This is a genomic window from Pseudomonas migulae (assembly GCF_043225285.1).
Classification (GTDB): Bacteria; Pseudomonadota; Gammaproteobacteria; order Pseudomonadales; family Pseudomonadaceae; genus Aquipseudomonas; species Aquipseudomonas migulae_C.
Map to the genome: position 1 here is coordinate 2,109,032 of NZ_CP171224.1, position 57,421 is coordinate 2,166,452.

Consider the following 57,421-nt stretch of genomic DNA (forward strand, 5'->3'; position numbering starts at 1 on the left):
CCAGCCTTATTAAGGACGGCAGCGATCGGCATATCTTCGGTAGCGGTCAGTTCGATTTCCGGCAGGTCGTCTGGCAACTCGCCATCCTTCATGCGATTACCCGCCGCACGATGGGCATTGGCCGCAGCCTCTTCACCATGGAAGCGCGCAACGATCTCTTCCGCCAGCTTGATCTTGATGTCACGCGGATTGGCACCCGCCTCGACATCAGCACGGAACGCATTGATCTCTTCCATGGAACGGAAGCTGAGCAGCTCGAAGTAACGCCACATCAGCGCATCCGGAATCGAAACCAGTTTGCTGTACATGACACCCGGCGCTTCCTGAATGCCGACGTAGTTGCCCAAAGACTTGGACATCTTCTTCACGCCATCCAGACCTTCGAGCAACGGCATGGTCAGAATGCACTGCGGCTCCTGCCCATAACCACGCTGCAGTTCACGCCCCATCAACAGGTTGAACTTCTGGTCGGTACCGCCCAACTCGACATCAGCACGCAAGGCGACCGAGTCGTAGCCCTGAACCAGCGGATAGAGAAACTCATGGATGGCGATTGGCTGATTGGTGGTGTAGCGCTTGTCGAAATCGTCGCGCTCGAGCATGCGAGCGACGGTGTATTGCGAAGTCAGGCGAATGAAGTCAGCCGGCCCCATCTGGTCCATCCAGGTGGAGTTGAACGCCACCTCGGTTTTCGCCGGATCAAGAATCTTGAACACTTGAGTCTTGTAGGTCTCGGCATTCTCGAGAACCTGCTCACGGGTAAGCGGTGGACGCGTGGCGCTCTTGCCGCTCGGATCACCGATCATCCCGGTGAAGTCACCTATAAGGAAGATCACCTGATGCCCCAGTTCCTGGAACTGGCGCAGCTTATTAATAAGCACGGTGTGACCCAGGTGCAAATCCGGCGCGGTCGGATCGAAGCCTGCCTTAATACGTAGCGGCTGGCCACGCTTGAGCTTTTCGACCAGCTCGGACTCGACCAACAGTTCTTCCGCACCACGTTTGATCAGCGCTAGCTGCTCTTCAACCGACTTCATAACAGACCCGCAAGGCTCGAATTCAAAGGGAACCAACCATACAAGATCACGCGTCAAATACAAAGTTTGGCCGGCGCAATGACGCCAATCCGCTGGCAGAGTGACCACGGACTTGCTTCAGAGATGATTTGGTTATATTTTATACAGTTATTTCATCTTCATCATGTCATTCATCTTTTCCAATTCATCTTTTTCAAAGTCAAAATTACCTATGACCCAAGAATCGTCTAAAGCGCCACCGCTTTACCCGAAGACCCACCTGCTCGCAGCAAGTGGCATCGCCGCCCTTCTGAGCCTGGCGCTTCTGGTATTCCCTTCCAGCGATGTAGAAGCCAAAAAGACAACCCTCAGTCTTGAACTGGAAAGCCCTGCTGAACAACTGACACAAGATCAAGACGCTGCCGACGCCACACAAGCCACAAATGAGCCGGTAACTTCCCCATTCGCGCAGATCGAAAACGGCGCGGAAGAACCCCAGGAAACCGCAGAGGCCGCGCCAGCGCCGGTTGTCGAAGAAAAGAAGGGACCTAATCACAGGGAAGTGACAGTCGCCAAAGGCGATACGCTCTCCACACTGTTCGAGAAGGTCGGCCTTCCAGCCGCGTCGGTGCATGAAGTAATGGCCAGCGACAAACAGGCCAAGCAGTTCAGCCAACTCAAGCACGGCCAGAAGCTCGAATTCGAACTGAACCCCGAAGGCCAGCTGACCAACCTGCACAGCAAGGTCAGCGACCTCGAAACCATTACCCTGACCAAGAACGACAAGGGTTATGTATTCAACCGCATCACCGCCAAGCCTACCGTGCGCTCCGCCTACGTTCACGGCGTGATCAACAGCTCGCTGTCGCAGTCCGCCGCCCGCGCCGGCCTGTCCCACAGCCTGACCATGGACATGGCCAGCGTGTTTGGCTATGACGTCGACTTCGCCCAGGATATTCGCCAGGGCGACGAGTTCGACGTGATCTACGAACAGAAAGTCGTCAACGGCAAAGCCGTCGGTAACGGCCCCATCCTTTCCGCGCGCTTCACCAACCGCGGCAAGACCTACACCGCCGTGCGCTACACCAACAAACAAGGCAACAGCAGTTACTACACCGCCGACGGCAACAGCATGCGCAAGGCGTTTATCCGTACGCCGGTAGACTTCGCCCGCATCAGCTCCAAGTTCTCCATGGGCCGCAAGCACCCGATCCTGAACAAGATCCGCGCCCACAAAGGTGTCGACTACGCAGCGCCGCGCGGTACGCCAATCAAGGCGGCCGGTGACGGCAAGGTGTTGTTGGCCGGCCGTCGCGGTGGTTATGGCAATACCGTGATCATCCAGCACGGCAACACGTATCGCACGCTGTATGGCCATATGCAGGGCTTTGCAAAAGGCGTCCAGACCGGCAGCTCCGTCAAGCAGGGTCAAGTGATCGGCTACATCGGCACTACCGGCCTGTCCACCGGGCCGCATTTGCACTACGAGTTCCAGGTCAATGGCGTGCACGTCGATCCGCTGGGCCAGAAAGTGGCGATGGCCGACCCAATCTCCAAAGCAGAACGGGCTCGTTTCCTCGCGCAGAGCCAGCCTCTGATGGCGCGCATGGATCAAGAAAAATCCACCCAACTGGCTTCGAGCAAACGCTAAATCATGACGCTCTATATAGGTGTGATGTCCGGAACCAGTCTCGATGGCCTGGACATCGCACTGGTTGAGCTGAGTCCGGCGATCAAACTGGTCGCCACGCACTACATTCCCATGCCTGACGCCCTGCGCACCGAGCTGCTCGGCTTGTGCGCAAGCGGCCCGGACGAAATCGCCCGCTCCGCCATTGCCCAGCAGAACTGGGTGAAGCTGGCGGCGCAGGGCATTCATACCCTGCTTGATCAGCAAAACCTGAAACCCGAAGACATTCGCGCGATTGGCAGCCATGGCCAGACCATTCGCCACGAACCGGCGCGCGGCTTCACGGTACAAATCGGCAACCCTGCCCTACTGACGGAATTGACCGGTATCACCGTAGTCAGCGACTTCCGCAGCCGCGACGTTGCCGCAGGCGGTCAAGGCGCCCCGCTCGTTCCGGCCTTCCACGAAGCTTTGTTTGAAGAGCAGGCGGGCAACCGTGCGGTATTGAACGTAGGCGGCTTCAGCAATCTCAGCCTGATTGAACCCGGCAAACCTGTAGCGGGTTTCGACTGTGGCCCCGGGAATGTGTTACTGGATGCGTGGATTCATCAGCAACGCGGCGACAACTACGATCGCGACGGCCACTGGGCTGCCAGCGGTAAAGTCGAACCTGTTCTGTTGACTGCACTGCTCAGCGATCCGTTTTTCGTGACCAAAGGCCCGAAAAGCACCGGCCGTGAAGTGTTCAACCTGCCCTGGCTGACACGGCATCTTTCGCAATTGCCAGCATTCGCCAGCGCAGACGTGCAGGCAACATTGCTCGAGCTGACCGCGCTGACCATCATCGAATCACTGCAAAACGCTCAAGCGGATACACAGGAGTTGCTGATCTGCGGTGGCGGCGCGCACAACGCGACGCTGATGAAACGCCTGGCCAGCCTGCTGCCAAACGCCAAGGTCAGCAGCACCGCCACTCACGGTGTCGACCCGGACTGGGTCGAAGCCATGGCTTTCGCCTGGCTGGCCCATTGCTGCCTGGAAGGGATCGCAGCCAATCGCCCGAGCGTCACCGGCGCCCGCGGCTTGCGCGTACTCGGCGCCATCTACCCCGCCTGAACGCCAGACAGCAAAACGCCGCAGAGCCCTGAGGCCATGCGGCGTTTGTAATGCAGTGACGCGCGATCAGATCGAGAACGAAGAGCCGCAGCCACACGTGGTGCTGGCGTTCGGGTTCTTGATGACGAAACGCGAACCTTCCAGACCTTCCTGGTAATCCACCTCGGCGCCTGCCAGGTACTGGAAGCTCATCGGATCGACCACCAGGCTCACGCCTTCGCGCTCGACGATGGTGTCGTCATCGGCCACTTCTTCATCGAAGGTGAAGCCGTACTGAAAACCTGAACAACCGCCGCCCGTAACGAATACGCGCAGCTTCAAGCGATCATTCCCCTCTTCATCGACCAGGCTCTTCACCTTGTGCGCGGCACCGTGGGTGAATTGCAAAGCCGTGGGGGTGAAGGATTCGACGCTCATGCTGACTATCTCCCGGCGTTACGCCGCCATAATGCGTGATGACGCGCATTATCCGCTTCTCCTAGAAAAGCGGTCAACTATTGTTACGGTATATCAATAAACCCGATTATCGGCCGTAAATGCAAAAAGGCCCGTTCGACGGGCCTTTTTGCTGGGCGGGATCAAGCCTTACGGCAGCATGCCCGCGTGGGACAGGCCCAGACGCTCATCCAGCCCGAACAGGATGTTCAGGTTCTGCACCGCCTGGCCCGACGCGCCTTTGACCAGGTTATCGATCACCGACAACACCACCACCAAATCACCGTCCTGCGGACGATGTACGGCAATTCGGCAAACGTTGGCACCGCGCACGCTACGGGTTTCCGGGTGACTGCCCGCCGGCATCACATCGACGAACGGTTCGTTGGCATAACGCTTTTCAAACAGCGCCTGCAGATCCACCGAGCGATCCACGACCGTTGCGTAAAGTGTCGAGTGGATGCCGCGGATCATTGGCGTCAGGTGCGGAACGAATGTCAGACCGACATCCTTGCCCGCTGCGCGACGCAGTCCCTGGCGAATTTCCGGCAAGTGACGGTGACCTTTGACGGCGTAAGCCTTCATGCTTTCCGACGTCTCGGAGTACAGCGAACCTACGGCAGCACCGCGACCGGCGCCACTGACACCAGACTTGCAGTCAGCGATCAGGCGCGACGTATCGGCAAGGCCCGCTTCGAGCAATGGAAGGAAACCCAACTGCGTGGCCGTCGGGTAGCAACCCGGCACGGCGATCAGGCGAGCCTGTTTGATCTGTTCGCGATTGACTTCCGGCAAGCCATAGACCGCTTCTTCGAGCAATTGCGGCGCACCGTGCGGCTGGCCGTACCACTTGGCCCACTCATCCGCGTCTTGCAGACGGAAATCCGCCGACAGGTCGATCACCTTGGTCCCGGCCGCCAGCAGCTCACCCGCCAAGGCATGGGCAACACCATGAGGCGTGGCAAAGAACACCACGTCGCAGGCGCCCAGGGTCTTGATGTCCGGAACGCTGAACGCCAGGCCATCGTAATGACCGCGCAGGTTCGGGTACATGTCAGCCACGGCCAGACCGGCCTCGGATCGGGAAGTGATCACGACCACTTCTGCCTGCGGATGCTGTGCCAACAGACGCAGCAGTTCGACACCGGTGTAACCCGTGCCGCCGACGATACCGACCTTGACCATAAACCTGCCCTCAACGAACCCACTGGAAAGCCGTCGATAATAGGGGCCGCGCGCCCCTGCGACAACCGTCAAGGTGACGTGCGGAGCCTCAAGCCTCTACTATTCGGGCTACCGTGAACCTGGGAATAACTAAAAATGCTTTATCTGTGGCTCAAAGCGCTTCACATCATCAGCATGGTCTGCTGGTTTGCCGGCCTGTTCTACCTGCCGCGCCTGTTCGTCTATCACGCTCAAAGCGAAGACACCGTCAGCAAGGAACGCTTCAGTCTCATGGAGCGCAAGTTGTACCGCGGCATCATGGGCCCGGCGATGATCGCCACACTGATCTTCGGTATTGCGCTGATCTACCTCAACCCGAGCATCTTCAGCCAGGGCGCGTGGATCCACGCCAAGCTGACCCTGGTGGTCATCCTGATCGGCTATCACCACATGTGCGGCGCGCAGGTAAAACGTTTTGCCCGTGGCGAGAACACCCGCAGCCATGTCTTTTATCGCTGGTTCAATGAAGTGCCGGTTCTGATATTGCTGGCTATCGTAATTCTGGTTGTCGTTCGGCCGTTCTAACTTCAATCGGCACCAATCACCGGGGTACTTCCAATGTCGCTGCCCGCTTTGCTCGAACAACGTTTGCGTTTGCCCGTCGTGGCGGCGCCGATGTTTCTGATTTCCAACCCGCAACTGGTGCTCGCCTGCTGCCGCAATGGCGTGGTGGGCAGCTTTCCCGCACTGAACCAGCGCGAAAGCAGCGGCTTCAAGGCCTGGCTGGAAGAGATCGAGGCAGGGTTGGCGACACTGGAGAACCCGGCGCCGTACGCGGTGAACCTGATCGTCCACAACAGCAACCCGCGACTACAAGCGGATCTGGACATCTGCATCGAGCATAAAGTACCGATCGTGATCACCAGCCTTGGCGCCGTGAAAGAACTGGTCGATGCCGTTCACAGTTATGGCGGTCTGGTGTTCCATGACGTGACCACTCGCCGCCATGCCGAGAAAGCGGCTGAAGCGGGTGTCGATGGCCTGATCGCCGTGGCCGCCGGGGCCGGTGGACACGCCGGCACCTGGAGCCCGTTCTCGCTGATCGCCGAAATCCGCCAGTTCTTCGACAAGACCCTGCTGCTGGCCGGCTGCCTGAACCACGGTCACGAGATTCTCGCTGCGCAATTGCTCGGTGCAGACCTCGCCTACTTCGGTACGCGATTCATCGGCACCACCGAAAGTCATGCGCCCGCGGCCTACAAAGAGATGCTGCTGACTTCCAGAGCGGCAGACATCATTCATACCCCAGCGGTGTCGGGCGTACCGGCGAGCTTCATGCGCCAGAGCCTGGAAGCGGCCGGTTTCGACATGGCGGCGCTGCAAAACAAGGGTGAGGTCAATTTCGGCTCCAAGCTCAAACCGTTGAGCGATGAAGCCAAGGCCTGGAAAACCGTTTGGTCCGCCGGTCAGGGCGTCGGCGAGATCGATGATCTGCCGAGCGTGGATCAACTGGTCGCCCGACTGGACGCTGAATACCGCAAGGCCCTGGAACTGGCAGCGCAACTGCCGAAACGCTGGCCGCGCTGACAGGAAAGCTTGGCCTGTCATCCCCGACAGGCCTTACACTTCCGCTCGCAACACCCCCACCACTCAAACACTCGCGACAAGGATGCCTCGCAATGAGCGACAACCGTTTCAACATCGTATTCGACGGCACACTGCTGCCGGGTGTCGATATCACCACTGCCAAGCTCAATCTGGCGGCGCTGTACAAAAGCGAAGTAGCGGCTGTGGAGCGGCTGTTCAGCGGGCAGACGGTCACGCTCAAGCAAGGCCTGTCGCAGCCGGAGGCGCAAACCTATCTTCAGGCGCTGACAAAAACCGGCATCAATGCCCGTATCGAAGCCGAACCTTTGATTGAGCTGAGCCTGGCCGACGCTCATCACCACGCTCCCGCCAGCAGCCAACCGGTATTTGCAGACCCCGAGTCCCCGTATGCGCCACCCCGGGCCACCGTTGGCGAAAACCTGCCGCAGTTCGCTACGCTCAAACCGTTCGGCGTAACCGGGCGTATTGGCCGATTGCGCTATCTGGCGTGGACCATGGTCCTGACGCTGGTCATGCTGGGCATCGGCTCGGTTGCCGCGATTTTTGCTATCGGCCTGATCAACAGCGACTCCACCGCAGGCCTGATTGTCGGAGGCTTGTTGGCAATCATTCTGGGTGTCGCCATTGCGGTGGTCAGCATTCAGATCAGCGTTCAACGCCTGCACGACATTGGCTGGTCCGGCTGGCTGTGGCTGCTGAACCTCGTGCCGTTCGTAGGCAGTTTCTTCCCGTTCGTGATCATGTGCGTCCCGGGCAGCAACGTCGCCAATCGCTATGGCCCGCCACCGCCGCCGAACAGCACCGCAGTCAAAGTGCTCTCTTCGTTGTGGGTCGTGTTCATTGCCGTCGTGTTCATTGGTGCAATCGCCGGTGGCTTCAGCGCGATCCAGCAAGAGTACGAAACCGCTGCCGAAACCAGCTACGACAGCGGTTCGGTGACCACCGACGAAGTGGAAGTCGAGCCGTCAGAAGAAGCTGAACAAGTGCCGGATTCCGCAGACGATGAAGCCGAAGAAGCCTCGGCCCCTGTAGACTCTGCGAAAGAATGAACAGCGCTCCCCGCCCGTGACACCTGCGTCGCCGGCGCGGAGCTGTTGCGATGGAGAACTGCATGACCCGTTACGCTCTGATCACTGGCGCTTCCAGTGGCATCGGCCTGGCGATGGCCGAAGCGCTGGCTCGCCGCGGCCGCAGCCTGATTCTGGTGGCCCGACAGCGTGATCAGCTGGAAAGCATTGCGATTGAACTGACCCAACGGTTTGGCGTGGAAGTGCTGTTCCGCGCCTGCGACCTCGGCGAACCGCTGCGGTTGTCTGGCTTTTTGCTGGAACTGGAGGAAGGTGACCGGCACATCGACTTGCTGGTGAACTGCGCCGGCATCGGCACCTGCGGCCCGTTCCTGGCGCAGGACTGGATGACCGAACAAGACCTGATCGAAGTGAACATCCTTGCCCTCACCCGCTTGTGCCACGCCATCGGCAACAGCATGGCCTTGCAGGGTGGCGGGCAGATTTTGAATGTCGCGTCGGTCGCAGCTTTCAATCCCGGCCCCTGGATGAGCACTTACTACGCCAGCAAGGCGTATGTGCTGCACTTCTCCGAAGGGCTGCGGGTTGAATTGAAGAAATGCGCAGTCAAGGTGTCGGTGCTTTGCCCCGGCCCGACGCGCACGGCGTTCTTCCGCACCGCACAACTGGACACGGTCAAACTGGCCGACAGCAAACTGCTGATGAGCCCCGAGGAAGTGGCGCTCTACACCGTGCGGGCGCTGGAGAAAAACCGCGCAATCATTATTCCCGGTCGGCGCAATCGCTGGTTCGCCTTCATGCCACGGCTCGGTTCACGCTGGCTGAACCGGACAATCGCAGGCATGGTCAACAAGGCTTACTGCCCGCGCTGAAAGCGCCCTACGGCAAAACACTGGGCGGGTGCACTCCCCCTGAGTACACTCAAGCCAGCCCAAACAACGGAGAAAACAGCTGTGGATACTCTGTTCACCAAGATCATCAACCGGGAAATCCCGGCGAAGATCATCTACGAGGACGACCAGGTTCTGGCCTTCCACGACATCGCCCCACAGGCCCCGGTGCATTTTCTGGTGATCCCGAAAAAACCGGTGCGCACCCTGAACGACCTCACCGAGGACGACAAGGCATTGGCCGGGCATATTCTGTTCACGGCTCAGCGCCTGGCACTGGAACTGGGCTGCGAAAAAGGCTTTCGTGTTGTCATGAACTGCAATGAAGAAGGTGGGCAGACGGTCTACCACATTCATATGCACGTGCTGGGTCAGCGCCAGATGCACTGGCCGCCGGGCTGATTCATACCCTACCCGTGTAGGAGCCGGCTTGCCGGCACGGCGTCCTTTCAAGCGATGGATGTGTCGACTGATCCGCCGCTATCGCCGGCAAGCCGGTTCCTACAGATGCTTCCTGCGTCGCAATGACCCAGCGCAAACCTTCCCCGGCCGATTGGGTTAAACTGGCCGCCGAGATTCTTCCCGGAGGTCAGCATGACTACCCAACGTCACTACTCGCCGATTGACCGTCTTCTGCTGCAAGCCGATGCCGCGATGCGTACCCTGCTGCCTTTCAGCGGCCAGCCGTACCGTCCATCCCCTGCGATCGTGCAGCCGGAAGCGCAAATGAGCGATGAAGACACCCGGCACGTTGCCGGTCTGATGCGCATCAACCATACCGGCGAAGTCTGCGCCCAGGCGCTGTATCAGGGCCAGGCCCTGACCGCGAAGCTGCCGCAGGTGCGTGCGGCCATGGAACATGCCGCGGAAGAAGAAATCGACCACCTGGTCTGGTGCGAACAACGCATCAAGCAATTGGGCAGTCACACCAGCATTCTCAATCCGTTGTTCTACGGTATGTCCTTCGGGATTGGTGCGGTGGCCGGGTTGATCAGCGATAAAGTCAGCCTGGGTTTTGTTGCTGCGACCGAGGATCAGGTGTGCAAGCACCTGAATGAACACCTCGAGCAACTGCCGGCCGAGGACGAAAAATCCCGGGCGATTCTTGAGCAGATGCGGATTGATGAAGAGCACCATGCTGAAAGTGCTCTGGAGGCCGGGGGTTTTCGTTTTCCGGCACCGGTGAAGTTCGGGATGAGCTTGATGGCCAAGGTGATGACCAAGAGTACATACCGGATCTGATTCCAGCTTCCTGTGGGAGCGAGCCTGCTCGCGATGGACTCATACGCGACGCGTTGATTCAGGAATTACGCGTAATCGTTAACGTTCATCGCGAGCAGGCTCGCTCCTACAGTGGATTGTGAAACCACAATAAAAAAGGCGACTGCCGTGAGGGAGTCGCCTTTTTTGTGCCTTCGAGAATCTTAGGTCGGCATATTGCGCGCGTAGAAGATTTCGAGCATTTCGTGTTTCACACGATCGGTCACCTGAGCACGCTGCTCCGGGGACAGGTTGTTGGTAGCGTCGCCGAACAGGTAGTTATCCAGTTCGAAGTTCTTCAACAGCATTTTGGTGTGGAACAGGTTTTCCTGGTACACGTTCACGTCGGTCATCTGGTACGCGTCGCGGGTGTCTTCGGACAGGTAGTTCTGGATCGAATTGATCTCGTGATCGATGAAATGCTTGTTGCCTTCAACGTCACGGGTGAAGCCGCGCACACGGTAATCCACGGTCACGATGTCCGAATCGAACTGGTGAATCAGGAAGTTGAGCGCTTTAAGCGGTGAAATGACACCACAGGTCGACACGTCAATGTCCACACGGAAGGTCGCAATGCCGTCGTCCGGATGGATTTCCGGGTAGGTGTGCACCGTGATGTGGCTCTTGTCGAGGTGGGCCAGAATAATTTCAGGCAACGGGCCCGGGGATTCTTCGATCTGGCTTTCGGTCGGGGTCACTGGCTCTTCCGAAATCAGAATCGTGACGCTGGCGCCTTGTGGGTCGTAGTCCTGACTGGCGATGTTCAGGATATTGGCACCAATGATATCGACAACTTCCGTGAGGATCTGCGTCAGGCGTTTCGCGTTGTACTCTTCATTGATGTACTCGACGTAAGCCTGCTGGTCTTGCGGGGTTTCCGCGTAGCAGATGTCATAGATGTTGAAGCTCAAGGTCTTTGTCAGGTTATTGAACCCGTGGAGCTTGAGTTTGCTTTTCACCGTTAAAAACTCTCTATGTATTGCGGCCCGGGCCGCGTGATCAAGCATGCCCGTCAGATGCGAACGACGCACCTGCGTAGGACGGTTAACACCTCTTCGCGATGGCGATTTTGGTTGTCTGTTCGGGCGAGCGGCCTGTCGGCTGACGGACCACTACCCTGAAAAAAGTGGCGCATTATGCAGACGTCAGCTTGGGATCGCCAGAGTCTGCACTGCTTTTATGATAGTTGAATGTCGACTCAACCGAGTTCGATGATCTCGTAGTCGTGGGTAATCTCTACACCTGCCGCGCCGAGCATGATCGACGCCGAGCAATACTTCTCGGCAGACAGCTCGATGGCACGTTTGACCTGGGCTTCTTTCAGCCCGCGGCCCTTGACCACGAAGTGCATGTGGATCTTGGTGAAGACTTTCGGGTCTTCGGTCGCGCGTTCGGCTTCGAGGAAGGCTTCGCAGCTTTCAACTGCCTGACGCGACTTCTTGAGAATGCTGACCACATCGAAATTGCTGCAACCGCCAACGCCCAGCAGGAGCATTTCCATCGGCCGGACACCCAGGTTACGACCACCGGCATCGGGCGGCCCGTCCATGACCACGACATGACCGCTGCCGGATTCGCCGAGGAACATGGCTTCGCCAGCCCATTGGATGCGTGCCTTCATCGCCAAGACTCCACTGTCTAAAAAAAGGGTCGCCAGCTTAGCACAGGGCCCTTGATTGACAGCGCTCCCTTCCTAGGACATAACCGTCCACCTTGTAGGTAAATGCTCGAATATTGCAGGAAGTGTCTGTTAAGCTGGCGCCAATTCGCTGGCGCATAGCCAGCTTCGCAACAGCCCCAGCGCCGCATAAAAAAACCAAATACACCGTGCAGTCTTTTCGGGATACAACCATGGTTGCTATTACCCCCCCTACACCCAGAATCAAGAACCTCGACAAGCTGCTGATGCATTGCCAGCGCCGTCGCTACACGGCCAAGAGCAACATCATTTGCGCCGGCGACCGCTCGGAGACACTGTTCTTCATCATCAAAGGCTCGGTCACCATCCTGATCGAGGATGACGACGGCCGTGAAATGATCATTGCCTATCTGAATGCCGGAGATTTTTTCGGGGAGCTGGGCCTGTTTGAACAGGCCGGACTGGAACAGCAACGCAGCGCCTGGGTGCGCGCCAAGATCGAGTGTGAAGTCGCGGAAATCAGCTACGCGAAATTCCGCGAGTTGTCCCAGCAAGATCCAGACATTCTTTACGTGCTCAGCGGACAAATCGCACAGCGCCTGCGCAACACGACACGCAAAGTTGGTGACCTGGCGTTTTTCGATGTCACCGGCCGCGTTGCCCGCTGCCTGCTGGAACTGTGCAAGCAGCCAGACGCCATGACCCACCCCGACGGCATGCAGATCAAGGTGACCCGTCAGGAAATCGGGCGCATCGTCGGGTGTTCCCGGGAGATGGTCGGCCGCGTCCTCAAGGATCTGGAAGAACGCAACCTGGTGGATGTGAAAGGCAAGACCATGGTGGTCTTCGGTACGCGCTAAGCGCTGAACATGTCTGCCAGCAACTGGCGATAGAGCGCGTCGAGCCGCGCCAGTGCATCGGGTGCCGCAAACTTTTCGTGCAAGGCGATGTGGCTCTCGGCACGAACCCGTTGTTCCAGACCGCACGCCTCATTGAAACGATTGACCGCCGCGACCATCGATTCGCGCTCGTTATCCAGCAGCAACGCACCATGCACTAACCCGACCGGACGCGAACCGCCCTTGCTCTGGCGCCAGCGTTGAGCGGTGCCGACCATCTTGCGGCCATCGAGGTTGACGTTGAAACGGCCATCGCAGAATGCGCCGTCAACTTCGCCCAGGGACGAAACACCGCCCAATTCATCCAGCAACTGACAGATCGGATCGCACAGTCGGCGATAGGCGGTTTCGATGCGGTTTTGATCGCCTTCGCTACGGGGTGGCGCGTAGACCAGTGCGATGTTGATGGTTGAAGCGGATTGCGGCACGGGTTCACCGCCGGTTTCACGCAAGAGAACTGGCCAGCCTGCTGCGGCCGAGACTTCGCTGGCGGCTTCGAAACCGGGCAGGCGGTTCAGGCGGCGTGGCATGACCAGTGCTTTGTCGTTTGGCTGCCAGAACAGCAGAGCAAACTCCGAATCGCCGGTGCAGACTGAGGCCAGCAAATCCTGTTCGGCTTGCAGGCCCGCTTCGATGGTCAAGGAAACAGGAGAGGTCATAAGGTCTTCCATAGGACGGTCAGTCTGTGGTGCTTCTTATGCCGCCATCGCGAGCAGGCTCGCTCCTACATGGATCACACCAAACCTGTAGGAGCGAGCCTGCTCGCGATAGTGTCGACTCAATCTTTGAATGTTCAGTCCAGAGTCGAACCGCTGACAGCAACACCACGCTCAGGAAAGAACAGACGCTGCAGCTCAGTGCCCGGACTTTCAGCGCGCATGAACGCTTCGCCAACCAGGAACGCATACACGTCGCTGATTTCCATCAGCTCGACATCGGCCCGATTGAGGATGCCGCTTTCGGTGATCACCAGGCGATCCCGCGGAATCCGAGGCAACAGATCCAGCGTGGTTTCGAGGCTGACGTCGAAGGTGTGCAGATTGCGGTTGTTCACGCCGACCAGCGGTGTGTCGAGGGTTTTCAAGGCCCGCTCCAGCTCATCGCCATCGTGGACTTCCACCAGCACATCGAGACCGACGCTTTTGGCGACCGCCGCCAGCTCGGCCATTTTCACGTCATCCAGCGCAGAGACGATCAACAGCACGCAATCCGCACCCAACGCACGGGCTTCGACGATCTGGTACGGATCGATCATGAAATCCTTGCGGATCACCGGCAGTTTGCACGCCGCCCGGGCCTGCTGCAGATACTCATCAGCGCCCTGGAAATAATCGATATCGGTCAGCACCGACAGGCAGGTCGCGCCGCCTTTCTCGTAGCTTCTCGCGATGTCGGCAGGCACGAAATTTTCGCGGATCACGCCTTTGCTCGGCGAAGCTTTCTTGATTTCAGCAATCACCGCTGGCTGCTTCAGCTTGGCCTGCGCCAGCAGTGCCTTGGCAAAACCACGGGGTGCATCGGCCGCCTTGGCCAGACTTTCCAGCTCGGCCAGGCTCACACGAGCGCTACGCTCGGCGACTTCCTGGACCTTGCGCGCCAGAATGTTTTCCAGAACCGTCGGTACACTCATCCCTCATTCTCCACTTTGAATACCGCGGTAAATGCACCCAACTCCTCAAGTTTTTCCCGAGCGAGGCCTGTGTGCAGCGCATCGTGCGCCAGGGCAACGCCTTCTTTCAAACTGGTTGCCAGATCGGCGGCGTAAAGTGCCGCACCGGCATTGAGCACGATCATCTCGGCGGCTTTCTGACCGTTCTCGGTCTTGCGCTTGCCGAGGGCATCGCGAATCAATTCCAGGGACGCGGCCGGGCTTTCCACCGAGAGGCCGTGCAGGCTCTGGCTCTTCATGCCCAGGTCTTCCGGCTCGACCCAATATTCGGTGACCTGGTCATTCTTCAATTCCGCCACGAAGGTCGGTGCGGCCAGGCTGAACTCGTCGAGGCCATCCTTCGAATGCACCACCAGCACGTGCTTGCTGCCCAGTCGCTGCAAGACTTCGGCCAATGGCCGGCACAACGCCTGGCTGAACACGCCCACCACCTGATGCTTCACACCGGCCGGATTCGTAAGCGGGCCGAGCATGTTGAACAGCGTGCGCAGGCCGAGATCCTTGCGCGGACCAGCGGCGTATTTCATGGCTTTGTGATGGGTCTGGGCAAACATGAAACCGATGCCGACGTTGTCGATGCAGCGCGCCACTTGAACCGGAGTCAGGTTCAGGTAGATGCCCGCCGCCTCCAGCAGATCGGCACTGCCGCTTTTACCCGACACGGCACGGTTGCCGTGCTTGGCCACGGTGCAACCGGCGGCGGCGACTACAAAGGAAGACGCCGTCGAAACGTTGAAGATGTTCGCTCCATCACCGCCGGTGCCGACCACATCGACCACGCCGTCAAGGGTCTTCAGCTCGACCTTGTCCGCCAGCTCGCGCATGACCGACACCGCGCCGACGATCTCGTCGATGCTCTCGCTCTTCATGCGCATGGCCATCATGAACGCGCCGATCTGCGCATCCGTGCATTGCCCGGTCATGATTTCGCGCATCACATCGCGCATTTCTTCGGTGCTGAGGTCGAGTTGATCGACGATACGGCCCAGGGCTGTCTTGATATTCATGGAAAGTCCTTAGCGCGTGCCGCCGGTTTGTTTGAGGAAGTTGGCGAACAACTCGTGGCCCTGTTCGGTCAGGATAGACTCAGGGTGGAATTGCACACCTTCGATGTTCAGCGTCTTGTGGCGCAGGCCCATGATCTCGTCGACCGAACCGTCTTCAAGCTGGGTCCAGGCAGTCAGTTCCAGGCAATCCGGCAGCGTTTCGCGCTTCACGATCAACGAGTGATAGCGCGTCACTGTCAGCGGATGGTTCAGGCCTTCGAACACACCCTTGTCTTCATGGAACACCGGGCTGGTCTTGCCGTGCATCACCTGGCGGGCGCGAACCACATCGCCGCCGAAGGCCTGGCCGATGGACTGATGGCCCAGGCACACGCCGAGAATCGGCAATTTGCCGCCAAAATGCTTGATCACATCGATCGACACGCCCGCTTCAGTCGGCGTGCAAGGGCCCGGGGACACGACGATCCGCTCCGGGTTGAGGGCTTCGATTTCGGCGATGGTGAGCTCATCGTTGCGCACGACCTTGACCTCGGCGCCGAGCTCACCCAGGTATTGCACAACGTTGTAGGTAAAAGAGTCGTAGTTATCGATCATCAGCAACATGGCTAAAGAACCTCTTGAATTCACGGACTATAAGGGCTGCCTTCGAATGAGCGACCCGCAGCGCTTTGTCAGCCGAAGCGACATGGCATACGGGTCACGTGGTTCGGTCAGCTTTCCGGGGTTTGTTCAGCCAGGGCGACTGCACGGAACATGGCGCGACGCTTGTTCAGGGTTTCTTCCCATTCCAGCGCCGGCACCGAGTCGGCAACGATGCCGCCACCGGCCTGCACGTGCAGTTCACCGTTCTTGATCACCGCGGTGCGAATGGCGATCGCGGTATCCATGTTGCCGTTCCAGGCGAAGTAACCGACCGCGCCGCCGTAGACGCCACGCTTGACCGGTTCCAGTTCGTCGATGATTTCCATCGCGCGAATCTTCGGTGCGCCGGACAAGGTGCCCGCCGGCAGGATGGCCCGCAGTGCGTCCATCGCCGTCAGCCCGGCCTTCAGTTGCCCGGTGACGTTGGAAACAATGTGCATCACGTTGGAATAACGCTCGATGACCATTTTCTCGGTGAGTTTCACCGAACCGATCTCCGATACGCGACCGGTGTCGTTACGACCCAGGTCGATCAGCATCAAGTGCTCGGCGATTTCCTTGTCGTCGGACAGCAGGTCTTTTTCCAGCGCCACGTCCGCTTCCTCGTTCGCGCCGCGCGGGCGCGTGCCGGCAATCGGGCGGACGGTGATCAGGTTGTCTTCGACCCGCACCAGCACTTCCGGCGAACTGCCGACGACGTGGAAATCGCCGAAGTTGAAGAAGTACATGTAAGGCGTCGGGTTGAAGCAACGCAGCGCGCGGTACAGATCGATCGGTGCCGCCTTGAAGTCGATCGACATGCGCTGGGACGGCACGACCTGCATGCAGTCACCGGCCAGGATGTATTCCTTGATGGTGTCGACGGCTTTTTCGTAATCGTTTTGGGTGAAACTGGAGCGGAACACCGGATCAGCTGACTGTTGCTTGCTGAAATCCAGGCCACGCCGCGGGGTGATCGGCTGGCGAAGTTTTTCCAGCAGTTCTTCCAGGCGGGCGCGGCCTTGCTCGAAGGCGTCTTCCTGCGCCGGGTCGGCCAAGACGATCGCGTGCATCTTGCCGGCGAGGTTGTCGAACACCACCACGGCGTCGGACACCATCAGCAGAATGTCCGGCACGCCCAGTGGATCCGGATTCGGGCACTTGCCCAGGCGCTTCTCCACATAACGCACGCAGTCGTAACCGAAGTAACCCACCAGGCCACCGTTGAAGCGCGGCAGGCCGGGAATGGTCGGAACGTTGTAACGGGCTTTGAACGCTTCGACGAACGCCAGCGGATCTTCCACGTCATGGCTTTCGATTTCGATGCCGTCATGGGTCACGCTGACGTGATGGTCATGAACCCGCAGCACGGTGCGGCACGGCAGGCCGATGATCGAGTAACGGCCCCACTTCTCCCCGCCCTGAACGGATTCGAGCAGATAGGAGTTGGGTTCGTCGGCCAGTTTCAGGTAGATCGACAGCGGCGTGTCGAAGTCAGCCAGGGTTTCGCAGGCAAGCGGGATGCGGTTATAGCCGGCAGCGGCCAAACGCAGGAATTCTTCGCGGATCATGGGGTAGCCTCGAGGCTTGAGGTGCTAACAGTCAGGTATGCAAACGCGCCGGGAGACCGGCCAGGAAAAAGTCAGGCGCGCCAACGCCAGCGGGCCAGGGCCTTGATGACTTTCATCCAGAGTTTGCGAGTGACCACCACGATGGCGTTTCCAGAAGGGGGTTGAACAGCGTCGGCCAACGTTATCCCAGCGGCCGGATCCAGGCAACCGGGAATTAGCTTGCGCAGGTCGTCGATGACCAGTGCCGGCGACTCTTCGGCTATCGGCCGACCATGGTTGTAGCCGTAACTGAGGGCCACGCATTTGACCCCGGCCGCCTTCGCCGCCAGCACATCGCTGCGCGAATCGCCGACGAACAACGATTGCGACGCAGGAATGTTGGCCATTTTCATCACGAAAAACAGCGCGGCAGGGTCGGGTTTCTTTTGTGGCAGGGTGTCTCCACCGATGATCCACTTGAAATAACGACCGATTTTCATCTGATCCAGCAACGGCGCGACGAAGCGCTCCGGCTTGTTGGTGATCAGCGCCATCTCCACGCCTTGTTTGTTCAACCACTTGAGGGTGTCACGCACGCCGGGGTAAACCACCGTCAGGTCGTGACCGTCCTCATAAAAGCCGTTGAACAGTTCCAGGGCATGTTCAGCCTCGACCTCATCGACACCCTCGGCGTCGATGTGATTGGCCAGAGCCCGGCGTACCAGCATGTGCACGCCGTTGCCGACCCAGTCACGCACCGATTCGATGCCGACAGGCTGGCGCCCGAGTTTGAGCAGCATGTTGTCCACTGCCGCAGCGAGATCCGGGACCGAATCGACCAGCGTGCCATCCAGATCGAACATCACCAGACGCGGCAGGCGGCCCGGGAACAGCTGCTCAAAGCCACTCATGGGCGAGCCAGCGCCAGTTCGGAGCGCATCTTCTCGATCACTTCCTGGTAGTTCGGCGCGTTGAAGATCGCCGAGCCGGCCACGAAGGTATCAGCGCCAGCGGCAGCGATTTCACGGATGTTGTTCACGTTCACACCGCCGTCGATTTCCAGGCGAATGTCACGGCCGGACGCATCGATCAGCGCACGCGCTTCACGCAGCTTGTCGAGGGTGCCGGGGATGAACTTCTGCCCGCCGAAGCCCGGGTTGACGCTCATCAGCAGGATCATGTCGACCTTGTCCATCACGTACTTGAGCACGTCCAGCGGGGTCGCCGGGTTGAACACCAGGCCCGACTTGCAGCCGCCTTCGCGGATCAGTTGCAGGGAGCGGTCGACGTGCTGCGTGGCTTCCGGGTGGAAGGTGATGTAGGTCGCGCCGGCTTCAATGAAGTCACCGACGATGCGGTCCACCGGGCTGACCATAAGGTGCGCGTCAATCGGCGCGGTGACGCCGTACTTGCGCAGCGCGGCGCAGACCATCGGGCCGATAGTCAGGTTCGGCACGTAGTGGTTGTCCATGACATCGAAGTGCACGAAGTCGGCGCCGGCGGCCAGAACGTTGTCCACTTCTTCACCCAGGCGGGCGAAGTCGGCGGAGAGAATCGACGGAGCAATTACGAAGGGCTGCATGACGCACCTTTTCTGAGCAGAATCACGATGGCGCGCATTGTATACCTCATGCTTTGGCGCGCGCACCGTGACTGCGATGATCAGTACGCCGCGCGGTAGATCTTCTCGATATCAATCGCACTCAATTTGCGTGGATTGTTGCGCATCAGGCGTTCAATCCCCGCGGCTTCCGCGGCCATGGCCGGGATCGCATCCTCGGGAACACCGAAACTGCGCAGGCCCGGCGGGATTTCCACTGCGGCGCACAATTCGGTCATCGCCTCGACGGCTTTGTCCGCCGCTTCATTGGCGCTCAGATGAGCGGTCTTTACTCCCATGGCCTCGGCAATATCCTGCATGCGTTCGACGCAGGCCATCTTGTTCCAGGTCATGACATACGGCAGTAACAACGCGTTGCTGACGCCATGGGCGATGTTGAACCGCCCGCCGAGCGGATACGCCAGCGCATGCACCGCGCCAACGCCAGCATTGCCGAACGCCATGCCGGCCATGAGGCTGGCGGTGGCCATGTCTTCACGGGCCTGCAGGTTCGACGGATTGGCGTAGGCCTTGGGCAGCGCCTTGGCAATCAGCTTGATCGCGCCGATGGCCAGCGCGTCGGTAATCGCCGAGGCGTTGACCGACAGGTAGGATTCGATGGCATGCACCAGCGCATCGACACCACTGGCGGCGGTCACGCTGCGGGGACAGGTCAGGGTCATTTGCGGGCTGACCAGCGCCACGTCCGGCAACAGGTAGTCGCTGACGATGCCCTTTTTCAGCTGCGCGACCTTGTCGGAGAGGATCGCGACGTTGGTCACTTCCGAGCCGGTGCCGGCGGTGGTCGGGATGGCGATCAGCGGCGGGCCCTTGCGCGGCACCTGGTCGATGCCGAACAGATCCTGCAGCTCTCCGTGATAACCGGCATACGCCGCGACGCTTTTAGCGATATCAATCGCACTGCCGCCACCCAGACCGATCAGCCCGTCGTGCCCGCCTTCGCGGTAAACCCGCATGCAGTCTTCGACGATGGCGATTTCCGGGTCCGGCAGCACGCGGTCAAAAATTTCGTAGCTGCGCCCGCCCAACTGCGCGAGCGCCAGCTCCACCGTGCCGGACTTGACCAGCGCGGCGTCAGTGACGATCAGCGGGTTGTCGATGTCCAGGCGCGTGAGCTCGGCGGCCAGTTGCTCGATGGCCCCTGCGCCGGTGATCAGTTTGTGAGCGATTTTGAAAGAGGAAAGACTCATCGTGCGCAGCCTCTTATAGGTAGGGGAGCTGGGCACAATAGTAGCTGGGGATTGGGGTTTGTCTGCTATTCAGGACATGAATGACCATCCATCCCGAAAACCACACAAAACACCTGTAGGAGCGAGCCTGCTCGCGATGGACTTGAAAACGCCGCTGGGTGTCAGGCTTCCAGCGTTATCGTTGACGTCCATCGCGAGCAGGCTCGCTCCTACAGTTGACCGAGTGATCTTCAGACCTGAGCGGTGCGCAGTTTTTCGCTGCGGCCTCGCAGCCATTCCAGGGTCAGCAGCAGGATCACCGAGAAGGCGATCAGTAGCGTTGCCGCGGCGGCGATGGTCGGGCTGAGGTTTTCACGAATCCCGCTGAACATCTGCCGTGGCAGGGTCGCCTGCTCGGGACCGGCGAGGAACAGCGTCACCACCACTTCATCAAACGACGTCGCGAAGGCAAACAACGCCCCGGAAATCACGCCCGGCGCAATCAGCGGCAAGGTCACGCGACGGAATGCGGTCAGCGGCGAAGCTCCCAGGCTGGCAGCGGCGCGCACCAGGTTGTGGTTGAAGCCCTGCAACGTCGCCGACACCGTGATGATCACGAACGGCACGCCCAGCACCGCGTGCACCACGATCAGCGAGAAGAAACTGTTGCCCAGGCCCAGCGGCGCGAAGAACAGATAACTCGCCACACCGATGATCACCACCGGCACCACCATCGGCGAAATCACCAGCGCCATCACCAGCGCCTTGCCGGGGAAATCGCCGCGGGTCAGGCCGATGGCCGCCAGCGTACCGAACACCATCGCCAGCACGGTCGCCGCCGGGGCGACGATGATGCTGTTCTTCAGTGCGCGCATCCATTCCGCCGAGGCGAAGAAGTCCTGATACCAGTGCAGCGAGAAGCCCTGCAGCGGATAGACCAGGAAACTGCCCGAGTTGAACGACAGCGGAATGATCACTAGCACCGGCAGAATCAGGAACAACAGAATCAAGCCGCAGAGAATCCGCAAGCTGTAGAACCACACCCGCTCGACGGGCGACATATAAGGACTCAGCATTTCAATCTCCCCTTAGCTCAGGCGCAGGCGGCTTGCGCCCACCAGCCAGCTGTAAATCAGGTAAAGCACCACGGTCGCCAGCAACAGCAACCCACCCAGTGCGGTCGCCATGCCCCAGTTGATGCTGGTGTTGGTGTAGAAGGCGACGAAGTAACTGACCATCTGATCGTTCGGGCTGCCCAGCAACGCCGGGGTGATGTAGTAGCCGATGGCGAGGATGAACACCAACAGGCAACCGGCGCCGACACCGGCGTAGGTCTGCGGGAAATACACCCGCCAGAAGCTGGCGAACGGATGGCAACCGAGGGAAATCGCGGCACGCATGTAGGTCGGCGAGATGCCTTTCATCACGCTGTAGATCGGCAGAATCATGAACGGCAGCAGGATATGCACCATCGAGATGTACACACCGGTGCGGTTGAACACCAGTTCCAGCGGCTTATCGATGATGCCCATGGCCATCAGACCGCTGTTGATCAGCCCGCCGGATTGCAGCAACACGATCCATGCGGCGACGCGCACCAGGATCGAGGTCCAGAACGGCAGCAGCACCAGAATCATCAGCAGGTTGCTTTGACGCGATGGCAAGTTGGCCAGCAGATACGCCAACGGGTACGCCAGCACCAGGCAAATGGCGGTGATGATCAGGCCCATCCAGAAGGTACGGGCGAAAATATCGAGGTAGATCGCCTGGTCGGGCGTGGCCGGGGCGATTTCGCCGAGATCGTCGATGCGATGGTCGACCGCCGCCAGCAGGTAGTAAGGCGTGATGTTGCTGGTATTGCGGCGCACCGCCTGCCAGTAGGCCGGGTCGCCCCAACGCTCGTCGAGCCCTTCCAGCGCTTCCTTATAGGAGGCCGGCTCAGCGGCGAACGGCAAGGCGCGGGCGGTTTTGGTCAGCAGGCTGCGGTAGCCGGCCAACTCCATGTTCAAGCGCTTGGACAGGTCGCCCAGGGTCTGATTCTTGCGCGCTTCAGCGAGGTCTTCGCTGGCCGCTTTGTAGACGGGTTCAGCGGGCAGCCCACGGCCGTCCCAGCTGGCGATGGCCGCCACGGTGCGCGGCATGCCGCCGACCACTTCCGGGTTACCGACGCTTTTGTAGAGCAGCGCCACGATCGGCACCAGGAACACCAGCAACAGAAACAGCACCAATGGCGCGATCAAGGCCTGGGCCTTCCAGCGGTTGATCCGCTCGGCGTGCTTGAGCCGCTGCTTCAAGGTGGGGTCAGTGCCCGCGTTCAGGGGAATGGCGGTGGCCATGGCGTACTCCGGAAATCTTTGGATCATTGCAGAGGCGGGAAACCACCTCGATCGTTTAATGCACACAACCCTGATGTGGGAGCGGGCTTGCTCGCGAAAGCGGAGTGTCAGTCAGCGATGATGCTGACTGTGCTGACGTCTTCGCGAGCAGGCTCGCTCCTACAGCGTAAGCCCGCGGTGCGGTCTTACTTGGCAGCCCAGGAATTGAAGCGCTGCTCCAGTTGCTCACCGTTGTCAGCCCAGAAGCTGACGTCGATCTGCACCTGGTTGGCGATGTTTTCCGGGGTGGTCGGCATGTCTTTCAGGACGTCCTTGGACAACAGCGGTACGGCTTGGGTGTTGGCCGGGCCGTAGGCGATGTTTTCCGAGTAGGTCTTTTGCTGCTGCGGCGCGACCGAGTAAGCGATGAATTTCTTCGCCGCGTCAGCACGTGCCTTGTCCAGACCTTTGGGAATGGCCCAGGCGTCGAAGTCGTAGATGCCGCCGTTCCACACCACTTTCAGGTTGCTTTCTTTCTGTACCGCGGCGATCCGGCCGTTATAGGCCGAGCTCATGACCACGTCACCGGAAGCGAGGTATTGCGGCGGTTGTGCGCCGGCTTCCCACCACTGGATGTTTGGCTTGAGCTCATCGAGTTTCTTGAATGCGCGGTCCTGACCGTCTTTGCCGGCCAGCACTTTGTAGACGTCTTTCGGCGCAACGCCGTCGGCCATCAGGGCGAATTCCAGGGTGTACTTGGCGCCCTTACGCAAGCCGCGCTTGCCCGGGAATTTCTTGGTGTCCCAGAAATCCACCCAGCTGGTGGGCGCGGAAGCCAGTTTGTCGGCGTTATAGGCCAACACGGTCGACCACACGAAGAAACCTACGCCGCAAGGCTGGATAGCGCCTTTGACGTAATCTTCAGTTTTGCCGAACAGGGCCGGATCGAGTTGCTCGAACATGTCTTCGTCGCAACCACGGGACAGTTCTGGCGATTCAACTTCCACCAGGTCCCAGGACACGCTCTTGGTGTCGACCATGGCTTTGACCTTGGCCATCTCGCCGTTGTACTCGCCCGCTACGATCTTGCCGTTACCCGCCGCTTCCCACGGTGCGTAGAAGGCTTTGACCTGCGCGGCCTTGTTCGCCCCGCCAAAGGACACCACGGTCAGGTCCGGGCCCGCCGCTATCGCGTGTGCCGCACCGATCATGCCCATGACCAGGGCGGTGAATTTCAGGGATCTCAACATTTATTGTTCTCTCCACGTGCAGGGTTGGTTGAAGCAGGGGGCGATCAGTTCGCCTCTAGAAGTGGGTCGAGCGCGCGAACGTGCTCGACCTCCCAGCCAAGCGGTACCACGTCGCCGACAGCGAGCGCGGGATCGAGCTCGGCAATCGGTTGTTTCACGAAGAAGTCGGTCTTGCCACAGACTTCCAGGCGAACCCGGACGTGGTCGCCCAGATAGATGAATTCCGCCACCCTCCCTGAGAAGCGGTTGACGCAGGACTCGCTCGAACCATTGAGGCTCACGCGTTCCGGACGAATCGACAGCGTGACGGGTTCGCCGGTCTTGCCGACATTGACCGCCAGGGCTTCAACTTTCTCGCCGCGACCAAGTTCCACGATGCAGCGATCGCCGGTCTGGCTGTGCAGGCGGCCATTGAGGCGGTTGTTCTCGCCGATGAAGTTGGCGACGAAGGTATTTTTCGGTTCTTCGTAGAGGCTGCGCGGCGGGGCGATCTGCTGGATTTCGCCCTGGTGGAACACCGCCACGCGGTCGGACATGGTCAGGGCTTCGCCCTGGTCATGGGTCACGTAGACCACGGTCACGCCGAGGCGCTGGTGCAGGTGCTTGATTTCCATCTGCATGTGTTCGCGCAGCTGTTTGTCGAGTGCGCCGAGGGGTTCGTCCATCAGCACCAACTGCGGCTCGAACACCAGCGCGCGGGCCAGGGCCACACGCTGCTGCTGACCGCCGGACAGTTGCGCCGGATAGCGCTGGGCGAAGCTTTCGAGCTGAACCATGCTCAGGACCCGTTTGACCCGGTCGCTGACGTCGCTTTTGTTCAAGCCGCGCACGGTCAGCGGAAACGCAAGATTTTCGGCAACGGTCATGTGCGGGAACAACGCGTAGTTCTGGAACACCATGCCGATGTCACGCTTGTGCGGCGGCACGTTGTTGATGGAGCGCCCGGCCAGGAGGATTTCGCCAGCGGTCGGGGTTTCGAAACCGGCGAGCATCATCAGACTGGTGGTCTTGCCGGAGCCGGACGGCCCGAGCAAGGTGAGGAATTCGCCTTTGCGAATGTCCAGGTTGAGGTCTTTGACGATCAGGTTCTCGCCGTCGTAGCTCTTTTGCACTCCACGAAAGCTGACCAGAATATCACTGGCCCCTGCGCTTGAATCGACCTGGCTCATACCCACACCTTTGTTGTTGATGACTGCTGTGGACTAAGCCTAGTGGACGCTGGGGAGCACGCAAATCGGGGCGCAGGAGAGAATCGCCTCAGCCGGATGGAAGGTTGGGGGTAGGGATTGCCCTACAAGGATGGCGGGGATGGGTATGTCGTTTCGGGATGGGGGCAGGTGCTGAGCTGCGAGCCTTACGGAGCGGCGATAGCGGCGTTAAAGACATGTCGCAAATGGATATGCGACCACTAACCCTGTGGGAGCGAGCCTGCTCGCGATAGCGGAGTGTCAGTCGACATGTCCTTGACTGATCCACCGCTATCGCGAGCAGGCTCGCTCCCACAGGGGATTGCAGTGAACCCGTGGTTTGGCGCTAGAGGAGTTTGTGTTCCATCGCGTATTTCACCAGTTCCGCGAGGGAAGTGATGTTGAGCTTCTGCATCAGCCGCGCCTTGTGGGTGCTGATGGTCTTGCTGCTCAGGGCCAGTTGCTGGGCGATGTCGTTGACGTTGGCGCCCTGGGCCAGGCGTTCGAACACCGAGAACTCGCGCTCCGAGAGCAAAGAATGCAGCGGCCGCGAATCGGTCAGGCCGACTTCGAAGACCATGCGATCAGCCAGGTCCGGATCGATGTAGCGCCCGCCCGCCGCCACCTTGCGGATCGCCGTCAGCAGCAGTGCCGGATCGCTGTCCTTGGTCGCGTAACCCGCCGCGCCGACTTTCAACGCCCGGGCGGCCATTTGCGCTTCGTCGTGCATCGACAGCACCAGGATCGCCGGCGGATTGTTCAACGCGCGGATCCGCGGGATCGCTTCCAGGCCGTTAACGCCAGGCATCGAAATGTCCAGCAATACGACTTCGCAGGGCACATGACGCAACGTCTCGAGCAACTGCTCACCATTGCTCGCCTCCCCCACCACCAGCAGGTCCTTGGCCAGGCCGATCAATTGCTTGATGCCTTCGCGAACGATGGTGTGGTCTTCGGCTACCAGTACACGGATCACGTTTTTCTCCAGATTCAAGATCTATCGCGAGCAGGCTCGCTCCCACATTTGGATCTACGGCGTTCACACCCCCCTGTGGGAGCGAGCCTGCTCGCGATGACGTCAGTCAAAACGCCCCAAAATCATCAGGCCTCATCCAGCGGCACCCGCACGCTCAACGTCGTGCCCTCCCCCGGCTCACTGTCCAGCGACAACTGCCCGCCCATGATCAGCACCCGCTCGCGCATGCCGACCACGCCAAAGGATGTCGGCCTGCCGGTGGCGGCGATAAATCCTACGCCATCATCGCTCACGGTCAGACACAACTCGTCACCCTCAAGGCTCAGTGTCAGTTCGACAGTATGCGCCTGGGCATGCCGCATGACATTGGTCAGTGCTTCCTGAAGGATCCGGAACAAACCGATCGCCTTGGCATCACTGAGCACCGGCAAGTTATCCGGCACCTGCACCAGACACGGAATCTGCGTGCGCGCCTCGAAACGCCGGGCCTGCCATTCAATCGCCGAGGCGATCCCGGCGTCGAGAATCGGTGGGCGCAGCGCCGTCGCGACATCACGCACCAATTGAAACAGCTGAGCGATCAAGCGCTTCATGCTGTTCAACCGTTCGTTCAGACCCGGATCGAGCTGCGCGTAGGCCAGTTCGCACATGGACGTTTCCAGTTTCAACACCGTCAGCATCTGCCCCAGCTCGTCGTGAACTTCCCGGGCGATGCGGGCCTTTTCCTCTTCCCGCACGCTCTCCAGGTGCGCCGACAATTCGCGCAATTGCTCACGAGAGCTGGCCAGTTCCAGTTCGATGCGTTTGCTCTCGCTGATGTCCCAGACAATACCGTCCCAGACATAGGTGCCGTCTTCGAGGCGACGGGTAATGGCCTTGATTTCCGCCCAGCGCTGTTCGCCCTGACGCGTGAGAATCCGTCCTTGCCATGACCAGTCGCTGTCGGTGTCGAGCGCATGATCCTGCGTCTGGTGGTAACTGGCCTTGTCGTCCGGATGCACCAGACTGCGCAGGCCTTTGTCCCGATGGGCCAGGGTCGCCGGCGAATACCCCACCAGGCTCTCGCTGCCTTCACTGATGTAGGCAAAGTCGATCAGCCCCGTCACCGGCGCCCGCTCCAGACGAAAGACCAGTCCCGGCACGTTCGCGGCAATCCCTTGCAGCCGCGCTTCACTCTCCTGCAACGCAGCCAGTGCGCGGCGCCGCTCGGTGACGTCGTTGAGATACACCACTAGGTACTCGCCATCGCGAAACCGCAGGAAGCTTAACGACACATCCGTCGGCAGAACGCTGCCATCGGCCCGCAGGCAATTGGTTTCGAAGCTGAAAGGCCCTTCTTCACTGCCCCGGGCGCGTTTCCACAGGTTCAGCCAACGGTCCATGTGCAGGCCGGGTTCGAAGTCGATCAGCGGCCGATCAATGATGCCACCAGCCGGATAGCCGAGCATGGTTTCAGCGGCGCGGTTGGCGTAGCGCACATGGCTGTCCCAGTTGACCCAGAGAATGCCGACGGTGCTCTGATCGATGGAAAACTGGGTCAGGCGCAACGCCTCTTCACTGGCGGCGCGCAAGGCAATGTCCTCCCGCGCTGCCAACAGCCGATGCTCGAGGCTGTGCTGCTGCCGGCGCTGCCAGAAAACAATGGCCATGCTGCTCAGCATCAACACCGCCAACAGCAGGCAGAGGTTCTGCCAGAAACCCGGTGACTCCGTCAGTCGTGGGTACTTGGGTTGTAGCCATTGATTGTGCAGTTGCTCCAGGTCTTTTGCCGGGATCGCCCGCAGCGCGCTTTCGACAATGCCGGCGAGTTCCGGCCAGTCCCGCCGCGTGGCCACACGCAGCAGTTGCGGCAGACCGATATCACCGACCACCACCAGCCCGGCAAACTCTGGCTCGACAGACAGCCGCCCCAACTGCGCTTCATCGACCACGGCGTAACTGGCCTGCTGACTCAACAGCAGTTGCAAAGCCTGACGCTCGATCGGCACGCCTTGCAGATTCAGATGAGGATAATTGCTGCGCAGGTAATCGGCGGTGGCGCTGGGCATGCGCACGGCGACGCGGGTCTGGCTGTCGAGTTTTTCCAGCTCCACTACACCGGCCGCTTTCTGGTCGCTGACCACCAGTTGCGGCACCCGCATGTACGGATCGGAGAACTGCCACAGCCGCAAGCCAGCGGGGGTTTGCGACAGGCCCGGGGCGATGTCGATCTCACCTTCGCGCGCAGCGGCTTCCAGTTGCGCAAGGTCGGGGTAATTGCGCCAGCTCAGCTCGATCTTGAGCGCCTTGGCCACCCACTTCATGAGCTCGACGTTAACCCCGGACAACCGCTGCAGGCGGCGATCGTATTGAGCGTAGGGGACTTGCAACACCAGGCCGACGCGCAACTCATCGTGCTGCGCCAGCCATTGCTGCTGGCTTGCGGACAATTGGGCAACGTGCGCCGGCGGCGCAGGCGTCGCCCAACCCATCAAGGGAAACCATAAACAGCCGATAACCCACAGGCAGCGAAAACGCTTCATTGAAATCTCGCACACTGACAAATACTGACCAACCCATTAGGCTGCTGGAATAACTTCTGGCCTGGAATATCCGATGCCCCCTGTCTACCGCCTGGCACTGCCAGCATTGTGCCTGTCGCTGATCCTGCCTTGCGCCTTTTCTGTCGAGGCCGCTGACCCGGCACCCGCTGCCGCGGACAAAACCGCGGAAGAAAAACCGGTCGAACGTCAGCCGCTGCTTGAGCGTAGTCAGGAAGAAGCGACAGCACTTGAGCGAAAAATCCCTGCTCAGGAACAGCAACAACTGCAAGCGGGCAGCGATACCTTTCTGGCCTTGTGGAAACCGGCCAATACCGCCGATCCCCGCGGTGCGGTGATCATCATCCCGGGCGCCGGTGAAACCGCTGACTGGCCGCAAGCGATCGGTCCGCTGCGTCGCAAACTGCCGGACGCCGAGTGGAGCAGCCTGAGTATCACCTTGCCCGACCTGCAAAGCGATGCCATTGCGCCACGTATCGTCGAAGCGGCGCCAGCACCCAAAGCCCCTGACGTTGGCAGCAAAGACTCCACCACTGCCGCCCCCATCGAACAAGCCGCTGGCGGTGAAGCGGAGGTGGCCGACAAGGCCGTCGTGGAAACCAGCGACGAGCAGGCCAAAGCCGATGCCGAGCGAATCTTCGCACGCATCGATGCAGCCATTGCCTACGCCGAACAACAAAGCGCCCGCAGCATCGTGGTGCTGGGGCATGGTACTGGCGCGTACTGGGCCGCGCGTTATCTGAGCGAAAAGCAGCCTTCGCAAGTCGAGAAATTCTTGATGGTCGCCGCCCAGACGCCAGTGGCGGCGAAGCCTGAACTGGTCGAGCTGACGCCCACCCTGAAACTGCCCACCGCCGACATTTTCTATAAAGACAAACAGCTGGACCGCAACGCGGCACTGGAACGTTTGCAGGCCAGCAAACGCTTGAAGGCTTCGGCGTTCAGTCAGGTTTCACTGAAGGCCGTGCCCGGGGATAGCAAGGCTGAGCAAGAGCAGCTGGTGCGCCGGGTGCGGGGCTGGTTGAATCCTCAGCCGACGGACTGATAGACCGAGGCGGCCCCTTCGCGAGCAGGCTCGCTCCCACATTGGATAACGATTGGACACAAAACTAGTGACCGACAGTGATCTAAATGTGGGAGCGAGCCTGCTCGCGAAGGCGTCATCACTGGCGACGCGTTACTCTCCGGTTAACGAAAATCCCGCCGCTGACGAATCAACGTGTACGCATTGTGCAACTCGCGCGTCTTTTCAGTCGCCTCACGCACCTGCAACGCCGTCGCGCCGCTGCCGGCAATTTTGTCCGGATGGTGTCGACTCAACAAGCGCCGATAAGCGCGTTTGATCTGCGCCGGCTCGCTGGTGGCGGAGACACCCAGCAGCAACAATGCCTCCTGATACAGGACCGCACTGCTCACCGCCGATCGTCTTTGCGGTTCGTAGTCAGCCGACAGCGCCTGCACTTGATAGGACTTCCAGCCCAGCCGTTTGCCCCATTGAGTAATCAGTGCGCGCTCGGCAGCACCGGCACGACCATCAGCCCAGACCATTCGCCAGCAAGCGCGTAACACGCCTTCCGCCGCATGGGGCTGGGTACTCAAACGGCGTAGATAACCGTTCAATGAATCATGCCCCGTCTTGCCGCGGTTGAAGGCGGCAATCGCTCGTTGTTTTGCCGCATCGGTCATGTCCAGGGCCTGCATTTCCTGGCGTGCCTGCTGGATGTGACCTTCCACCACTCGCCCGTTACTCTTTGCCAGTCGCCCCAACAACACGAACAGCAGCTCATCGTTGCGCAGCATCGGTTTGCCGCCGAGCTTTTCGCGCAAGTGCCCCCACGTCTGCAGTCGCAGGTGCCGGTCCAGCGCCTGCCCCAACAACGCGCCGAGCATGGCCCCCGGAATACTGGCGATGGCAAAACCCGCTCCGGCTCCTATCAGAGTCCCTGGCCACAGCATGTCAGCGACTCGCTTCAATCAATGTTTCGACCTCAGCCAAACGCTCGTGAGTGCCGACATCCACCCAACGACCGCGCAACCGCTCTCCTGTCACTTGCCCTTCAGCCATGGCTTTGCGCAACAGCGGCGCCAGCTTGAAAGACCCTGGCACGCAACCGTCGAACAACTGCGGATGCAACACGGCGATGCCGCTGTAAGTCAGGGTCGACATGTCAGGCTGGCCGTCGTGCACTTGCCCGTCGGCCAGGGTGAAATCACCCGCGGGGTGGTGCGGCGGGTTATCCGCCAGCACCAGATGCGCCAGACCGCTGATGGGCTGATGCAGCACGCTGAAGTCGTAGTCGGTCCAGATATCACCGTTGACCACTACGAACGCGTCATCACCCAACAACGGCAATGCGCGAAAAATCCCGCCACCGGTTTCCAGCGGTTCACCTTCCGGCGAGTACTGGATACGCACGCCATATTGCGAACCGTCGCCCAGGTAGTCTTCGATCTGCTGACCGAGCCAGGCGTGATTGATGACGATCTCGGTAAACCCGGCAATCGCCAAAGCCTTCAGGTGGTACTCGATCAGCGGCACGCCGCCAGCGCGTACGAGTGGTTTGGGTGTGGTCAAGGTCAGCGGGCGCATGCGCTCGCCCTTGCCCGCCGCCAGAATCATTGCCTTCATGCATTCGCTCCGGCACGCAGACTCAGCAGCAACACATCCAGCTCGGCCAGTTCCGGACGGCGGGCGATCACAGCTTCTATATAGGCAAAGAAGCGCGGCACGTCAGCCAGATAGCGCGGCTTGCCGTCACGGTGGCAGATGCGGGCGAAGATGCCGATGACTTTCAGGTGACGCTGCACACCCATCAGGTCGCTGGCGCGCAGGAAATCCTCGAAGTCGGGCTGAACCGGGATGCCGAGAGCGCCTGCTTGTTGCCAGTAATTTTCCAGCCAGCCGTGCACTCGCTCTTCGGGCCAGCTCAGGAAAGCATCCTTGAACAGGCACGTCACGTCGTAGGTCACCGGGCCGTAAACCGCATCCTGGAAATCCAGCACACCGGGATTCGGCTCGCTGAGCATCAAGTTGCGCGGCATGTAGTCGCGATGCACCAGGACTTTGGGCTGTGCCAGCGCGCTGTCGATCAACAGCTCCGTGACGTTCTGCCAGAGCATCTGCTGCGCCGCGTCGAGTTCGATCCCCAGCTCACGCTTGACGTACCACTCGGGGAACAGTTCGAGCTCGCGACGCAGCAGCGCCACGTCATAACTCGGCAGTGGCGCAACCATCGGCAATTGCTGAAAAGCGAGCAGGGCCTGCAGGGCATCCTTGAACAAATCGTCGGCATTTTCGCCGTCGATGACATCCAGATAGGTCTTGTTGCCCAGGTCATTGAGCAAAAGAAATCCTCGCTCGAGGTCTTCGGCGTAAATTTTCGGCACATTTATTCCGGATTTCGCCAGCAAAAAAGCGATGTCCACGAAGGGTTTGCAGTTTTCCTGGGGCGGCGGCGCGTCCATAACGATGAAACTTCTGCCCGCGCCTTCCCAACGGAAATAGCGTCGAAAACTCGCATCACTACTGGCCGCGGTCAACGTGGCCGGGGGTACGGCGCCCCAGCCTTGCTCCGCAAAAAGGGTCGCCAACTGCTCATCGAGCCAAACTTTCAGGTGTTGCAAACGTACATCTTGGTCAGGCATTGCAAGGGTCTCCGACGGCGCTAGCCGTCAAGCGGGTCATGCTTTATTATCCAGCATCTTTTTCAGACCATCGAGAGGCGTGCGGCCCACACCGCGGGCAGATGGCACGCAGGAAGCCCGGACTAATAAGATGGCATTGAAATCCCCCGCGTTTCGTAAAAAATTTCCGTTGTTGGTTACCGGCAGTTTGCTGGCCCTGCAACCTCTAGCCACTTCGTTCGTGGTCGCCGCGGAACAGTATGACTGCTCAGTCTCTGCTTCGGGTGCCTGGGACTGTGCGCCAAAGACGCCGGCGGCTGCATTGCCTCCGCGTCCCGTCCATGACGGCAGCGCAGTTTCCGCAACCGGCGAAACACCCGCCGAGAGTGCCACAAGCGAAGACACCGGCGCCAAGACTGCGCTCGTCACCGAGTCCAAAGGCCGCGGCCTGAAGTCGCGTAGCGAAGACTACAGTCACCTCGACTGGGTTCCGCGCGAGAAGCTCACCGCAGCGCAATTGGCCGAAACCGGTCCTTACTGCTCTGGTTCCTATATCGAACCGATTCGTCCTGGCATGAATGACAAGACGAATAAAAGTGACGCTCCGACCTTTGTCGGCGCCAAGGCTTCCCGCTACAAGCAGGATGAGCAGATCGCCACCCTCGCCGGTGACGTGGTCCTGCGCCAGGGCAGCATGCAGGCCGAAGCCGACGAAGCGAACCTCTACCAGGCCGAAAGCCGTGGCGAGCTGGACGGCAACGTGCGCATTCGCGACAACGGTGCGCTGATCGTCGGCGACCACGCCGAAGTGCAGCTCGACACCGGTGAAGCCAAGGTCGACAACGCCGAATACGTGATGCACAAATCCCGTATCCGCGGTAACGCGCTGTACGCCAAGCGTGCCGAGAACGCGATCATCCGTCTCAAGGACGGTACGTACACCACGTGCGAACCGAACAGCAACGCCTGGCAGCTCAAGGGCAACAACATCACCTTGAACCCGGCCACCGGTTTCGGTACCGCGACCAACGTGACGCTGCGGGTCAAGGACATTCCGGTTCTGTACACGCCGTACATCTATTTCCCGATCGACGACCGTCGCCAGTCCGGCTTCCTGCCGCCGACCATCGGCAGCGGCAGCGATACCGGCTTCCTGCTCGTAACGCCTTACTACTTCAACCTGGCACCGAACTACGATGCCACGTTGTACCCGCGCTACATGAGCAAGCGTGGCTTGTTGATGGAAGGCGAATTCCGTTACCTGACCAAGTCCAGCGAAGGTCAGTTCGGCGCCGCGTACCTCAACGATGACGATACAGATCGCAAGCTGCAGACCGACTACGAAAAAACCCGCTACATGTACAACTGGCAGCACAAGGGCGGCCTCGACTCCCGCGTCCTCACGCAAGTCGATTACACCAAGATCAGCGATCCTTACTACTTCCAGGATCTGCAGACCGACCAGATCGGTGTGAAAAGCCAGGATTTCGTCAACCAGCAAGGCTCCGTCACTTACCGTGGCGACAGCTATACCGCTCGCTTGAACGCCCAGGCGTATCAGCTTGCAACCGTTGCGAACATCACACCGTATGATCGCCTGCCGCAGATCACCTTCAATGGTCAGCTGCCAACGCATCCGCAAGGTTTGAATTTCGACTACGAAACAGAAATCGTGCGTTTTGACCGCGACCTGGAAAAAGGTCAGTTTTCCGATGAAAACGGCCTGCTGTCGCCTCGTCTGGACACCAACGTGTTCGGTCTGGCTCGCGCCAACGGTGACCGCCTGAACCTCAAGCCGGCTGTCAGCCTGCCGCTGGACTGGACCTATGGCTACATCAAGCCAACGCTCAAGTATCAGTACACCCAGTATCAACTGGACCTGGACGGTCAGGGTAAAGCCGACATCGCCAGCCAGGGTGCTGAAGGCGACCGCCTCAACGGTACATTCAGTAGCAACCAAAACCGTGGCGTGCCGATCGCGAGCATCGACAGCGGCCTGTATTTCGATCGCAACACCACCTGGTTCGGCAAGAACTATCGCCAGACCCTGGAACCGCGACTGTTCTATCTGTATGTCCCTGAGAAAGATCAGGAGGACATCCCGGTCTTCGACACTGGCGAATACACCTTCAACTATGCGTCGTTGTTCCGCGACAACCGCTTCTCGGGCTCCGACCGCGTCGGCGACGAGAACAAACTGTCGCTGGGCGTGACCAACCGCTGGATCGAAGAAGACGGTTTCGAGCGTCAACGCATCAGCGTCGGCCAGGCCCTGTACTTCAAGGACCGCGAAGTCCAGTTGCCAGGTATCGATGCGAAAACCCGCGACGATGCGCACGCCAACGTGTCCCCGTACGCACTGGAATACGAATACCGCTGGAACCGTGATTGGCGCACGACTGCCGATTACAACTGGGACCCGGACAGCCACAGCCCTCGCTCGGGCAGCGCGATGTTCCACTACCAGCCTGAAGACAACCCGAACAAGGTCATCAACGCCGGCTATCGCTATCGCAATGACCAGGTCCGTTATGACCAGACTACCGGCCAATGGTCGGTGGGCGGCGGTGACTACGGCACGCCGGGTACTCCGGGCTACGTGAAGGACTACTACAAGATCCAGCAGCACGACTTCTCGGTGATCTGGCCGATCGTGCCGCAGTGGAACGCAATCAGCCGCTGGCAGTATGACTACAACCGCAACCGTACCCTGGAAGCCTTCGGTGGTTTCGAGTACGACAACTGCTGCTGGAAACTGCGCCTGATCAACCGTTACTGGGTTTCCTACGACGAATTCAGTCAGGAAGCTCCGCAAAACGAAAAAGGCGACCACGGCATCTTCCTACAGATCGTTCTGAAAGGTCTCGGCGGCCTCACCGGCGCCAAAGTAGAGAGCTTCCTCGACAAAGGCATCCAAGGTTATCGTGAACGTGAAGACCAAGCTTTCTGATTGTCTGCGCCCGCTAGTGCTGGGCGCGCTGTTCCTGGGTACTGCGGCGAATGCCGCGGTACAGTCCATCGATAAAGTGGTGGCGATTGTCGACAACGACGTGGTGATGCAGAGCCAACTGGACCAGCGTGTTCGTGAAGTTCAGCAAACCATCGCCAAACGCGGCGCTTCTGCGCCGCCGGCCAGCGTGCTGGATCAGCAAGTGCTTGAGCGCCTGATCGTCGAAAACCTGCAATTGCAGATCGGCGAACGTTCCGGCATCCGCATCACCGATGAAGAACTGAACCAGGCCGTCGGCACCATTGCCCAGCGCAATAACATGTCGATCGAACAATTCCGTGCAGCCCTGACTCGCGACGGTCTGTCTTATGACGACGCCCGTGACCAGATCCGCCGTGAAATGGTCATCAGCCGTGTGCGTCAACGCCGTGTGGCCGAACGCATTCAGGTCTCCGAACAGGAAGTGAAGAACTTCCTTGCCTCTGACCTCGGCAAAATGCAGCTATCCGAAGAGTTTCGCCTGGCCAACATCCTGATCCCTACGCCGGAAAGCGCTAATTCCGACGCGATTCAGAGTGCAGCCAAACAGGCTGACGCGGTGTATCAGCAACTCAAGCAAGGCGCTGACTTCGGTCAATTGGCAATTGCCAAATCTGCCAGCGAAACCGCACTGGAAGGCGGCGACATGGGCTGGCGTAAAGCAGCTCAATTGCCTCCTCCGTTCGATCGCATGCTGAGCACCATGACCGTTGGCGACATTACCCAGCCAATGCGTACGCCGGGCGGCTTCATCATCCTGAAGATCCTCGACAAGCGTGGCGGCGAGACCCAGACCCGTGACGAAGTGCACGTACGTCATATCCTGGTCAAACCGAGCCCGATCCGCGACGAAGCCAAGACCAAGGCCCTCGCCGAGTCGCTCTACAGCCGTATCGAAGCGGGTGAAGATTTCGGCGAGCTGGCAAAAAGCTTCTCGGAAGATCCGGGTTCCGCCCTCAACGGTGGCGACCTGAACTGGATCGACCCGAATGCACTGGTTCCCGAGTTCCGCGAAGTGATGGCCAAGACCCCGCAAGGTCAGCTGTCCAAGCCATTCCAGACTCAATATGGCTGGCACGTTCTGGAAGTCCTTGGCCGTCGCGCCACCGACAGCACCGCCCAGGCCCGTGAGCAGCAAGCCATGACCGTTCTGCGTAACCGCAAATACGACGAAGAACTGCAAACCTGGCTGCGTCAGATCCGTGACGAAGCGTACGTAGAGATCAAACTCCCTGGTGCAGACCAGGCAGCGCAGTGAAACCCAAACGTTTCGCGCTGACACCCGGCGAACCAGCCGGCATAGGTCCTGACCTGTGCCTGCTGCTCGCCTCGCAAGCCCAGCCACACCCCCTGATTGCCATTACCAGCCGCGACTTGCTCATTGAGCGGGCCGCGCAGCTGGGTGTGGCTGTCGCTGTGCTGCCCGTCACGCCAGATGCCTGGCCGGATGTGCCCGCACCCGCCAACAGTTTGTATGTCTGGGATACGCCACTCAGCGCACCGGTGACTGCCGGTCAACTCGACAAAGCCAATGCCGCTTTCGTTCTGGAAACCCTGACCCGTGCGGGCCAAGGGTGCCTGGACGGGCATTTCGCCGGGATGATCACGGCCCCTGTGCACAAGGGCGTGATTAATGAATCGGGCATCGCGTTTTCCGGTCATACGGAATTTCTCGCTGACCTGACGCATACCGCACAGGTCGTGATGATGCTGGCGACTCGCGGTTTGCGCGTTGCACTCGTCACCACCCACCTGCCCCTTCGGGAGATTGCCGATGCAATCACGCCGGAGCGTCTGGAACGGGTCACGCGGATTCTGCACACCGACCTGCAGGAAAAATTCGGCATTACCCAGCCACGCATCCTGGTTTGCGGGCTCAACCCGCACGCTGGCGAAGGCGGGCATCTGGGTCATGAAGAAATCGACATCATCGAACCCACATTAGAGCGCCTGCGCGGTGAAGGCATGGACCTTCGCGGCCCCCTGCCCGCCGACACTCTGTTTACCCCCAAATATCTGGAGCACTGCGATGCAGTGCTGGCGATGTACCACGACCAGGGCCTGCCTGTGCTGAAATACAAAGGCTTCGGCGCGGCAGTCAACGTGACCCTCGGCTTGCCGATCATCCGCACATCGGTCGACCACGGCACCGCCCTGGACCTGGCCGGCAGCGGCAAGATCGATACCGGCAGCCTGCAAGTCGCCCTGGAAACCGCCTACCAGATGGCCGAGACCCGTTTATGACCGAGCATTACCAACACAAGGCGCGCAAACGCTTTGGCCAGAACTTCCTGCACGATGCCGGCGTTATCGACCGCATCCTGCGCTCCATCCATGCCAAACCTGAAGACCGCCTGCTGGAAATCGGACCGGGCCAGGGTGCGCTGACCCAAGGCCTGCTGAACAGCGGCGCCCAGCTGGACGTGGTGGAGCTGGACAAGGACCTGATTCCGATCCTCAACCAGCAGTTCGCCGGCAAGAGCAATTTCAACCTGCACCAGGGCGATGCGCTGAAGTTCGACTTCAACAGCCTGAACGCCGCGCCGAACAGCCTGCGTGTGGTTGGCAACCTGCCGTACAACATCTCGACGCCGCTGATCTTTCACCTGCTGCACAACGCCAGCATCATCCGCGACATGCACTTCATGCTGCAGAAAGAAGTGGTCGAGCGCCTGGCCGCTGGCCCAGGCGGTGGCGATTGGGGTCGCTTGTCGATCATGGTTCAGTACCACTGCCGCGTAGAGCACCTGTTCAACGTGGGCCCGGGCGCATTCAACCCGCCACCGAAAGTCGACTCGGCCATCGTGCGCCTGGTGCCACACGCGGTGCTGCCGCACCCGGCCAAGGATCACCGCTTGCTGGAGCGCGTCGTGCGCGAAGCCTTCAACCAGCGCCGCAAGACCCTGCGCAATACCCTCAAGCTGCTGCTGAGCAACGATGAAATCACCGCCGCCGGCGTCGACGGCAGCCTGCGCCCCGAGCAGCTCGACCTGGCCGCTTTCGTGCGCCTGGCCGACAAGCTCAGCGAGCAAGTCGCGCAGAAGCCCGCCGCTGACTGATAGCAGACCAGCATTATCGGGTAGGACACCAGCGCCCATGTCTGGTTTACTACCCGATACTTGGCCTAGACTGAGTTCAATCAGCTACGCCCCGCGTCCCGCTTCGTTTTTAAGGCCTCTTGCATGTCCGATCCTCGTTATCAGGTCGACGTCAGCGTCGTCACCCGCTATCTGGCAGAACAATCGCAACCCGAGCAAAACCGCTTTGCCTTCGCTTACACCATTACCGTGCACAACAATGGCGAATTACCGGCCAAGCTGTTGTCCCGGCACTGGGTGATCACCGATGGTGACGGCCATGTCGAGGAAGTGCGCGGTGCCGGCGTCGTGGGTTTGCAGCCGTTGATTCCGGCCGGCGAAAATCACACCTACAGCAGTGGCACGGTGATGACGACCAAGGTCGGCACCATGCAGGGTTCTTATCAAATGATTGCCGACGACGGCAAACACTTCGACGCCATCATCGCTCCATTCCGCCTGGCGGTGCCCGGAGCCCTGCACTGATGGCGACGTACGCCGTCGGTGACCTGCAAGGTTGCCTCGAACCGCTGAAATGCCTGCTCGAGCAAGTCGCCTTCGACCCTGCCCGGGACAAACTGTGGCTGGTCGGCGATCTGGTCAACCGTGGCCCGCAGTCGCTGGAAACACTGCGTTTCCTCTATAACTTGCGCGAGTCGCTGGTGTGCGTGCTCGGCAACCACGACCTGCACTTGCTGGCCGCCGGGCATAACATCGAGCGCCTGAAAAAAGCCGATACCCTGCGCGAAATTCTCGAAGCACCGGACCGCGTGGAATTGCTGGAGTGGATTCGCCAGCAGAAGCTCATGCATTACGACGAGCAGCGCAACATCGCCCTGGTCCACGCCGGCATACCGCCGCAATGGTCGCTGCGCAAAGCCCTGAAGTGCGCCGCCGAAGTCGAAGAAGCCCTGCGCGACGACAACCGCTTCGCCCCCTACCTTGATGGCATGTACGGCAACGAACCGCTGAAATGGGACAACGACCTCAAGGGCGTGACCCGCCTGCGAGTGATCACCAACTATTTCACCCGCATGCGCTTCTGCACCAGCGAAGGCAAACTCGACCTCAAGGGCAAGGAAGGCGCCGACACCGCGCCGCCGGGCTACGCGCCGTGGTTCAAATACAAAGAGCGCAAGACCAAGGGCGTGAAGATCATTTTCGGCCACTGGGCTGCACTCGAAGGCCAGTGCAACGAACCGGGCATTTTCGCCCTCGACACTGGTTGCGTCTGGGGCGGATCGATGACCCTGATGAACGTCGACACCCTTGAACGCCTGCAATGCAAATGCGATGACCATGGCCGCACCTTGCCGCCAGTCGCCCCCTCAATTTCCGAACCAGCACCGGTCGACGCCCAGCGCTAGACTGCGCTTTCAGCCGAGCCGAAGGAGCCCGCCATGAGCGAATTCAAACGCATCCCCCCAGAACAGGCCCAGGCCCTGCGCGAGCAAGGCGCCGTAGTGGTCGATGTTCGTGACCCTGCCACATTTGCCGCGCTGCACATCAGTGGCTCGAAGCATCTGGACAACCATTCCCTGCATGCTTTTATCCAGGGCGCCGATCTGGACGCACCAACGGTGGTGGTCTGCTATCACGGCAATTCCAGCCAGGGCGCAGCGGCCTACCTGATCAGCCAGGGGTTCTCCGACGTCTACAGCATGGATGGCGGTTTTGAGCTGTGGCGTACGACTTATCCTGCGGAAACAGCGCAAGGCACGTCCGAATAATTTTTTTGTAACGCGCAAGCCCCGGCTCCCGCGGGCTAGCGCGGTGGCAGACGAACGGTCTGCCACAACTAATTACGTATCTCGCCTTTACCTCCCGAATTCCCAACTATCCTTAAGCGCAGGCCATCCAAAACAGGGGAGAGCCGGTACACCGGCGCACGGATCATCGGGAGTAGCTTTCGGAGCCATGAACTCCGAAAGAGTTCTGGGGGGTAAACAGCGACCGCCTGTTCGGTTGCTGCCAGCATCGACTGAGTGATCCGGCGTCGGCTCCACGTATCGAGCGAGGTGACGTCATGAGTATCTTTAGCCACTTCCAACAACGCTTCGAGTCCACACGCCAGGAAGAACTCTCACTGCAAGAGTATCTTGAGCTGTGCAAAAAGGACCGCAGCGCCTACGTTTCCGCCGCCGAGCGTCTGTTGCTGGCCATCGGAGAACCGGAGCTGCTCGACACCTCGACCAACTCGAGGCTTTCGCGAATCTTTTCCAACAAGGTGATCCGCCGCTATCCGGCCTTTGAAGACTTCCACGGGATGGAAGAATGCATCGACCAGATCGTGTCGTATTTCCGCCATGCAGCTCAGGGACTGGAAGAGAAGAAACAGATTCTTTACCTGCTCGGCCCCGTCGGTGGCGGTAAGTCATCCCTGGCCGAAAAGCTGAAACAACTGATCGAGAAAGTGCCCTTCTACGCGATCAAGGGCTCGCCGGTTTTCGAATCGCCTTTGGGTCTGTTCAACGCCACCGAAGATGGCGCGATCCTCGAAGAAGATTTCGGCATTCCACGGCGCTACCTCAACACCATCATGTCGCCATGGGCCACCAAACGCCTGGCCGAGTTCGGCGGCGACATCAGCCAGTTCCGCGTGGTGAAACTCTACCCGTCGATCCTCAACCAGATCGCCGTGGCCAAGACCGAACCTGGAGATGAAAACAACCAGGACATCTCGGCACTGGTGGGCAAGGTCGATATCCGCAAACTGGAAGAATTCCCGCAGAACGACGCCGACGCCTACAGCTACTCGGGCGCACTGTGCCGGGCCAACCAGGGCCTGATGGAATTCGTCGAAATGTTCAAAGCACCGATCAAGGTGCTGCACCCATTGCTGACCGCCACTCAGGAAGGTAACTACAACAGCACCGAAGGTCTGGGGGCGATTCCGTTTACCGGAATCCTGCTGGCCCACTCCAACGAATCGGAATGGCACACCTTCCGCAATAACAAGAACAACGAAGCGTTCATCGACCGGATCTACATCGTCAAAGTGCCGTACTGCCTGCGGGTCAGCGACGAAGTGAAGATCTACGACAAGCTGCTGTTCAACAGTTCGCTGGCCAAGGCCCATTGCGCGCCCGACACCTTAAAGATGCTCGCCCAGTTCACCGTGCTCTCGCGCCTCAAGGAGCCGGAAAACTCAAACATCTACTCCAAGATGCGCGTGTATGACGGTGAAAACCTCAAGGACACCGATCCGAAGGCCAAGTCGATCCAGGAATACCGCGACAACGCCGGTGTTGACGAAGGCATGAACGGTCTGTCGACCCGCTTTGCGTTCAAGATCCTGTCGAAGGTCTTCAACTTCGACCCGCACGAAATCGCCGCCAACCCGGTGCACTTGCTGTACGTGCTGGAACAACAGATCGAACAGGAGCAATTCCAGGCCGAAACCCGCGAGCGCTACCTGCGCTTCCTCAAGGAATACCTGGCACCGCGTTATATCGAATTCATCGGCAAAGAGATCCAGACCGCCTACCTCGAGTCTTACAGCGAGTACGGCCAGAACATCTTCGATCGCTACGTGCTGTACGCCGACTTCTGGATCCAGGACCAGGAATATCGCGACCCGGAAACCGGCGAGATTCTCAACCGCGTAGCCCTGAACGAAGAACTGGAGAAAATCGAAAAACCGGCCGGCATCAGCAATCCGAAGGATTTCCGCAACGAAATCGTCAACTTCGTACTGCGCGCCCGCGCCAACAACAACGGCAAGAACCCGACCTGGCTCAGCTACGAAAAACTGCGGGTGGTCATCGAGAAGAAAATGTTCTCCAACACCGAGGACCTCCTGCCGGTCATCAGCTTCAACGCCAAGGCCAGCAAAGAGGACCAGCAGAAGCACAACGACTTCGTCACACGGATGGTCGAGCGCGGTTACACCGACAAACAGGTACGGCTGCTGTCCGAGTGGTACCTGCGGGTCAGAAAATCACAATAACCCGCTGCCGGTCAGACCGGTTGTCGTCAGCCAGAGACCTGTGTACGCATTTTCTGTTACACAGGCCTCTGGAAGGTGTTCGAAAGTCGGTAGCGAGTTCAAGCAGCATCCACAGCGCTTGGGGGAGCGTTCAGTATCCCTTGGCTCCCGGTCCGATGCTGCATCACCGCTCGCCCCTTTCAGGACAGCTTCTAAGGAGCAGTCATGAGCTATGTGATCGACCGACGTCTCAATGGCAAAAACAAGAGCACGGTGAACCGTCAGCGGTTTCTGCGGCGTTACCGTGACCACATCAAAAAGGCTGTCGAAGAGGCGGTCAGCCGGCGTTCCATTACCGATATGGAGCACGGCGAACAGATTAGCATTCCCGGTCGCGACATCGACGAACCGGTGCTCCATCACGGTCGCGGCGGCAAGCAGACCGTCGTTCACCCCGGCAACAAGGAATTCACCAGCGGCGAACACATCGCACGCCCCCCTGGAGGTGGCGGCGGCAGAGGCCCGGGCAAGGCCGGCAACTCCGGCGAAGGCATGGACGAGTTCGTCTTCCAGATCACCCAGGAAGAATTTCTCGAGTTCATGTTCGAGGACCTGGAACTGCCCAATCTGGTCAAACGCAACCTGACCGGCACCGACACCTTCAAGACTGTTCGCGCAGGCATCAGCAACGAGGGCAACCCGTCGCGGATCAACATCATCCGCACCTTGCGTTCGGCTCACGCGCGGAGAATTGCCCTTTCCGGCAGCAGTCGGGCGAAATTGCGCGAAGCCAAAGAGGAACTACTGCGACTCAAGCGGGATGAACCGGACAATTTCGGCGATATTCAGGAAATCGAGGCCGAAATCGAAAAACTCAGCGCACGCATTCACCGCGTACCGTTCCTCGATACCTTCGACCTCAAGTACAACCTGCTGATCAAACAGCCCAACCCCAGCTCCAAGGCAGTCATGTTCTGCCTGATGGACGTGTCCGGCTCCATGACCCAGGCGACCAAGGACATCGCCAAGCGCTTCTTCATCCTGCTGTACCTGTTTCTCAAGCGTAACTACGACAAGATCGACGTCGTGTTCATCCGCCACCACACCAGTGCCCGGGAAGTGGATGAGGAAGAGTTTTTCTACTCCCGCGAAACCGGCGGCACCATTGTGTCCAGCGCCTTGAAACTGATGCAGGAGATCATGGCCGAGCGCTATCCAAGCAACGAGTGGAACATCTACGCCGCTCAGGCTTCCGACGGCGATAACTGGAACGACGACTCGCCGATCTGCCGCGACATCCTGATCAACCAGATCATGCCGTTTGTGCAGTACTACACTTACGTTGAGATCACCCCGCGCGAACATCAGGCCCTGTGGTTCGAATACGAACGCATCGCCGAAGCCTTTTCCGACACTTTTGCCCAGCAACAACTGGTCTCGGCCGGGGATATCTATCCGGTCTTCCGTGAACTCTTCCAGCGCAGGTTAGTGACATGACCGCCAAAGAGCAGAAGCGCCAACCCATTTCCACCGGCTCCGAATGGACGTTCGAGCTGATCCAGGCCTACGACCGCGAAATCAGCCGTATCGCGGCTCGCTACGCGCTCGATACCTACCCCAACCAGATCGAAGTGATCACCGCCGAACAGATGATGGACGCCTACGCTTCGGTCGGCATGCCGCTGGGGTATCACCACTGGTCCTACGGCAAACACTTCCTCAGCACCGAAAAATCCTACTCTCGCGGCCAGATGGGCCTCGCCTACGAGATCGTGATCAACTCGGACCCCTGCATCGCCTACTTGATGGAGGAAAACACCATCTGCATGCAAGCCCTGGTGGTGGCGCACGCCTGCTACGGGCACAACAGCTTCTTCAAGGGCAACTACCTGTTCCGCACCTGGACCGACGCCAGTTCGATCATCGATTACCTGGTGTTCGCCAAGCAGTACATCATGCAGTGCGAGGAGCGCCATGGCATCGATGCGGTCGAGGACCTGCTGGACTCCTGCCATGCGCTGATGAACTACGGGGTTGACCGCTACAAACGCCCTTACCCGATTTCCGCCGAGGAAGAACGTCGCCGGCAAAAGGACCGGGAAGAGCACATGCAAAAGCAGATCAACGATCTGTGGCGCACCATTCCAAAAGGCGCGGACAAATACAGCGACAAGGACAACGCGCGCTTCCCCGCCGAACCGCAGGAAAACATCCTGTACTTCATCGAAAAACATGCGCCGCTGCTGGAACCGTGGCAGCGGGAAATCGTGCGCATCGTGCGCAAGATCGCGCAGTACTTTTATCCACAGCGCCAGACCCAGGTCATGAACGAAGGCTGGGCGACGTTCTGGCATTACACCTTGATGAACGACCTGTATGACGAAGGCCTGGTCACCGACGGCTTCATGATGGAGTTCCTGACGTCCCACACCAGCGTGGTCTTTCAACCAGGCTTCGACAGCCCTTACTACAACGGCATCAACCCCTACACACTGGGCTTTGCCATGTACCGGGACATCCGGCGCATGTGTGAAAACCCTACCGAAGAAGACCGCCGCTGGTTCCCGGAAATCGCCGGCACCGACTGGCTATCGACCATCAAATTTGCCATGAGCAGCTTCAAGGATGAGAGTTTCATCCTGCAGTACCTGTCGCCTCAGGTGATCCGTGACCTGAAACTGTTCAGCATTCTCGACGACGACCAGAAGGATGACCTGCTGGTCCCGGCCATCCACGACGAAGATGGCTACCGCACCATCCGTGAAACCCTGGCCGCGCAGTACAACCTGGGTAATCGCGAACCCAACATCCAGATCTACAGCATCGACCGTCGTGGCGACCGCTCGCTGACCCTTCGCCACCAGCAACACGATCGCAAGCCATTGGGAGAATCCACCGAGGAAGTGCTCAAACACCTCCACCGCCTCTGGGGCTTCGACATTCATCTGGAAACCCTGCAAGGGGATCAGGTGATGAAAACCCACCACGTTCCACCCAGAACCGAGCACAGCGAAGGCGATTACGGCCGGCTGGACCTGGCCGTCATTCATCTTTGATCCTGTTTCTGCCTCCGGAAGTTCGACGCAACGGTTATTCTGTCGAGCTAACGGAGGTTTTTTATGCAGATTTATAAAGTTGGTGGCGCGGTTCGTGATCGCCTGCTGGGCAAACCTGTCACCGATATCGATTGGGTCGTGGTTGGCGCCACCACCGAGGAAATGCTCGCCAAGGGTTTTCGCCCGGTGGGTGCGGACTTCCCCGTTTTTCTTCATCCGAAAAGCGGTGAGGAATACGCCCTCGCCCGCACCGAACGCAAAAGCGGTCGTGGCTACGGCGGTTTCACTTTTCACGCCAGCCCTGAAGTTACCCTCGAAGAAGACCTGATTCGTCGTGACCTGACGATCAATGCCATTGCCGAGGACGATCAGCAAAACCTGACCGACCCCTATCATGGCCAGCGCGATCTCGAAGCACGGGTACTCCGTCACGTTTCCCCCGCATTCGCCGAAGATCCACTCCGTGTTCTGCGTGTTGCACGCTTTGCTGCGCGTTATGCGGCGCTGGGCTTTACCGTTGCTCCGGAAACCCTGGAGCTGATGCGCGAGCTCAGCGAGTCAGGTGAACTCGAAGCGTTGACCGCCGAACGCAGCTGGAAGGAAATCTCCCGCGCGCTGATGGAAGATCAACCCCAGGTCTTCATTCAGGTGTTGCGCGACTGCGACGCGCTGAAAGTGCTGATGCCGGAGGTCGATGCGCTGTTCGGTGTCCCGCAACCGGAGGCTCACCACCCGGAAATCGACACCGGCGTGCACACACTGAGCGTGCTTGAGCAATCAGCGCGGCACAAGCAGCCGCTGACCGTGCGCTGGGCTTGCCTGCTGCACGACTTGGGCAAAGGCCTGACGCCCGAAGAGGAATGGCCGCGGCATATCGCTCATGAACACACTGGTTTGAAGCTGATCAAAGCAGTCAACGAGCGCTTCAAGGCACCGAAGGACTGCCAGGAACTGGCGTTGCTGGTGGGCCAATATCACACCCATGGCCATCGCGCCCTGGAGTTGAAACCTTCGACCTTGCTGGAGCTGCTGCAGAGTTTTGACGTCTATCGCCGCCCGCAGCGCTTTGAGGAATTCATCGCCGCGTGCGAGATGGATGCCCGGGGCCGCAAGGGGCTGGAGCAGAGAAGTTACCCACAGGCGGATTATTTGCGTGGGGCGGCGACTGCTGCGCGTAGCGTGGCGGTTCAACCGTTGCTGGAGAAGGGATTCAAGGGGCCGGAGTTAGGCGAGGCGATCAAGCGTGAACGTCTCAAAGCCCTGAAGATTTACAAAGAGACGGCACAAGCTTGAACAGCTTCGCGAGCAGGCTCGCTCCCACAGAGTTCGCATCAATCCTGTGGGAGCGAGCCTGCTCGCGAAAGCATCAGTCAGGTCACAACAAGCTCGAAGAGGTCAGTTGCTGGCCACGCCACTCGAACGCCACCGGCGCCAACACCTGATCAATCTCAGCCTCATCCCACAGCGTCGCGAAGCTTTTGCCTACACCCGGATGCACTCGATCCGGCGCAATCAGCGACAGAGGCCACAACACGAAGGCATTTTTCAGAATCTCCGCACGCGGTAGAATCAATCCGTCAAAGTTGCCCACCAGATCACCGAAAAGCAAAACATCGATGTCCAGCGGCAAACCCTTGCGGTCCGGCGCATAGCGACCGTTGTCCGCTTCGATGAATTTCAACCGGCGGTCGAGCTCCATCAGCGGCAGATCGGTGTAGGCCGAGACCACAAAATTGAAGAACGGCCCGCTCTTGATCCCCACTGGCTGGCTTTCGAAGACCGCCGAGCAGTGAATATCCACCAGAAACCCAGCCAGGGCATCCAGACCAGCCTGCAAATGGGTTTCGCGCTCGATATTGCTACCGAGCCCGAGGTACACCTGAGTCAGCGACATCCGCGCTCGATCTCCACGCCCACACCGCCGGTGGCCGCCGGGACGGCGCCTGGCTTGGTCAGTTTGAGGCGCATCCAGGTGATATTGAATTCACTCATCAGCACTTCGACCAGGCGCTCGGCAAAGGTCTCGACCAGCTGAAACTGCGCCTGCTCGGCAAACGCCTGGATGCGTGAGGAAACGCTCGCGTAATCGAGCGCCAGGGTCAGGTCATCACCGGCCGCGGCCGGGCGATTGTCCCAGGCGAAGCTCAGATCAAGACGCAGGCACTGTCGGATGCCTCGCTCCCAGTCGTAGGCACCAATTACGGTGTCGACTTCCAGGCCCTCGATAAACACTCTGTCCAAGCACTCTTCTCCGCTGCACGACAAGGGCGCAATGCGCCGTTAGAATCAGGGCGTCCTCGCCCGGAATAGTTAGCATGTTTTGGTTACTGGCGACTCTCGCCTACCTGCTCGGCTCGCTGTCCTTCGCCATTTTGCTCAGCCGCCTGACCGGTAATCCCGATCCGCGAATGAGTGGCTCGGGCAATGCCGGCGCCACCAACATGTTGCGTCTGGCCGGCAAGAAACTCGCCATCCTGACCCTCATCGGCGACCTCTGCAAAGGCTTGCTACCAGTGCTGATCGCCGGTGTTGCCGGCCTTTCGCTGCAAGATCAGGCCTGGATTGGCGTCTGCGCCGTCATCGGCCACCTGTTCCCGCTGTATTTTCGCTTTCGCGGCGGCAAGGGTGTCGCCACCGCTGCCGGCATGTTGCTGGGCTTGTACCCCCCGGCGGCCCTGCTGGCGGTTTGTGCCTGGCTGCTGACGTTCTACCTGACCCGTACCAGCTCACTCGCCGCGCTGATCGCCACGCCGCTGACCCTGCCGCTGCTGGCCTGGCAGGAACCGGCGGCGCTGCTGCCCATGAGCGCGCTCACGGGGCTGATCGTCTGGCGTCATCGTGGCAATCTACGCGACCTGTTTGCCGGGCGCGAACGGCATTTTTAATTGCCGAACACAAGCCTCGCTCATCACAGGCCCGACAATTGCTCCATCGGCCAGCGTGCCTGCACGCTGATCGCCAGGCTTTCATGCTGGCCGGCTTGCAAGCGCTGGCAGCCGGCAAACGCGATCATTGCGCCGTTATCGGTACAAAATTCGGGACGGGCGTAAAATACATCGCCCTTCAGGTCGCCGAGCATTTTCTCCAGGGAACTGCGCAATGCCTTGTTGGCGCTGACGCCTCCTGCAATCACCAGACGCTTCATGCCGGCCTGTTTCAGGGCGCGCTTGCACTTGATGGTCAAAGTCTCCACCACGGCCTGCTGGAACGCCAGCGCGATGTCGCAACGAGCCTGCTCACTGTCGTCCCCGGCGCTGACGCACTGTTGCCAGGTGTTCAGGGCGAAGGTTTTCAGGCCACTGAAGCTGAACGCCAGGCCCGGGCGGTCGCACATCGGACGCGGGAACGTGAAACGTCCTGCAACGCCCTGCTCTGCCAGACGCGCGATTTCCGGGCCACCCGGATAATTCAGCCCCATCATTTTCGCTGTCTTGTCGAACGCTTCACCGGCGGCGTCATCAAGCGTCTCGCCCAAGAGCGTGTATTGACCGATGCCGTCGACCTGAACCAGCTGCGTATGACCGCCCGACACCAACAAAGCGACGAACGGGAATTCCGGCGGTTTCGACTCGAGCATCGGCGCCAGCAAGTGGCCTTCCATGTGATGCACGCCAAGGGCCGGAATACCCCAGGCAAAGGCCAGCGCCTGAGCGCAGGAAGCACCCACCAGCAACGCACCAACCAGGCCGGGGCCCGCGGTGTAGGCGATCGCATCGATCTCGGTCGGCACACAGCCAGCCTCGGCCAACACCTGACGAATCAAGGGCAGCATGCGTTTGACGTGATCACGCGAGGCCAGCTCCGGCACCACGCCACCATAGGCACGGTGCAGATCGATCTGGCTGAACAGCGCGTCGGCCAGCAGGCCGCGTTCACTGTCATATAATGCGACACCGGTTTCGTCGCAGGAGGTTTCTAATCCCAGTACTAGCATGGGTTTGCGCCTTGTTTAGGCTGAATTCGAAGGCGCGCATAATAGTCGCCACGCGATGCCCCGACTAGCGGTTTTCGATCAGAGGCTTTGCATTCCGAGCGATGAGGGGTTAACATCCGCAACCCTTAAAAACCGACGTCTTCAAGTGCTCTTTTGCCGCGAGGATGTTGACCCCGGTAATGAATGAAGGTAGCTCTGGATGCCAGCCGTCAAAGTAAAAGAGAACGAACCCTTCGACGTAGCTCTGCGTCGTTTCAAGCGCTCCTGCGAAAAAGCCGGTGTACTGGCTGAAGTTCGTAGCCGCGAATTTTACGAGAAGCCAACTTCTGAGCGTAAGCGCAAAGCAGCAGCCGCTGTTAAGCGTCACGCCAAGAAAGTTCAGCGCGAACAGCGCCGCGCCGTTCGTCTGTACTAATACACAGACGATCGTAGCAAGCTTCTGCCAAGCCCGGCCCTCAGCCGGGCTAATGGCATTTGCGGACAACGCTTGATGCTTCACCGTCAAAGCCGCACATGCGACCGAGACAACCTGCTTTACAGCGTCAGACCTGGCTTTCTGCCAGCGGTGCACGTCTTTTCTGACGAGCCTTCCAAGGCTACTGACGAGCACACCCACTGATTCCTCTCACGACGATCAGCCCAAGGCACCTTCTTGCGTGCCCGCTTATTGAGCTATCCGGGGCCACCGACAGGCCGCAGCGGATTCAGCGAAACACTTTCAAATAGTCGAATTCTGATTGTTATTAACGTCAGTGGATTTTCGGCAGATACACTTCCCGACAGCGATTACGCAGACGACACTGGTCGAGCCGCGCACTTGTGCGCCATGCCCGGTCGCATTTCGTTTCGGGTCCATTTCAGCGCAGATGACGAGAACGCCATGGCCGGGCTAATTCCCCAGAGCTTCATTGACGACCTTCTGAACCGCACCGACATCGTCGATGTGGTCAGCTCGCGCCTGCAACTGAAAAAGGCCGGCAAGAACTACACCGCCTGCTGCCCGTTCCACAAAGAGAAAACCCCCTCCTTCAGCGTCAGCCCTGACAAACAGTTCTATTACTGCTTCGGCTGTGGCGCTGGCGGGAACGCCCTCGGCTTCATGATGGATCACGACAACCTGGACTTCATCCAGGCAGTCGAAGAACTGGCCAAAGCCGCCGGCATGGAAATACCCCGCGAAGAAAGCGGCCGGCCGCACAAGCCGCGCCAGCCGACGGATTCGCCGCTGTACCCACTGCTCACCGCCGCCGCCGACTTTTACCGTCAGGCCCTGAAAAGCCATCCATCGCGCAAAGCCGCCGTGGATTACCTTAAGGGTCGTGGACTGACCGGCGAGATCGCCCGGGACTTCGGCCTCGGTTTCGCGCCGCCCGGCTGGGACAATCTGTTCAAGCACCTGAGCAGTGACACCCTGCAACAGAAAGCCATGGTCGATGCCGGCCTGTTGATCGAGAACGCCGAAACCGGCAAACGCTATGACCGCTTTCGCGATCGCGTGATGTTCCCGATCCGCGACAGCCGTGGGCGCATCATCGCTTTTGGTGGCCGGGTGCTGGGCGATGACAAACCGAAATACCTGAACTCACCGGAAACCCCGGTATTCCATAAGGGCCAGGAACTCTACGGCCTTTATGAAGCGCGCAAGAACAACCGCAACCTCGACGAAATCATCGTCGTCGAAGGCTATATGGACGTCATCGCCCTCGCCCAGCAAGGCTTGCGCAATGCCGTCGCGACGCTGGGCACCGCCACCAGCGAAGAGCACTTGAAACGACTGTTTCGCGTCGTACCCAACGTGCTGTTCTGCTTTGACGGCGACCAGGCCGGCCGTAATGCCGCATGGCGCGCACTGGAAGCCACATTGCCGTGCCTGCAAGACGGACGCCGAGCACGCTTCCTGTTTCTGCCCGAAGGCGAAGATCCGGACACGCTGGTTCGCTCCGAGGGCACCGACGCCTTCCGTGCGCGAATCAACCAGCATGCGCAACCGCTGGCGGATTATTTCTTCCAGCAGTTGACCGAAGAATCCGATCCACGATCGCTGGAAGGCAAGGCCCACATGGCCACCCTCGCGGCGCCGCTGATCGACAAGGTACCGGGCGCGAACCTGCGCATCCTGATGCGCCAGCGCCTGACCGAAATTACCGGTCTGAGCGGCGAAGCCGTGAGCCAGCTGGTGCAAAGCGCGCCCCAGGACGCACCACCGGCCTACGATCCAGGCATGGATTACGACGCCATGCCGGATTTCGCCGACTACCATCAGCCCCAGGCGCAAGACATGTATGCGCCGCAGCAGGAATGGACGCCGAAGAAACCCGGTGCCGGCGGCAAGAAATGGGACAAGAAACCCTGGGACAAAAATGGCAAGCGCGGCGGTGATCGTGATCAACCGAGCGCTCCGCGCACACCGATCGCCGTGGAAGCCCCAACCCTGATTGCGCTTCGCACGCTCATTCATCACCCGGAACTGGCCGGCCGGGTCGAAACCGCCGATCACTTCGCCAACGAGAGCAATACCTACGCACAACTGCTGGTAGCGCTGATCGAGGCCGTGCAAAAAAATCCTAAGCTAAACTCAATCCAGTTGATGGCCCGCTGGCACGGGACTGAACAGGGTCGTCTTCTCAAAGCATTGGCAGAGAAGGAATGGCTGATTGAGGGCGGCAACCTTGAACAACAGTTTTTAGACACCATTACTAGGCTATCAGCGGGTCAACACACGGATAGCCTTGAAGCACTTATCAGAAAAGCTAGGCAGCCAGGATTGACCGCAGAGGAAGCAAATCAGATCGCAAATCAGATGCGCGACCTATTAAAACGCAATATGGCTGCACCAAACCCGACCTCAACTGGCGCGTGAGGTCATAGCTCAGGTATAATCCTCGGCTTGTTTTTTGCCCGCCAAGACCTTCAGTGGATAGGGTGTTATGTCCGGAAAAGCGCAACAGCAGTCTCGTATCAAAGAGTTGATCACACTTGGTCGTGAGCAGGGCTACCTGACTTACGCGGAGGTCAACGACCACCTGCCGGAGGATATTTCAGATCCGGAACAGGTGGAAGACATCATCCGCATGATCAATGACATGGGGATCAACGTATTCGAGGTTGCGCCAGATAAGGATTCCCTTATGCTGGCCGACGCCGATACCGACGAAGCCGCGGCCGAAGAGGCAGCAGCAGCGTTGGCAGCGGTCGAAACCGACATCGGTCGCACCACCGACCCGGTGCGCATGTACATGCGCGAAATGGGTACGGTCGAGCTCCTGACACGTGAAGGCGAAATCGAAATCGCCAAGCGTATTGAAGAAGGCATCCGTGAAGTGATGGGCGCAATCGCGCACTTCCCTGGCACGGTTGACCATATTCTCTCCGAGTACACCCGCGTCACCACCGAAGGTGGCCGCCTGTCCGACGTCCTGAGCGGTTATATCGACCCGGACGACGGCATTGCGCCGCCTGCTGCAGAAGTGCCGCCGCCAGTCGATCCGAAAGCCGTGAAAGCGGACGACGACACCGACGACGATGACGCCGAAGCAACGGATGACGAAGAAGAAGCCGAAAGCGGTCCGGATCCGATCATCGCTGCACAGCGTTTTGGCGCTGTCTCCGATCAGATGGAAATCACCCGCAAGGCGCTGAAAAAGCACGGTCGCACCAACAAGGCAGCTATCGCCGAGCTGTTGGCCCTGGCCGAGCTGTTCATGCCGATCAAACTGGTGCCGAAGCAATTCGAAGGCCTGGTCGAGCGTGTTCGCAGTGCCCTGGATCGTCTGCGTCAGCAAGAGCGCGCGATCATGCAATTGTGCGTTCGTGATGCCCGTATGCCGCGTGCCGACTTCCTGCGTCAGTTCCCGGGCAACGAAATCGACGAAAGCTGGACCGATGCACTGGCCAAAGGCAAAAGCAAATACGCTGAAGCCATTGGTCGCCTGCAACCGGACATCATTCGTTGCCAGCAGAAGCTGACCGCACTGGAAACCGAAACCGGTTTGACGATCGCCGAGATCAAGGACATCAACCGTCGCATGTCGATCGGTGAGGCCAAGGCCCGCCGCGCGAAGAAAGAGATGGTTGAAGCGAACTTGCGTCTGGTGATCTCCATCGCCAAGAAGTACACCAACCGTGGCCTGCAATTCCTCGATCTGATCCAGGAAGGCAACATTGGTCTGATGAAAGCGGTAGACAAGTTCGAATACCGCCGCGGCTACAAATTCTCGACTTATGCCACCTGGTGGATCCGTCAGGCGATCACTCGCTCGATCGCCGACCAGGCCCGCACCATCCGTATTCCGGTGCACATGATCGAGACGATCAACAAGCTCAACCGTATTTCCCGGCAGATGTTGCAGGAAATGGGTCGCGAACCGACCCCGGAAGAGCTGGGCGAACGCATGGAAATGCCTGAGGACAAGATCCGCAAGGTATTGAAGATCGCTAAAGAGCCGATCTCCATGGAAACCCCGATCGGTGATGACGAAGACTCCCATCTGGGCGACTTCATCGAAGACTCGACCATGCAGTCGCCAATCGATGTTGCTACCGTTGAGAGCCTTAAAGAAGCGACTCGCGAAGTGCTGTCCGGCCTCACTGCCCGTGAAGCCAAGGTACTGCGCATGCGTTTCGGTATCGACATGAATACCGACCACACTCTTGAAGAGGTTGGTAAGCAGTTCGACGTGACCCGTGAACGGATTCGTCAGATCGAAGCCAAGGCGCTGCGCAAGCTGCGCCACCCGACGAGAAGCGAGCACCTGCGCTCCTTCCTCGACGAGTGATCACAAAACCCCCGGCCCAGGCCGGGGGTTTTGCTTTCTACAGATAAAACGCCCCGCACTTCCCCCCCACCGAATTGCCCGTCTACACTCGAAACATTCCCCCGAGCCATAACGAGACCGTTATGCCCAGACTGCCGACCGTGTTTTTTTTGCTGTCGCTGATGACCTGGACCGCAACGGCTGGCGCGCTGACTCTGACCGACGATGAACGTAGCTGGCTTACGGCCCACCCGGACCTGCGCCTGGGTGTCGATGCGTCATGGCCACCCTTCGAGTTTCGTGATGATCATGGCCGCTATCAGGGCCTTGCGGCGGATTACATCGACCTGATTCGCCAGCGCCTGGCAATCAAACTCACGCCCATCGAGCCCGTGAGCTGGACCGTTGTGCTCGAACAGGCCAAACAAGCCAAGCTGGACCTGTTGCCGGGCATCATGTCGACCCCGGAACGCCAGACCTACCTGTCATTTACGCGCCCCTATCTCGACTTCCCAATTGTCATTCTTGCCCACGTCGGCGGGGCCCAACCGCGCAAGCTCGAAGACCTGTACGGCCTGAAAATTGCCGTGGTGGAAAACTACGCGCCCCATGAACTGCTGCGCACCCACCATCCCGACCTGAACCTGGTGGGCATGCCCAACGTCAGCTCGGCCTTGCAGGCCTTGGCAACCGATGAAGTGGACGCCGTGGTCGGCGACCTCGCCTCCAGCGTCTGGAGCCTGCGCCAGCTCAAGCTCGACGGGCTCTACGTCAGTGGCGAGACGCCTTATCGCTATCAACTGGCCATGGGCGTGCCCCGGGACAACAAGATCCTGGTCGGCATTCTCGACAAAGTCCTGGCTGACATGTCTCCGGCGGAAATCAGCGCCATTCAGGAACACTGGGTCGGCAACGTGCTCGATCACCGAACCTTCTGGTCCGACCTGCTGGTCTACGGCCTGCCGGGTTTGCTGCTGCTGATCACGGTGTTGGCGGTGGTGATCCGGATCAACCGCCGATTGAGTTCGGAGATCGCCCGCCGGGTCGACCTCGAGCAAGAGCTGCGCAGCAGCGAATATCATTATCGCGGTCTGGTGGAGAGCCTTTCGGCCATTGCCTGGGAAGCGCGGATCACCGATTTCACCTACAGCTACGTGTCACCCCACGCCGAAGAACTCCTGGGTTATCCCCTGGCTCATTGGCTGATTCCCGGCTTCTGGCGCAACATCATCCACCCCGCCGACCTGACGCGAGCCCAGACCTTCTGCGATCACGAAGTCCTCGCCGGGCGCGATCACAGCCTTGATTACCGGGTGATCACCGCCGACGGCCGTTGCATCTGGGTGCGCGATATCGTCAGCCTGATCGAGCACGGCCATGAGCCGGTGATGCGGGGGCTGATGATCGACATCAGCGAAGCCAAGCGCACCGAAGAGGCCTTGCGCCTGTCGGAACAGAAGTTTGCCTCGGTGTTCCAGCAATGCCCGGACATCCTGGTCATCGCGCGCCTCTCCGATGGCTGTCTGCTGGAGGTCAACGAAGCGTTCGAAGAGCAGATCGGGCTCAAGGCTGAAGAGGTCATTGGCCAAACGGCCACCGACTTGAATATCTGGGGCATTCCCGGTGTCGGACCTGGCCTTTTGCAAAGGTTGCAGGCCGGTAGCATTCGTAACCTGGAGATGCCTTTTCGCCGCAACAATGGCCAGGTGTTTACCGGGCTGATCTCCGCCGAACCGTTCGATCTCGACACCACCCCCGCTTTGGTGGTGGTCGTGCGCGACATCAGTCAGCTCAAGGAAACCCAGCAACAGCTGCAAACCTCTGAAGAGAAATTCGCCAAGGCCTTCCATGCCTCGCCCGACGGTTTGTTGCTGTCGCGGCAGAGCGACGGTCTGCTGCTGGAGGTCAACGAGGGTTTCAGCCGCATCACCGGCTTCAACAGTGCGATGTCCGTGGACCGCTCGGCACTGGAGCTGGGCATCTGGGTCAACCTCAACGAACGTAAACAGATGCTCGACCTACTGCATCGCGACGGGTTTGTCCGCGACTTCAGTTGCCATATCCGCCGCAGCGACGGGCAGATCCGCCTCTGCGAAGTGTCGAGCCGTCCGCTGCCGATCGGCGACGAAGATTGCATGCTGACCATCGCCCGGGACATCACCGAGCGCCACTTGATGCAGGAAAAACTGCAACAGGCCGCAACCGTCTTCGAAAGCACTGCCGAAGGCGTGCTGATCACCGATACCCAGCAGCACATCAGCGCGGTCAATCGCGCCTTCACCGAAATCACCGGCTACAGCGAAAGCGAAGCATTGGGCCACACCCCGCGCCTGCTCGCGTCAGGCCTGCATGACAGCGCGTTCTACGCCGCCATGTGGCACCAACTCACCGCCGAAGGTCATTGGCAGGGTGAAATTTCCAACCGGCGCAAGAACGGCGAACTCTATCCGAGCTGGCTGACCATCAGCGCCGTGCGCAACCGCGAAAAATTCATCACCCACTTTGTCGCGGTGTTCGCCGACATCTCCAGCCTCAAGCACGCGCAGGCCAAACTCGATTACCAGGCGCACCACGACCCGCTGACCGGCTTGCCCAACCGCACCCTGTTCGAGAGCCGGTTGCTGACCGCCCTCGACAATCAGCGGGAAAACGGCGGCCAGGGCGCGGTGTTGTTCCTCGATCTGGACCGCTTCAAACACATCAACGACAGCCTGGGCCATCCCGTCGGCGACTTGCTGCTCAAGGGCATCGCCGTGCGCCTCAAGGAGCAATTGCGTGACATCGACACCGTGGCACGCCTGGGCGGTGACGAGTTCATCATCCTGCTGCCGGGTCTGCAGCAATCCAGCGACGCCGACAACATCGCCACCAAGCTGCTCAACTGCTTCACCGCGCCGTTCCAGGCCGGCGAACATGAGTTCTTCATCAGCGCCAGCATCGGCACCAGCCTGTATCCCAAGGACGGCTGTGACGTCGCCACGCTGGTCAAGAACGCCGACGCGGCGATGTACCGCTCCAAGGCCAAGGGCCGCAATCGGGTCGAAAGCTACACCCGCGACCTGACGGCCCAGGCCAGCGAGCGCGTGGCGCTGGAACACGAACTGCGCCGCGCCATCGAACGCAATGAACTGTTGCTGCATTACCAACCAAAAATCAGCGTGCACGACAATCGCCTGGTCGGTGCCGAAGCGCTCATCCGCTGGCGCCACCCGACCTTCGGCGACGTGCCGCCGGAACACTTCATTCCCCTGGCCGAAGAAAACGGGATGATCCTGCAGATCGGCGACTGGGTGCTCGAAACGGCGTGCCAGCAGATGTTCGACTGGCATCAGACCTACGAATGCCTCGGCCCGTTGTCGGTCAACCTCGCCGGCGCGCAACTGCGCCAGCCCAACCTCCTGGGCAGGATCGAACAACTGCTCAAGGACAACGGTCTTCAACCCGGCTTATTGCAACTGGAAATTACCGA

51 protein-coding genes (2 of these 51 cut by a window edge) are annotated in these 57,421 nt (G+C 59.7%); 26 read left to right on the forward strand and 25 right to left on the reverse strand.

Annotation, left to right across the window (positions count from 1 at the left end; genetic code table 11):
* Positions 1–1,037, reverse strand: the 5' portion of a protein-coding gene (gene tyrS, locus ACF6ZU_RS09815; protein WP_392891925.1) for a tyrosine--tRNA ligase. 163 nt of this gene lie to the left of the window's left edge; only the first 1,037 of its 1,200 coding nucleotides appear in the window; the start codon lies at positions 1,035–1,037; its stop codon lies off the left edge, out of view.
* Between the two features lie 211 nt (positions 1,038–1,248).
* On the opposite strand from tyrS, the gene ACF6ZU_RS09820 reads away from it, so the two are divergent.
* Together ACF6ZU_RS09820 and ACF6ZU_RS09825 are read left to right on the forward strand one after the other, a co-directional pair.
* On the forward strand, positions 1,249–2,667 hold the full coding sequence (locus tag ACF6ZU_RS09820; protein WP_392891926.1) for a peptidoglycan DD-metalloendopeptidase family protein: 1,419 nt from the start codon (positions 1,249–1,251) through the stop codon (positions 2,665–2,667).
* Positions 2,668–2,670: 3 nt separating this feature from the next.
* Complete coding sequence (locus ACF6ZU_RS09825) at positions 2,671–3,762, forward strand: anhydro-N-acetylmuramic acid kinase (protein WP_392891928.1); 1,092 nt, start codon at positions 2,671–2,673, stop codon at positions 3,760–3,762.
* Between the two features lie 66 nt (positions 3,763–3,828).
* On the opposite strand, the gene erpA is transcribed toward ACF6ZU_RS09825, so the two are convergent.
* Complete coding sequence (gene erpA / locus ACF6ZU_RS09830) at positions 3,829–4,179, reverse strand: iron-sulfur cluster insertion protein ErpA (protein WP_007947969.1); 351 nt, start codon at positions 4,177–4,179, stop codon at positions 3,829–3,831.
* 168 nt (positions 4,180–4,347) lie between these two features.
* Complete coding sequence (gene argC / locus ACF6ZU_RS09835) at positions 4,348–5,382, reverse strand: N-acetyl-gamma-glutamyl-phosphate reductase (protein ID WP_392891931.1); 1,035 nt, start codon at positions 5,380–5,382, stop codon at positions 4,348–4,350.
* Between the two features lie 135 nt (positions 5,383–5,517).
* Between argC and hemJ the strand changes: the two genes are divergently transcribed.
* From hemJ to coq7, 6 genes are all read left to right on the forward strand, one after another.
* Positions 5,518–5,946: a protoporphyrinogen oxidase HemJ gene (gene hemJ / locus ACF6ZU_RS09840; RefSeq protein WP_392891933.1), complete on the forward strand. Its 429-nt coding sequence runs from the start codon at positions 5,518–5,520 to the stop codon at positions 5,944–5,946.
* A gap of 33 nt (positions 5,947–5,979) precedes the next feature.
* A complete protein-coding gene (locus ACF6ZU_RS09845) occupies positions 5,980–6,948 on the forward strand; it encodes an NAD(P)H-dependent flavin oxidoreductase (protein ID WP_392891935.1) in 969 nt (322 codons plus the stop codon).
* A gap of 92 nt (positions 6,949–7,040) precedes the next feature.
* Positions 7,041–8,018: a DUF805 domain-containing protein gene (locus ACF6ZU_RS09850; protein WP_392891937.1), complete on the forward strand. Its 978-nt coding sequence runs from the start codon at positions 7,041–7,043 to the stop codon at positions 8,016–8,018.
* 62 nt (positions 8,019–8,080) lie between these two features.
* Positions 8,081–8,869: an SDR family NAD(P)-dependent oxidoreductase gene (locus ACF6ZU_RS09855; RefSeq protein WP_392891939.1), complete on the forward strand. Its 789-nt coding sequence runs from the start codon at positions 8,081–8,083 to the stop codon at positions 8,867–8,869.
* A gap of 81 nt (positions 8,870–8,950) precedes the next feature.
* Positions 8,951–9,289, forward strand: coding sequence for a histidine triad nucleotide-binding protein (locus tag ACF6ZU_RS09860; RefSeq protein ID WP_008027110.1), 339 nt, complete (start codon positions 8,951–8,953; stop codon positions 9,287–9,289).
* A gap of 192 nt (positions 9,290–9,481) precedes the next feature.
* A complete protein-coding gene (coq7, locus tag ACF6ZU_RS09865) occupies positions 9,482–10,129 on the forward strand; it encodes a 2-polyprenyl-3-methyl-6-methoxy-1,4-benzoquinone monooxygenase (RefSeq protein ID WP_392891941.1) in 648 nt (215 codons plus the stop codon).
* A 182-nt stretch (positions 10,130–10,311) separates the two neighbouring features.
* Here the strand turns inward: coq7 and speD are convergent, their stop codons facing one another.
* Both speD and ACF6ZU_RS09875 read right to left on the reverse strand, forming a co-directional pair.
* Positions 10,312–11,106 (reverse strand): adenosylmethionine decarboxylase, encoded by a 795-nt coding sequence (gene speD / locus ACF6ZU_RS09870; protein WP_392891943.1) that lies wholly within the window; start codon positions 11,104–11,106, stop codon positions 10,312–10,314.
* Positions 11,107–11,345: 239 nt separating this feature from the next.
* Positions 11,346–11,768, reverse strand: a complete 423-nt coding sequence (locus ACF6ZU_RS09875) for an OsmC family protein (protein WP_008061600.1) — start codon at positions 11,766–11,768, stop codon at positions 11,346–11,348.
* A gap of 230 nt (positions 11,769–11,998) precedes the next feature.
* On the opposite strand from ACF6ZU_RS09875, the gene crp reads away from it, so the two are divergent.
* On the forward strand, positions 11,999–12,646 hold the full coding sequence (gene crp, locus ACF6ZU_RS09880; protein WP_392891945.1) for a cAMP-activated global transcriptional regulator CRP: 648 nt from the start codon (positions 11,999–12,001) through the stop codon (positions 12,644–12,646).
* Here crp and ACF6ZU_RS09885 read toward each other — a convergent pair.
* From ACF6ZU_RS09885 to ACF6ZU_RS09950, 14 genes are all read right to left on the reverse strand, one after another.
* Complete coding sequence (locus ACF6ZU_RS09885; RefSeq protein WP_392891947.1) at positions 12,643–13,344, reverse strand: biotin/lipoate A/B protein ligase family protein; 702 nt, start codon at positions 13,342–13,344, stop codon at positions 12,643–12,645. The two genes, crp and ACF6ZU_RS09885, sit on opposite strands and share 4 nt — an antisense overlap.
* 134 nt (positions 13,345–13,478) lie before the next feature.
* Complete coding sequence (gene trpC, locus ACF6ZU_RS09890) at positions 13,479–14,315, reverse strand: indole-3-glycerol phosphate synthase TrpC (protein ID WP_392891948.1); 837 nt, start codon at positions 14,313–14,315, stop codon at positions 13,479–13,481.
* Positions 14,312–15,361 (reverse strand): anthranilate phosphoribosyltransferase, encoded by a 1,050-nt coding sequence (gene trpD / locus ACF6ZU_RS09895; protein ID WP_392891949.1) that lies wholly within the window; start codon positions 15,359–15,361, stop codon positions 14,312–14,314. The genes trpC and trpD overlap by 4 nt, the downstream gene beginning before the upstream one ends.
* A 9-nt stretch (positions 15,362–15,370) precedes the next feature.
* The gene (locus tag ACF6ZU_RS09900) at positions 15,371–15,964 is read right to left on the reverse strand and encodes an aminodeoxychorismate/anthranilate synthase component II (RefSeq protein ID WP_150634269.1); all 594 of its coding nucleotides are present in this window, start codon (positions 15,962–15,964) and stop codon (positions 15,371–15,373) included.
* Between the two features lie 107 nt (positions 15,965–16,071).
* Complete coding sequence (gene trpE, locus ACF6ZU_RS09905) at positions 16,072–17,553, reverse strand: anthranilate synthase component I (protein WP_392891951.1); 1,482 nt, start codon at positions 17,551–17,553, stop codon at positions 16,072–16,074.
* A 71-nt stretch (positions 17,554–17,624) separates the two neighbouring features.
* Complete coding sequence (locus tag ACF6ZU_RS09910; protein WP_392891953.1) at positions 17,625–18,443, reverse strand: phosphoglycolate phosphatase; 819 nt, start codon at positions 18,441–18,443, stop codon at positions 17,625–17,627.
* Complete coding sequence (gene rpe, locus ACF6ZU_RS09915; protein WP_008035979.1) at positions 18,440–19,114, reverse strand: ribulose-phosphate 3-epimerase; 675 nt, start codon at positions 19,112–19,114, stop codon at positions 18,440–18,442. The genes ACF6ZU_RS09910 and rpe overlap by 4 nt, the downstream gene beginning before the upstream one ends.
* Before the next feature lie 80 nt (positions 19,115–19,194).
* The gene (locus ACF6ZU_RS09920; RefSeq protein WP_392891956.1) at positions 19,195–20,343 is read right to left on the reverse strand and encodes an iron-containing alcohol dehydrogenase; all 1,149 of its coding nucleotides are present in this window, start codon (positions 20,341–20,343) and stop codon (positions 19,195–19,197) included.
* A 230-nt stretch (positions 20,344–20,573) separates the two neighbouring features.
* Positions 20,574–21,398 carry an ABC transporter permease gene (locus ACF6ZU_RS09925; protein WP_027926741.1) on the reverse strand — a complete coding sequence of 275 codons (825 nt, stop codon included), beginning with the start codon at positions 21,396–21,398 and terminating at the stop codon, positions 20,574–20,576.
* 12 nt (positions 21,399–21,410) lie between these two features.
* Positions 21,411–22,658 carry an ABC transporter permease gene (locus ACF6ZU_RS09930; RefSeq protein ID WP_392891958.1) on the reverse strand — a complete coding sequence of 416 codons (1,248 nt, stop codon included), beginning with the start codon at positions 22,656–22,658 and terminating at the stop codon, positions 21,411–21,413.
* A 185-nt stretch (positions 22,659–22,843) separates the two neighbouring features.
* Positions 22,844–23,887: an ABC transporter substrate-binding protein gene (locus tag ACF6ZU_RS09935; RefSeq protein WP_392891959.1), complete on the reverse strand. Its 1,044-nt coding sequence runs from the start codon at positions 23,885–23,887 to the stop codon at positions 22,844–22,846.
* Between the two features lie 44 nt (positions 23,888–23,931).
* A complete protein-coding gene (locus ACF6ZU_RS09940) occupies positions 23,932–25,056 on the reverse strand; it encodes an ABC transporter ATP-binding protein (RefSeq protein WP_392891961.1) in 1,125 nt (374 codons plus the stop codon).
* A gap of 364 nt (positions 25,057–25,420) precedes the next feature.
* A complete protein-coding gene (locus tag ACF6ZU_RS09945) occupies positions 25,421–26,050 on the reverse strand; it encodes a response regulator transcription factor (RefSeq protein WP_003210977.1) in 630 nt (209 codons plus the stop codon).
* Positions 26,051–26,175: 125 nt separating this feature from the next.
* Positions 26,176–28,572, reverse strand: a complete 2,397-nt coding sequence (locus tag ACF6ZU_RS09950; RefSeq protein ID WP_392891963.1) for a PAS domain S-box protein — start codon at positions 28,570–28,572, stop codon at positions 26,176–26,178.
* 73 nt (positions 28,573–28,645) lie between these two features.
* Between ACF6ZU_RS09950 and ACF6ZU_RS09955 the strand changes: the two genes are divergently transcribed.
* Positions 28,646–29,635, forward strand: coding sequence for an alpha/beta hydrolase family protein (locus ACF6ZU_RS09955; protein ID WP_392891965.1), 990 nt, complete (start codon positions 28,646–28,648; stop codon positions 29,633–29,635).
* 143 nt (positions 29,636–29,778) lie between these two features.
* On the opposite strand, the gene ACF6ZU_RS09960 is transcribed toward ACF6ZU_RS09955, so the two are convergent.
* Genes ACF6ZU_RS09960 through ACF6ZU_RS09970 form a run of 3 tightly spaced genes read right to left on the reverse strand, consistent with a single transcriptional unit; the run spans position 29,779 to position 32,235 of the window.
* Positions 29,779–30,546, reverse strand: a complete 768-nt coding sequence (locus ACF6ZU_RS09960; RefSeq protein WP_392891966.1) for a TerB family tellurite resistance protein — start codon at positions 30,544–30,546, stop codon at positions 29,779–29,781.
* A gap of 1 nt (position 30,547) precedes the next feature.
* Entirely contained in the window at positions 30,548–31,219 is a 672-nt protein-coding gene (murU, locus tag ACF6ZU_RS09965; RefSeq protein ID WP_392891968.1) for an N-acetylmuramate alpha-1-phosphate uridylyltransferase MurU, read from the reverse strand.
* Complete coding sequence (locus ACF6ZU_RS09970) at positions 31,216–32,235, reverse strand: aminoglycoside phosphotransferase family protein (RefSeq protein ID WP_392891970.1); 1,020 nt, start codon at positions 32,233–32,235, stop codon at positions 31,216–31,218. The genes murU and ACF6ZU_RS09970 overlap by 4 nt, the downstream gene beginning before the upstream one ends.
* 130 nt (positions 32,236–32,365) lie before the next feature.
* On the opposite strand from ACF6ZU_RS09970, the gene ACF6ZU_RS09975 reads away from it, so the two are divergent.
* The 11 genes from ACF6ZU_RS09975 (at position 32,366) to ACF6ZU_RS10025 (ending at position 46,557) form a co-directional block, all read left to right on the forward strand.
* Entirely contained in the window at positions 32,366–35,164 is a 2,799-nt protein-coding gene (locus ACF6ZU_RS09975) for an LPS-assembly protein LptD (protein ID WP_392891972.1), read from the forward strand.
* Positions 35,145–36,461 (forward strand): peptidylprolyl isomerase SurA, encoded by a 1,317-nt coding sequence (gene surA, locus ACF6ZU_RS09980; RefSeq protein WP_392891973.1) that lies wholly within the window; start codon positions 35,145–35,147, stop codon positions 36,459–36,461. The genes ACF6ZU_RS09975 and surA overlap by 20 nt, the downstream gene beginning before the upstream one ends.
* Positions 36,458–37,447, forward strand: a complete 990-nt coding sequence (pdxA, locus tag ACF6ZU_RS09985) for a 4-hydroxythreonine-4-phosphate dehydrogenase PdxA (protein WP_392891974.1) — start codon at positions 36,458–36,460, stop codon at positions 37,445–37,447. The genes surA and pdxA overlap by 4 nt, the downstream gene beginning before the upstream one ends.
* The gene (rsmA, locus tag ACF6ZU_RS09990; RefSeq protein WP_392891976.1) at positions 37,444–38,262 is read left to right on the forward strand and encodes a 16S rRNA (adenine(1518)-N(6)/adenine(1519)-N(6))-dimethyltransferase RsmA; all 819 of its coding nucleotides are present in this window, start codon (positions 37,444–37,446) and stop codon (positions 38,260–38,262) included. Before pdxA ends, rsmA begins: the two co-directional genes overlap by 4 nt.
* Positions 38,263–38,385: 123 nt before the next feature.
* Positions 38,386–38,766 carry a Co2+/Mg2+ efflux protein ApaG gene (apaG, locus tag ACF6ZU_RS09995; protein ID WP_392891977.1) on the forward strand — a complete coding sequence of 127 codons (381 nt, stop codon included), beginning with the start codon at positions 38,386–38,388 and terminating at the stop codon, positions 38,764–38,766.
* Positions 38,766–39,647 (forward strand): symmetrical bis(5'-nucleosyl)-tetraphosphatase, encoded by an 882-nt coding sequence (locus tag ACF6ZU_RS10000; RefSeq protein ID WP_392891978.1) that lies wholly within the window; start codon positions 38,766–38,768, stop codon positions 39,645–39,647. The genes apaG and ACF6ZU_RS10000 overlap by 1 nt, the downstream gene beginning before the upstream one ends.
* 33 nt (positions 39,648–39,680) lie before the next feature.
* Complete coding sequence (gene glpE / locus ACF6ZU_RS10005; protein WP_008061556.1) at positions 39,681–40,010, forward strand: thiosulfate sulfurtransferase GlpE; 330 nt, start codon at positions 39,681–39,683, stop codon at positions 40,008–40,010.
* A 296-nt stretch (positions 40,011–40,306) separates the two neighbouring features.
* On the forward strand, positions 40,307–42,229 hold the full coding sequence (locus ACF6ZU_RS10010; protein WP_008027052.1) for a PrkA family serine protein kinase: 1,923 nt from the start codon (positions 40,307–40,309) through the stop codon (positions 42,227–42,229).
* A 204-nt stretch (positions 42,230–42,433) separates the two neighbouring features.
* Positions 42,434–43,705, forward strand: coding sequence for a YeaH/YhbH family protein (locus ACF6ZU_RS10015; protein ID WP_010467159.1), 1,272 nt, complete (start codon positions 42,434–42,436; stop codon positions 43,703–43,705).
* Positions 43,702–45,264 carry a SpoVR family protein gene (locus ACF6ZU_RS10020; RefSeq protein ID WP_392891980.1) on the forward strand — a complete coding sequence of 521 codons (1,563 nt, stop codon included), beginning with the start codon at positions 43,702–43,704 and terminating at the stop codon, positions 45,262–45,264. Before ACF6ZU_RS10015 ends, ACF6ZU_RS10020 begins: the two co-directional genes overlap by 4 nt.
* 63 nt (positions 45,265–45,327) lie before the next feature.
* Complete coding sequence (locus ACF6ZU_RS10025; RefSeq protein ID WP_392891982.1) at positions 45,328–46,557, forward strand: multifunctional CCA addition/repair protein; 1,230 nt, start codon at positions 45,328–45,330, stop codon at positions 46,555–46,557.
* 82 nt (positions 46,558–46,639) lie between these two features.
* Here the strand turns inward: ACF6ZU_RS10025 and folK are convergent, their stop codons facing one another.
* The gene (gene folK, locus ACF6ZU_RS10030; protein ID WP_392891983.1) at positions 46,640–47,158 is read right to left on the reverse strand and encodes a 2-amino-4-hydroxy-6-hydroxymethyldihydropteridine diphosphokinase; all 519 of its coding nucleotides are present in this window, start codon (positions 47,156–47,158) and stop codon (positions 46,640–46,642) included.
* Entirely contained in the window at positions 47,149–47,505 is a 357-nt protein-coding gene (gene folB, locus ACF6ZU_RS10035) for a dihydroneopterin aldolase (RefSeq protein WP_008027044.1), read from the reverse strand. Before folB ends, folK begins: the two co-directional genes overlap by 10 nt.
* A 74-nt stretch (positions 47,506–47,579) precedes the next feature.
* Between folB and plsY the strand changes: the two genes are divergently transcribed.
* Positions 47,580–48,149 carry a glycerol-3-phosphate 1-O-acyltransferase PlsY gene (plsY, locus tag ACF6ZU_RS10040; RefSeq protein ID WP_392891985.1) on the forward strand — a complete coding sequence of 190 codons (570 nt, stop codon included), beginning with the start codon at positions 47,580–47,582 and terminating at the stop codon, positions 48,147–48,149.
* Positions 48,150–48,172: 23 nt separating this feature from the next.
* On the opposite strand, the gene tsaD is transcribed toward plsY, so the two are convergent.
* The gene (gene tsaD / locus ACF6ZU_RS10045) at positions 48,173–49,198 is read right to left on the reverse strand and encodes a tRNA (adenosine(37)-N6)-threonylcarbamoyltransferase complex transferase subunit TsaD (RefSeq protein WP_392891986.1); all 1,026 of its coding nucleotides are present in this window, start codon (positions 49,196–49,198) and stop codon (positions 48,173–48,175) included.
* 199 nt (positions 49,199–49,397) lie between these two features.
* Here tsaD and rpsU point away from each other — a divergent pair, with 199 nt between their 5' ends.
* The 4 genes from rpsU to ACF6ZU_RS10065 form a co-directional block, all read left to right on the forward strand.
* Positions 49,398–49,613 carry a 30S ribosomal protein S21 gene (gene rpsU / locus ACF6ZU_RS10050; RefSeq protein WP_002551877.1) on the forward strand — a complete coding sequence of 72 codons (216 nt, stop codon included), beginning with the start codon at positions 49,398–49,400 and terminating at the stop codon, positions 49,611–49,613.
* Between the two features lie 465 nt (positions 49,614–50,078).
* Positions 50,079–52,058: a DNA primase gene (gene dnaG, locus ACF6ZU_RS10055; RefSeq protein ID WP_392892005.1), complete on the forward strand. Its 1,980-nt coding sequence runs from the start codon at positions 50,079–50,081 to the stop codon at positions 52,056–52,058.
* Positions 52,059–52,125: 67 nt separating this feature from the next.
* Positions 52,126–53,973, forward strand: coding sequence for an RNA polymerase sigma factor RpoD (rpoD, locus tag ACF6ZU_RS10060; RefSeq protein ID WP_392892006.1), 1,848 nt, complete (start codon positions 52,126–52,128; stop codon positions 53,971–53,973).
* Positions 53,974–54,095: 122 nt separating this feature from the next.
* A protein-coding gene (locus tag ACF6ZU_RS10065; protein ID WP_392892008.1) for a bifunctional diguanylate cyclase/phosphodiesterase crosses the window boundary here: on the forward strand, positions 54,096–57,421 show its 5' portion. The gene runs 421 nt beyond the window's last position; only the first 3,326 of its 3,747 coding nucleotides appear in the window; it begins with the start codon at positions 54,096–54,098; its stop codon lies off the right edge, out of view.

Excerpts from the sequence above, each read along its gene's own strand:
- ACF6ZU_RS09855 (WP_392891939.1), top strand. The coding sequence starts at position 8,081 with ATGACCCGTTACGCTCTGATCACTGGCGCTTCCAGTGGCATCGGCCTG.
- ACF6ZU_RS10000 (WP_392891978.1), top strand. The coding sequence starts at position 38,766 with ATGGCGACGTACGCCGTCGGTGACCTGCAAGGTTGCCTCGAACCGCTG.
- plsY (WP_392891985.1), top strand. The coding sequence starts at position 47,580 with ATGTTTTGGTTACTGGCGACTCTCGCCTACCTGCTCGGCTCGCTGTCC.
- ACF6ZU_RS10020 (WP_392891980.1), top strand. The coding sequence starts at position 43,702 with ATGACCGCCAAAGAGCAGAAGCGCCAACCCATTTCCACCGGCTCCGAA.
- murU (WP_392891968.1), bottom strand. The coding sequence starts at position 31,219 with ATGAAGGCAATGATTCTGGCGGCGGGCAAGGGCGAGCGCATGCGCCCG.
- folK (WP_392891983.1), bottom strand. The coding sequence starts at position 47,158 with ATGTCGCTGACTCAGGTGTACCTCGGGCTCGGTAGCAATATCGAGCGC.
- ACF6ZU_RS10025 (WP_392891982.1), top strand. The coding sequence starts at position 45,328 with ATGCAGATTTATAAAGTTGGTGGCGCGGTTCGTGATCGCCTGCTGGGC.
- erpA (WP_007947969.1), bottom strand. The coding sequence starts at position 4,179 with ATGAGCGTCGAATCCTTCACCCCCACGGCTTTGCAATTCACCCACGGT.
- ACF6ZU_RS09885 (WP_392891947.1), bottom strand. The coding sequence starts at position 13,344 with ATGACCTCTCCTGTTTCCTTGACCATCGAAGCGGGCCTGCAAGCCGAA.
- crp (WP_392891945.1), top strand. The coding sequence starts at position 11,999 with ATGGTTGCTATTACCCCCCCTACACCCAGAATCAAGAACCTCGACAAG.
- ACF6ZU_RS10015 (WP_010467159.1), top strand. The coding sequence starts at position 42,434 with ATGAGCTATGTGATCGACCGACGTCTCAATGGCAAAAACAAGAGCACG.
- argC (WP_392891931.1), bottom strand. The coding sequence starts at position 5,382 with ATGGTCAAGGTCGGTATCGTCGGCGGCACGGGTTACACCGGTGTCGAA.
- trpE (WP_392891951.1), bottom strand. The coding sequence starts at position 17,553 with ATGATCCGCGAAGAATTCCTGCGTTTGGCCGCTGCCGGCTATAACCGC.
- ACF6ZU_RS09970 (WP_392891970.1), bottom strand. The coding sequence starts at position 32,235 with ATGCCTGACCAAGATGTACGTTTGCAACACCTGAAAGTTTGGCTCGAT.
- ACF6ZU_RS09845 (WP_392891935.1), top strand. The coding sequence starts at position 5,980 with ATGTCGCTGCCCGCTTTGCTCGAACAACGTTTGCGTTTGCCCGTCGTG.
- ACF6ZU_RS09910 (WP_392891953.1), bottom strand. The coding sequence starts at position 18,443 with ATGAGTGGCTTTGAGCAGCTGTTCCCGGGCCGCCTGCCGCGTCTGGTG.
- ACF6ZU_RS09820 (WP_392891926.1), top strand. The coding sequence starts at position 1,249 with ATGACCCAAGAATCGTCTAAAGCGCCACCGCTTTACCCGAAGACCCAC.
- ACF6ZU_RS09920 (WP_392891956.1), bottom strand. The coding sequence starts at position 20,343 with ATGAGTCTTTCCTCTTTCAAAATCGCTCACAAACTGATCACCGGCGCA.
- rpoD (WP_392892006.1), top strand. The coding sequence starts at position 52,126 with ATGTCCGGAAAAGCGCAACAGCAGTCTCGTATCAAAGAGTTGATCACA.
- trpD (WP_392891949.1), bottom strand. The coding sequence starts at position 15,361 with ATGAATATCAAGACAGCCCTGGGCCGTATCGTCGATCAACTCGACCTC.
- coq7 (WP_392891941.1), top strand. The coding sequence starts at position 9,482 with ATGACTACCCAACGTCACTACTCGCCGATTGACCGTCTTCTGCTGCAA.
- trpC (WP_392891948.1), bottom strand. The coding sequence starts at position 14,315 with ATGAGTGTACCGACGGTTCTGGAAAACATTCTGGCGCGCAAGGTCCAG.
- ACF6ZU_RS10010 (WP_008027052.1), top strand. The coding sequence starts at position 40,307 with ATGAGTATCTTTAGCCACTTCCAACAACGCTTCGAGTCCACACGCCAG.
- ACF6ZU_RS09940 (WP_392891961.1), bottom strand. The coding sequence starts at position 25,056 with ATGAGCCAGGTCGATTCAAGCGCAGGGGCCAGTGATATTCTGGTCAGC.
- ACF6ZU_RS09975 (WP_392891972.1), top strand. The coding sequence starts at position 32,366 with ATGGCATTGAAATCCCCCGCGTTTCGTAAAAAATTTCCGTTGTTGGTT.
- ACF6ZU_RS09950 (WP_392891963.1), bottom strand. The coding sequence starts at position 28,572 with ATGAAGCGTTTTCGCTGCCTGTGGGTTATCGGCTGTTTATGGTTTCCC.
- apaG (WP_392891977.1), top strand. The coding sequence starts at position 38,386 with ATGTCCGATCCTCGTTATCAGGTCGACGTCAGCGTCGTCACCCGCTAT.
- dnaG (WP_392892005.1), top strand. The coding sequence starts at position 50,079 with ATGGCCGGGCTAATTCCCCAGAGCTTCATTGACGACCTTCTGAACCGC.
- ACF6ZU_RS09900 (WP_150634269.1), bottom strand. The coding sequence starts at position 15,964 with ATGTTGCTGATGATCGATAACTACGACTCTTTTACCTACAACGTTGTG.
- rpe (WP_008035979.1), bottom strand. The coding sequence starts at position 19,114 with ATGCAGCCCTTCGTAATTGCTCCGTCGATTCTCTCCGCCGACTTCGCC.
- rsmA (WP_392891976.1), top strand. The coding sequence starts at position 37,444 with ATGACCGAGCATTACCAACACAAGGCGCGCAAACGCTTTGGCCAGAAC.
- rpsU (WP_002551877.1), top strand. The coding sequence starts at position 49,398 with ATGCCAGCCGTCAAAGTAAAAGAGAACGAACCCTTCGACGTAGCTCTG.
- ACF6ZU_RS09875 (WP_008061600.1), bottom strand. The coding sequence starts at position 11,768 with ATGAAGGCACGCATCCAATGGGCTGGCGAAGCCATGTTCCTCGGCGAA.
- tsaD (WP_392891986.1), bottom strand. The coding sequence starts at position 49,198 with ATGCTAGTACTGGGATTAGAAACCTCCTGCGACGAAACCGGTGTCGCA.
- ACF6ZU_RS09850 (WP_392891937.1), top strand. The coding sequence starts at position 7,041 with ATGAGCGACAACCGTTTCAACATCGTATTCGACGGCACACTGCTGCCG.
- hemJ (WP_392891933.1), top strand. The coding sequence starts at position 5,518 with ATGCTTTATCTGTGGCTCAAAGCGCTTCACATCATCAGCATGGTCTGC.
- ACF6ZU_RS09960 (WP_392891966.1), bottom strand. The coding sequence starts at position 30,546 with ATGCTGTGGCCAGGGACTCTGATAGGAGCCGGAGCGGGTTTTGCCATC.
- ACF6ZU_RS09935 (WP_392891959.1), bottom strand. The coding sequence starts at position 23,887 with ATGTTGAGATCCCTGAAATTCACCGCCCTGGTCATGGGCATGATCGGT.
- glpE (WP_008061556.1), top strand. The coding sequence starts at position 39,681 with ATGAGCGAATTCAAACGCATCCCCCCAGAACAGGCCCAGGCCCTGCGC.
- ACF6ZU_RS09930 (WP_392891958.1), bottom strand. The coding sequence starts at position 22,658 with ATGGCCACCGCCATTCCCCTGAACGCGGGCACTGACCCCACCTTGAAG.
- ACF6ZU_RS09925 (WP_027926741.1), bottom strand. The coding sequence starts at position 21,398 with ATGCTGAGTCCTTATATGTCGCCCGTCGAGCGGGTGTGGTTCTACAGC.
- ACF6ZU_RS09955 (WP_392891965.1), top strand. The coding sequence starts at position 28,646 with ATGCCCCCTGTCTACCGCCTGGCACTGCCAGCATTGTGCCTGTCGCTG.
- ACF6ZU_RS09825 (WP_392891928.1), top strand. The coding sequence starts at position 2,671 with ATGACGCTCTATATAGGTGTGATGTCCGGAACCAGTCTCGATGGCCTG.